The following is a 57,671-nucleotide window of genomic DNA, read 5'->3' as shown; positions in this document are numbered from 1 at the left end:
AATTAACACGATTATTGAACAAGCTTTTTGGATCTTGGCTATTCGAACCATTCAATCGCCTGTTTGACCGTGGTAGTGAAAAATATCAAAAGCTTGTGAAAAAACTAATGCGTTTAAGTGTTATCGCTGTTGCTGGTTACATACTACTACTCGGCGGCACCGTGCAATTATTTAATACCGTACCTGGTGGTTTTATACCTGCTCAAGACAAGCAGTATCTGGTAGGAATTGCCCAGTTACCCGATGCAGCGAGCCTTGACCGTACCCAAGCCGTAGTACAAGAGATGGAAGCTATTGCCTTGCAAGTGCCAGGAGTTGCCAATACCGCAGCATTTCCAGGCTTATCTGTGAATGGTTTTGCTAATATGTCAAACAGTGCCGTAGTATTTTTACCGTTAAAGTCGTTTGCCGAACGAACTGATCCTAGCCAATCTGCCGCAGCAATTGCTGGTCAGTTAAACCAAAAGTTTGGCGTTATTGACCAAGCTTTTGTCGCTGTATTCCCACCACCGCCAATTCGTGGTTTAGGTACAACAGGTGGCTTTAAGTTACAAATTGAAGATCGCGGTAACAAAGGCTATGAAGTGTTATTTAATAGCTTGCAAACTGTTTTAAATGAATCACGAAAAGATCCGGCTTTAATGGGCATGTATTCAAGCTTTAGAATTCAAGTACCGCAAATGGATATTGATATTGACCGCGAACAAGCGCTTATTCAAGGCATTCCGTTAAGTGAAGTATTTGATGCACTACAAATTTATTTAGGTTCGGTATATATCAATGACTTTAATATGTTTGGTCGTACTTACCAAGTAAAAGCACAAGCTGAAGCTGAGTTCCGTCAAGAGCCGGAGCAAATTCTTAACTTAAAAGTTCGTAACCGATTAGGAAATATGGTGCCATTAGGTTCGGTATTAACCGTAACGCCAACTATCGGTCCAGATCGTGTAATGCATTATAACGGTTACCCAAGTGCAGAGTTAAATGGTAGTGCGTCTCCTGGCTTTAGCTCAGACCAAGCACAAGAAGCAATTGAGAAAATTTTAACTGAACACTTACCACAAGATATTGCTTATGAGTGGACCGATGTAACCTACCAACAAATATTAGCAGGTAATACTATGGTTTATGTATTCCCGTTGGTGGTGTTGTTAGTATTCATGGTATTAGCTGCGCAATATGAGAGTTTACGTTTACCGTTAGCGATTATTTTGATTGTACCTATGACCATATTCTCCGCTTTATTTGGTGTTTGGTTGGTAGGCTCAGACAACAACATATTCACTCAAATTGCATTAATTGTTCTGGTCGCTTTAGCCTCGAAAAATGCCATTTTGATGGTAGAATTTGCTAAAGATCAGCATGAACAAGGGTTGTCGCACTTTGATGCTATTATTGAGTCGTGTCGTTTACGTTTACGCCCAATATTAATGACCTCTATTGCCTTTACTGCGGGTGTTATTCCGCTAGTGCTAGCAACAGGTGCAGGTGCTGAAATGCGCCATGCCATGGGTAACGCAGTATTCTCAGGCATGATTGGAGTAACGGTATTTGGCTTATTATTTACACCGTTATTTTATATTTTACTAACCGCGCCTAAGCAAAGAAAAGGTAACGTGGAATCATGATTTTATCATTGAATAAATTTAACGTAAGCGCGGTGTTTTTCACCCTGGCTTTATCGGGTTGCGCGAGTCAAATTGATGCTCCGCAACATTTACAATCAGTAGAGTCTTTTGTTGCTGAAACTAAAATTGCCGACCAATTACAAGGTCAAGATGAAGTTAACTGGTGGCATCAACTGCAATCAGCACAACTTAATCAATTAGTCGATGACGCCTTAGCAAATAACTACAGCTTAAAGGCAAGTCAACTACAGTTGAAAAGCGCGTTAGCCATGTTAGGCGCAGAAGAAGCCGACTACTTCCCGCAAGGTGGTGTTAATGTTGGCACACAAAGTACAGGTATAGACGATACAATTAGCCGTCAATCCAGTGCAAATTTAGCACTTAGTTGGCAGTTAGATTTATTTGGCCGTATTAATGCTTTGGTAGATGCTGCAGATTCATCAGCAATGAGTCAAGGTGAACAATTAAGAGCATTACAAATTGAAGTCGTTACTTCAGTGGTTACAGGTTATATCAGTTATCAAGGTAATAAGCAGAAACTTGATATTCTAAACCAACAAATAACTGCGCTTGAACAAAGTATTGATGTACTTGAAGCAAGAGTACAAGAAGGTATTGCCAATGAACTTGACCTAAACCGAACTCGTGCTCAGCTTAGCCAGCAACAGGCATTATTACCTGAAGCAAGTTATGCACAATATCGCGATTTAGCAACCTTAGCATCGTTAACAGGTCGCATAACTGGCGATATGAACTTAACTAACGAGCAAGAAATTTTCTCAGCAGATTTTAAAGTCACTTTAGCTGAGCCAAATAAATCGATTGCTTTACGCCCAGATATTAGCCAGGCACTTTATGACTTTAGCCAAGCAAATTCATTAAGTGTTGCGGCAAGTAGAGCCTTATACCCTGACGTAAGTTTAGATGCTTTTGTTGGTGTATTAAGTTTAGGTAACACCCAGTTCAGTGATACAAATAAGCATTGGCAAGTAGCACCACAAATTGAATGGTCGTTATTAAGTTATCCGGCATTATTAGCTCAACGTGATGCACAAGAATATTTGAGTGAAGCTGCATATAATCAATATCAAAATGTGGTACTTAGCGCTGTAAATGATAGTGAATTAGCACTACGTTTATTGTCAAAAAGTATGGAGCAAAAGAAATATGCAGATCAACGCTATAACTTTGCAAACATGGCGTTTATTCAAGCAAATTCAATGTATCAAGAAGGTCAAATTCCTTACTTAGAGTTGTTAGACGCAAGGCAAGATGTTTTAATAGCGCAAGAAAACACAGTTAACTCACAAATAATTTCATCACTGGCTAAAGTAAACGCTTACCAAGCTTTTAACGGCCGATGGAGCTATAGTTTAAAAAACTTAGAGAAGTAAAAGTACTATGTTAAATACCGACATATCATCCACCGTTGATTTACCTGACACAATGCACGCTATTGTACTGGTAGAGCCAAACGAGCAACTTAGCTTGTCTGATGTTCAAGTTCCTTTGCCAACACAAAGCGAACAAGAGTTATTAGTTAAGGTTGAATATGTTGGTTTAAATCCTATTGATGCTGACTTAGCCAAAAAAGGATTTTGCCAGTGGCAATATCCGCATATTATTGGTTTTGATGCAGTAGGTACTGTAGTGAAAGCTGCAAAAGGCATATTCCCGAATGTTGGCGACCGTGTGATGTGGCACTCCAACATTGGCGAACAAGGCGTATTAAGTGAATATGCGAGCGTTCCTAATTTTGCCGTATCGGTAGTTCCCGATAATGTATCAGGTAGTGATGCGGCGACTTTACCTTGCGCAGGCATGACAGCATTAATTGCCATGAAAAAACTACAAATAAGCCAAGGCGAAACTATCTTTATAGATGCTGGAGCAGGTGCTGTTGGTCAATTTGCAATTCAATTTGCTAAGCAACTTGGCGCCGATGTATTTACTACTGCGGCCAAAGGTAATCATAAACTAGTCAAAAAGCTGGGCGCTGATGCGGTTTTTGACTATCAAGATAAAAAATTGATTGAAAAAATCACCCGTGAATTAGGTCCTCAAGGCTTTGATGCTGTTTTGGATTCCATAGGCGGTGAATCAACCAGTCGAAATATTGAATTAATGCGCTTTTGTGGTCGTATTGTTTGTTTAAAGCCCTTACCTTATTTTGATGAAAAATTACTATTCAAAAAATCACCAAACATTGGCATTCTTTCATTAGCCGGCGCTTGGCTGTCTAACAGTTTATGCGCTCAGCAACACATGAGTTTTATGAGCAATCAATTACTTGAATCTTTAGCCAACAAAACAATTCAAACTCCTGCTATTAAAGCTATTGAATTTAACGCACAAGCAGTATCTTCAGCTTTGCACACGCAAATTAACGGCGGTTTTACTGGTAAACAAATCATTAAAATAGCCTAGGTAACTTTATCGTAAATTAGCAGCTACTTTTCTTTTGGTATTCCAACGATAAATCCCTTCTAACAGGAAAGACAGCACAATAGTACCAACGACAATCCATAACTGGTTTTCTGTGGCGGGGTTTTCATCAACTTCCATACCTAATAGCACTAATGAAGCGCCACAACACAAGGCGCCTAATACAGAGATCCAAGCCTTTGATTGAGTGTCTTTAGCAAGCTTAGCGTTACTATAATTGACAATCATAAAGATAGTTAAAAAACCTGCACTGCCCATAGTCGCTATTGCCCCTAATGGCACAAAATTAGCAATAATCAATGCCAGTGCCGAAAATATCAACATCCCTTCAAGGGGTTGGCCTTTAATTTTACGTTCAAGCTCAGTAGGTAACTCGCCGGTATTAGCAATGGTTGCCGTTAAACGCCCAGCACTATAAAGGGTCGCGTTAATAGCTGAACCACAAGCAACTACAGCCGCAATAACAATTAACACATGCCCAGTAGGTCCCATTAAATAATTGGCTACTGCAGTAAGTGCGTGGTTACTTACTGAGGCAATTTCAAGAAAAGATAAATGCCCTATAGTGACAACTGCAATTAAAATATACACAGCAATAACCGTTAATACTCCACCAATATAAGCAATAGGTAATGAACGTTTAGGGTTTTTAACTTCTTTTGCTGAGTTAGCAATTAATTCAAAACCTTCATAATTAAAAAAGACAATCATAGCGCCAGAAATAATAGCCATACTACCAACATAATTATCAGTAGATAAACGTTGCCAGTCATTAGGTACATAAAGACCTACCGCAATGAGTAAAAACAGAATCAGCATTTTAATAATGTTGAGGGTGTTTTCAGATTTAATTACCGCGCTACCACCAAATACATTTAATAAGGTCAGTGCGATAAGCGCAAAGCTAAGAAACGTATGACGCCAAAATTCAACTTGATCAGGCGGAATAAAACTTGCCGCATAATTACCAAGCGCATGCGCATAAATGGCTATTAAGGTGACATAACTAAAACACAATAAAATATTAGCTGCGCCTGAGAAAATTCCTTGACCCAAACCACGATTAATAAACTCAACCGTGCCACCTTCACTTGGATAGCGCAAAGTCAATTTCAAATAAGAGTAACTAGTTAGTAGTGCCACAATACCCGCAACGATAAAGGCAATAGGGGCAGCTCCTTGAGTAAGTTGTATAGCTAAACCCGTAGTGGCGAATATGCCGCCACCAACCATGCCGCCAATACCAATTGAAAAAGTTGAAAAGGTACCTAAGGTTTTCTCTTGAGTTTGCAAAATAATGCTCCGTTAATCTCGCTGACCATGGCTAATAATAAACACACTTAAAGTATTAACGTTATCAATGTAAGTATCTATATAAAAATACAGCTAGCCTCTTGAATGGTAATGATATCTTCATATTGATAATTAACAAACAACTATAACGTATACACATCCTTGCTATGCCGTAGCTATACCTTAATGAAAAAAGTAATAGTCATAAGGTTAAATTACTTAAATACATCCTCAAAGCTTTTCTTCCTGATAGTTTGTTACCTATCGAGTAAACCCATTTAGCAAAATAAGACTAAACACGAATTAATTACTTCGTCTTAATTATTCAAAAAGTTAGTTATTAATGTTCTAATGCTGTTAGTAGTAATTAACTTTTATTAAGGCATGTAAGTAATGGAATTCAATAAAGTATTAGGCTCAGCGCTATTAACTACCCTAGTAATTTCAGGCTGTGGCTCTGACACCACTAAAACTGTAGATAAAGAAAATAAAGTAATCACTGAAGAAATAATCATTGAAGAAACAGTAGAGCTTGTTCCTGCAACTAAGTTTGATTTATCTAAGTGGAAAATAACTATTCCAACAGATGATAACAATGACGGTAAAATTGACTCTGTTGACAATATTGCGATTCAAACTTATAGCCATCCTGATTTTTTCTACCTTGATGATGAAGGTAACATGGTATTTGCTACACCAAATAAAGCATTTACTACTCCTAATTCATCAAACACCCGCAGTGAGTTGCATCAAGTACTAGGTAACGCCAATGCTGCTGAAAATGACAACGATACAAACTTTGCGCTTAAATCACATGAAAACGCAGATGAATATGCACAAATCGGCGGTAACTTACAAGCAACAGTAAAAGTTAATCATGTAGCTAAAAATGCGGGTTACTCTACAAAACCACCTGCTTATTCTGTGGTTGTTGGCCAGATTCACGCCACTAAAAATGCTGAAACAGTCGCTGAAGGTAATGGCTATGGTTATGGTAATGAGCCTCTTAAAATTTATTACAAAAAATGGCCTGAGCACAAATATGGCTCTGTATTTTGGAACTACGAGCGTAACTTACCAAAAGCCGATCCTAACCGTACTGACATAACCTTTCCTGTTTGGGGTAATGTATGGACTGATCCTGCTGCACCTGGAGAAGCAGGCATAGCCCTTGATGAAGAGTTTAGCTACGAAGTTAATGTCTATGAAGACACTATGTATCTTACCTTTACGACTGCCCGCCATGATCCGATAACCTATGAAATTAACTTAGCAAATAATGTTGATCCTAATGGCGAAGTTGATGAATTAGATCATGTTAATGGCTATGTTGGCGATGCGCACTTCTTTAAAGCTGGCGCTTATAATCAATGTAGCACTAAAGACGCCCCTGGCATGTGGTACGCTAAGTGTGCCGGCACGGGTGATTGGGAAACGGATAAGAAAAATGGTGATTACACCCAAGTTACTTTTACTCGCTTAGAAACGGGCCCAAGTAAAACACCTACAAAATAATTAATTCAACTACCCTTTACAAAGCCTCGTTTAGCGAGGCTTTCTTATTCTATATAACAAGACACTTAATTCTGTCGCCTATTAATATTGCTTCCAAGCAGCATATTTTTTTGTAACTGGCTATAACCATTATCTTGCTATATTCTATAATCACAAGGAATGTTTTTATCGGTATAGAATGCTAATTAAGGGTAACATTTGATAAATTTTATTTTAGTTATTGCCATACTATTCATTTGCCTCTCAATTTGGATAACTTTGCTACTAAAAGCAATGAATCGCAGAAAAAACACCGAGAAAAAACTCCTTGATGATAAGTCTCACCTTTATGATTTACACAAATATGCGCTCATCGGCCACTGGGAAATACTAGCTGATAGAAGTACTCATTGGTCTGAAGACATGTATCGCTTATTTGAAATCCCTTTTCAATCAGCAACAACGTCAAAATATTTTGCTGCATTACTTAATTCCAAAGACTTACGAATATTTACTACTTCTATAGAAAAGAGCTTTGTTACAGGTGAAGAACACCACATGCAATTTCAAGTAAATCTCGCCAATAACCAACAACCACGGTGGATCGATTGTCGCGGCAAAGTAATTCTTGATGACAATAATCAGCCTTATAAAATTTCAGGCTTCGTACATGATATTAGTGATATAAAAAAAATAGAGTTACGCGAAAAAGCAAACTCATCCATACTAGAGTTGATTGCTAGTAATGAACAATTACCGTTAATTCTTAACTCTATCGTTAACAGTGTTGAACAAAACAACCCCCAAATGTTATGTAGTATTCTATTACTCGATGAAACAGGAAAACATCTAATCCACGGCGCAGCGCCAAGCCTGCCTGAATTTTATTCTCTTGCCATTAACGGCGTAGAAATAGGTGAAGGTGTTGGCTCTTGTGGTAGTGCAGCTTTTACCAACAAGCGCGTAATCGTCGCAGATATTCAAACCCATCCTAATTGGCATTTATACACTGAACTTGCAAAAGAAGCCAAGCTAGGCTCTTGTTGGTCTGAACCTATTAGATCTACTCAAGGTCAAGTTATTGGCACCTTTGCTATATATCATCGCGATATACACCACCCCACAATTGAGAATATTAATCTCATTGAGCAAACAGCTAACTTAGCAAGCATTGCAATTGAAAGAACCGAAGTGAATTTAGCGCTAAAAGCCAGTGATGAGAGAATGCAACTGGTATTAGCTGGCGCAGGTTTAGGATATTGGGATTGGAACATTGTTACTAGTAATGTTGAACGTAACGAGCGCTGGGCAACAATGTTGGGCTATAGCTACGATGAAATAAAAAACACAACAAAGCAATGGGCTGATTTTGTTCATCCCGATGATAGAGCTAAGGCATGGGCATCGATAAATAATGTGCTTGAAGAAAAAACTAAATGTCACAGCCTTGAATATCGCATGCTGACTAAATCAGGTAATTATATTTGGGTACATGACCAAGCAAATGTAATGCAACGTGATGTAAATGGTAAACCGTTACGTATGAGTGGAACCCACAGTGATATTACCGAGCGTAAGCTATCCGAAGAAAAAATAAAGCTCGCTGCAAGTGTTTTCTCTCATGCCCGCGAAAGTATAATCATCAGCGACACAAAAGGCTTAATTATTGATGTAAATGACACTTTTACAGCTCTCACTGGCTATAGCCGCACAGACGCTGTTGGTAAAAATGCTCGATTTCTCAAATCTGGAGAGCAACCTCCTGAGTTTTATCACGACATGTGGAAAACTCTAAATAAAGAAGGTCATTGGCAAGGTGAGTTGTGGAATCGTCGCAAAAATGGTGAATTGTATATTGAAATGAAAACCATTAGTGCCGTAAGTAATGAAGATAACATTATCACTCATTATGTTGCTTTAGGTAACGACATAACGTCAGTTAAGGAGCATCAAAATCAACTAGAGCATATAGCTCACTTTGACGCACTGACAAATTTACCAAATAGATCATTACTTGCTGATCGACTGTCACAAGCTATGTTGCAATGCCAACGCAACTCGAAATCACTCGCCGTAGTATTCCTTGATTTAGATGGTTTTAAAACGGTCAACGATGCTTATGGTCATGATATGGGAGACGATCTGCTCATTGCTCTTGCTACTAAAATGAAAGCCGCCTTACGTCAAGGCGACAGTTTGTCTCGTATTGGTGGTGATGAGTTTGTTGCCGTACTCGCTGATTTGCCTAATGCAACAGTAGCTGAAGATTGTCATCCAGTATTACAACGTTTATTACTTGCGGCTTCTCAACCCATTACCATAAATGGCATTGTATTAAATATATCCGCCAGTATTGGTGTTACTTTTTATCCGCAAGATAATGTCAATGCCGATCAATTAATGCGCCATGCAGATCAAGCTATGTATATAGCAAAAGGAGCGGGTAAAAATCATTATCATCTATTTGACACCGCCCAAGATGATGCAGTTAAAGTGCAACGAGAAAGTATTGAAGCGGTGCGTTACGCTTTGAAAAATGATCAATTCGTACTGTACTATCAACCTAAAGTAAATATGCAAACAGGCAGAGTTACCGGAGTGGAAGCTCTGATTCGTTGGCAAAAGCCTGGACGGGGATTATTATCTCCCATTGATTTTTTACCCATTATTGAAAATAATGCTATCAGTATAGAGCTTGGCGAATGGGTGATAAACACAGCACTGAATCAAATAAGTCTGTGGCAAAAAATGGCGCTAAATCTACCCTTAAATATTAGTGTCAACATTGCCGCAGTACAATTACAACAACCTGACTTTACCAAGAAATTAGCTGCATTACTTAACGCGCATGACGATGTTGACCCACATCATTTACAGTTAGAGGTATTAGAAACTAGCGCCCTAGATGATGTACAACATGTATCTGAAATTATGCACCAATGTATGGCCTTAGGCGTTAACTTTTCCCTAGACGACTTTGGTACAGGATACTCCTCTTTAACTTATCTTAGACGCTTACCTGCAAGTTTAATCAAAATAGATCAAAGTTTTGTTCGTGATATGCTTCATGATCCTGATGATTTAGCCATTGTCGAAGGCATTATTGCTTTAGCTAAGTCATTTAAACGAGATGTTATAGCTGAAGGTGTTGAAACTATTGAACACGGGACATTATTGTTACGACTAGGTTGCGATTTAGCGCAAGGTTACGGCATAGCAAAACCCATGCCCGCAGCAAATTTTCCGCTGTGGGTTAAAAACTGGCAACCTGCTGAAGCTTGGCGAACTCTAAGGCTAAAGGTTAATAATAATTGAAATAATAAATCAATCACCTTCAATTGCTATTAAACCTAATTCCAAACACTTTTATTTAAATAATCTACTCCTCGCTATACCAATAAATTCGACCTACGCCAAATCAAACTTTAAAATTTGTTTAAAAAAAACACATCTAAACATTGACAGTGCACTTTTCTAGTGCGATTATGCCCAACCATTGAGCATAAGCCCACACCAAAAGCAAATGCTCAAAACTACTTTGTATTAAGAAAAATATACGTTCAGATTTATTTTACGAGACTTAAACACCCAAAAGGTATAGCAATGAAAAGCAACATTGAATTAATAATTTTTGACTGTGACGGTGTATTAATCGACAGCGAAATAATCAGTGCTACCGTGTTAATTAAGCAGCTATTACCCCTAGGTATTAATATTGACATTGCCTATATTCAGCAACATTTTTTAGGTTGTAGCTTTGCTACAGTAAAAGAAAAACTATACCAAGCATTTGATATCAAACTTGCTGATTCATTCGAGCAAGATTACCGAACAGCACTACTTAACGAGTTTGATACTAGTTTGCAAACCACTAAAGGTATTAAAGATTTATTAGCGCAATTAAGTATCACTTTTTGTTTAGCAACAAGTAGTAGCCTACAACGCACGACAAAAGCCTTGAGTATTGTTGGTTTAACGGAGTTTTTCACTAACACTATATTTACCGCTGAAGAAGTTAAACACGGTAAACCAGCCCCTGATTTATTTTTACACGCCGCAAAAATCATGCAGGTAGAAGCACGCAACTGCTTGGTTATTGAAGACAGTATGGCAGGGGTAAGTGCCGCAATATCTGCTGGCATGCAAGTAATTCATTACCAGGGAGGTTTACATATGGCTGAGGAAACTCGCAAAATAGTCACAACAAAATATCCAGAGGTTGTAGTTATGCAGCACTGGGACGAATTTGAAACACTTTTACAAAATGTTTAAAGCTATAACAAAGCTTACCCTAAGTTAAAGCTGACGAATAATAATTAAAATAAGGCACTCAGATGGAAAACAAATCAACTAACGAATTAAAGCGTTTAGAGGATGCAGCACGTGCTGCTTGGTTATATTACGTTGCTAAAAATACTCAAGACGAAATAGCGCAAAAATTAGAGGTGTCTCGCCAATCGGCACAGCGTTTAGTCGCGCTTGCGGTTAGCGAAGGCTTAATAAAAGTACGCTTAGATCACCCTATCGTGCAGTGCATGGAATTAGCTCAACAACTAAAAGATAAATTCAACTTACTTGAATGTGAGATTGTCCCTAGCGATCCTAGCACACCCAATTCAAATCATGGTTTAGCGCAATGCGGCGCAGCAATATTAGAACGTTACCTGAAATCAGAAACACCTAAAATATTAGCTTTTGGTACAGGCAGAGCACTAAAAGCCTGTATTGATGAATTACCCTCTATGCAATGCCCGCAACATAACATTGTTTCACTGCTTGGCAATATGATGGCCGATGGCGCAGCTTCAGCTTTTGATATTGTTGTTACCATGGCTAATCGTGTTAACGCTAAACATTATCCTATGCCCTTACCAGTTATTGCATCAAGCGTTGCTGAAAAGAAAGTTTTACATAGTTTACAGCCTGTTAAGAATATTTTTAGCTTGGTTAAACAAGCCGATGCAACCTTTGTTGGTATTGGCCAAATTACCGACAATTCACCACTATTATTAGATGGTTTTATTGACGATTCTGCACTTGAACAGATCAAAAATGACGGTGCAGAAGGCGAAATTATCAGTTGGTTATACGATAAAAATGGCCAGGTGCTTACCAATGAAATCAATGACCGCGTAGTCAGTTCGCCATTAACGGTTAACGCAAACAAACCTGTTTATGGTGTTGCCGCCGGCAACGATAAAATCACCGCAATACACGCTGCTTTAAAAGGTAAGTTGATTAATTCATTGATAACCAATGAATATACTGCCAAAGCAATACTAAATAGCTAGTAAATAGATACTAAATAAATACTAAAAATTAAATTTTTCATAAAAAGATAAATATAATAATAGCAAGCAAACAGCTACCTGTAGTGATGATGAGGAAAGAAATATGTCTAATACTCAAGCAAAAAATTCATTTAGCGAGATAAATGAAGAGCAAATGCCTATAGCAAAAAACAAGCTACATGGTTGGAAACATTTCGCAGGTTTATATGCTGGAGAGCATGTTGCCGCAACCGAATTTGTTATTGGCGCAACCTTTGTTGCCTTAGGTGCATCAACCAAAGATATTTTACTTGGTTTGCTCATTGGTAACTTATTAGCCATGTGCTCTTGGTGGTTATTAACTGCACCAATAGCCGTAGAAACACGATTAAGTTTATACAATTACTTAAATAAGATTGCCGGAAATTCAATGACCAAGCTCTATAACTGGGCAAACGTGGTGATATTTTCGGTGATCTCCGCCGCTATGATAACGGTATCCGCCACCGCCGTAAGGTTCGCCTTTGACATTCCTGCGCAGCTTAATTGGTATCCTAGCAGTTTTTGGTTTGTGGTCATTGTACTCGCGGTGGGCTCTATCGTGGTGTTTGTTGCCATGTATGGTTTTTCAACCGTTGCTGACTTTTCTAAAGTTTGTGCGCCTTGGTTATTTGTTATCTTTATTGCTGGTTCATTTACTTTATTCCCTGCCTTATCAAATCATGTCTTAGGAACAACTACGGTGTCTGGCTGGGGCGATTTTTTAGCTATTGGTGATAGTTCAATTTGGACTGGATTTACCAGTGATGGAGAAAAAGGCATCGGCTTATTTGAAGTTATTGGTTTTGCTTGGGCAGCTAATTCCATTACTCATTTTGGCTTAATAGATATGGCAACCTTTCGCTTTGCTAAGCGTAAAAGTTACGGATTATTCTCAGGTGTTGGCATGTTTTTCGGTCATTATATCGCATGGATCTCAGCAGGTATTATGGGCGCAGGTGCGGCCGTATTACTTAAAACGACTATTGTACAATTAGACCCCGGCGATGTGGCTTACCACGCTTTAGGGTTAACGGGGTTTGTTATTATTATTATTGCTGGTTGGACTACCGCTAACGCTAATTTATATCGTGCAGGTTTAGCAGCTCAATCTATTTTTGTGAATCAAACACGTGAAAAAACTACGGCAATTGTTGGCGTTGTTACCGTGATCATTGCCTGTTTCCCTTTTGTATTTTCGCAAATGCTACCACTACTTACCTACGCTGGTTTATTAGTTGTTCCGGTGGGTGGCATTGTATTTGCTGAACACGTGTTATTTCCAAAGATTGGTTTAACTCGTTACTGGGCTAAGTATCAAAATATATCACGCAGCATTCCTGCTATTGCCACTTGGGCACTAGCGTTAGTATTTGGCTTTGGATTAAATATTCTCGATGTTATGTCTTTCTACTACTTGTTTATTCCTACTTGGATTTTCAGCATTGTAGTTTATACCGTGTTAGCAAAAAAGTATGGCGCAGATCAAGATTACAGTAAATACGTTGCCGCAGAAGCGCTTGAACAAAAACAAATTATTGCTTATCAAGCTGAACAAGCGGTTAACGATCAGCCATTCATTGAAGATACTAGCGGTATAAGCAAATTATTAAATGCTATTTCAGTTATCTCATTATTAGTGATTAGTGCCTTTGCATGCCAGGTAATGTTCTTTAGTGAAACCATGGCACTTTATGAAGCAAATAAAAGCCAGTTTGAGTTTTATTGCTTCATTTGCACCATCACTTATTTTTCCAGTGCTTATATGTCGCTTAAAAGACAAAAAACACTTAATACTTAAATTCAAGTATTAATTAAGAAGCTAACAATCAATAAAAACTGGCTGACCCAACAAACTGTTAACCAGCAAAAATTATAGACTCAAAACTATTGAGTAAGGAAAAAACATGACTTCTGATTCATTAAAAAAAACAATATTAAATCAACAAACATTAGCTGATTTACCAAGCCATATTGATCGCCCAACATACGATCGTAGTCAGCTTAAAGCAGGTATAGTACATATTGGTGTCGGTGGTTTTCATCGTGCTCATCAAGCCGTATATTGTAATGAATTACTGAAAAATCCTGGGTCAGAACAATGGGCTGTATGTGGTATTGGTTTATTAGAAAACAATCGTGGTTTACGCGATATTCTGGTCAAGCAAGACTACTTATACTCGCTCGTAGTGCGTCATCCTAATGGCCAAATTGATAATAAAGTAATTGGTTCAATGATCGACTTTATCTTTGCGCCTGATAACAAACAAATCGTTATCGATAAATTAGTACACAGCGATACTAAAATTGTGTCACTTACCATAACCGAAGGTGGTTATAACGTTCATCCTGCGACAGGCGAACTTGATGTAGAAAATTCGGATGTTGTGCATGATATTACTCACCCTAACGATCCAAAAACAGCGTTTGGCTATATTGCTGCAGCGTTAAAAGTTCGTAAAGATCAAGGAATGAAAGCCTTTACCGTGCAGTCATGTGACAATATTCAGCACAACGGCGCAGTGACTCGTAAAATGCTACTTAGTTTTACAGCTTTACAAGATGCTAAGCACCCAGATAGAGAGCTAAGTCAATGGATTGCAGAGCATGTTCAATTTCCAAATGCCATGGTTGACCGTATTACTCCTGTAACCACTAAAGCAGATATTGATTACGTAGCGCAAAATTTTGGCTTAACGGATGAATGGCCAATTACTTGTGAATCATTTTCACAGTGGGTTATTGAAGATAACTTTAGCGATGGTCGACCCAATTGGGATAACGTTGGTGCACAGTTTGTGCCTGATGTAACACCGTTTGAAAAAATGAAAATTCGTTTATTAAATGCCGGCCATTCAGTATTGGGTTTATTAGGATCAATTCATGGTTACGCAACAATTGATGAAACCATATCAGATAAGGATTTTGCTAAATATCTTCGCGCCTTTATGGACTTAGAAGTGACACCTTTATTAGATGAGTTAGAGGGTATTGATTTAAACCAATACAAAGACACCTTAATTGAACGTTTTGCCAACCCAAACATCAAAGACAGTTTGGCGCGTATTTGCTCTGAAAGTTCAGCTAAACTACCTAAGTTTTTGATTGCCACCATTAATGAAAATTTAGCCGTTAATCGTGATTGCTCTTTAGCTGTATTAGTTATTGCTACTTGGTGTTTATATAGCGACAAGCAAGTAAATCAAGCGCAATCGCAGCTAGACATTCAAGATGCAATGCAAACAGAGTTAGCCGAATATGCGCACAAAACAGCGACAGATCCCCTCGCCTTTTTAAAACTGAGCAGTTTGTTTGGTGATTTAATTAATCAACCTGCTTTTAGCCTGCTGTATAACGACGCCATTAAGTCGCTTTATGCACAAAACAGTAATATCAAAAATATTATGCACAACACTCTTTTACAAAAAGGCTTAACAGTTGCCGTGGAGACTAAATAATGAATAGTTTATTCATCAAAAATAAAGCACCTAGCGATATTTCTATTAATTGTTTTGGTGAAGTACTTTGGGACTGTTTTCCTGACGGTAAGCGTTTAGGTGGCGCACCATTAAATGTTTGTTTACGTTTAAATTCGTTAGGCATTAATGCACAAATGATCAGTGCTGTTGGCGATGACGAATTAGGCCACGAACTACTTGATGAAATTAAAGCACGTAACATAAAAACTAATTTTATCGAAATCAATGCAGATAAGAAAACTAGCACTGTTGAAGTTACGTTAGATAAACGCGGCTCAGCGACTTACGAAATTGTGAGTGATACCGCATGGGATAATATAGCGTTAACTCCTGCACTACTTGAACAAGTTCAAAGCTCAGATATTTTTGTTTATGGTAGTTTAGTAGGCCGTCAACAAGTGTCTTTAGACACCTTAAAGCAGCTTATCGACGTAGCAAAATTTAAAATATTTGACGTTAACTTACGTAAGCCACATTACGATATTGAAACTTTAGTCACGTTAATGAAAAATGCTGACTTTATTAAACTTAACGATGATGAGCTATATGAAATAGCCCATGCAATGGGCTCTAAGTTTAACTCATTAGAACAGAACTTAGAGTTTATTGCCGAGCAAACCAATACCCAGTACCTATGCATAACAAAAGGTCGTCACGGTGCATTGCTTAAAATTAATGGTACTAATTATTATAATTCAGGGTTTTTAATTAACGTTGTTGATACCGTTGGCGCGGGTGATTCATTTTTAGGCTCGTTAATCTATCAATTATGTACAACAACAGATGCGCAATATGCAGTTGATTTTGCCTGTGCTGTTGGCGCTATGGTGGCAGAGCAACATGGCGCAACACCTGAATTATCGATTGAAGCAATTGAAGCTTTTATCAATCCTGTTTAAATTATTTAACTAACTTAATTTAAGTTAGTTAACCTGAACTCGGGATAATGAACATGTATAACCAAATAATATCAATTGGTTAGCGTTATACTTCTACAGTAGTTTCAATTATTCGTAGTTCAAGGCGAGAAAACGAAACCAATAACTGGTTATTGGGAGTTTTCAAAACGCAGAAATACGCATAATTAGAGCTGTTGTAGCATTTTGCTTATCCCTAATTCAGGTTAGTTAAATAATTTATGGATAATTACATGAATTATGCCACCAAAGCAGTCACTGACATCAGAGGTATTTATTCTGAAGCTATAATGAGTATGCTCATGAATGTTTAATCTTTAATGTGTATATTCTTTCACATAATTTTCCAGTTGTTGTAAGTAATTATCTTTTATTTCTTCAGCTAACCACGACACTTTAAATGAGTTTGCAACCATAGTTACCATTTGTTCTGCTGTAAAACTTCCCTCTTGTTGAAGTTTTATTAGGTTTTCATTTAAGTACGCTCTAAAGTAAGCGGGATCATCTGAATTAATGGTAACCAGCATATCTTTATCTAACATTTGATGAATTTCATTTGAAGTAAGAGATTGCACAACAAATTGGTTAGACACAGGACAAACTGTTAACCCTAATTTATGGCTTTTTATTAGCTCACATAACTCTTCACTTTCTAAAGAGTTTACGCCATGGTCGATACGGTCAACCTGAACTTCATTTATGCATTGTTTAATATGCACTAAGGTATTATTTTGATTAACATCGCAATGCATAGTTAATTTTAAACCTAACTTTTTTGCTTGTGCAAACACCTGATAAAACTTACTCGGTGGATTATCTCTTTCATCAGAATCTAAGCCAACACCAATCAACCAATTAAGATAGGGTTTTGCTAACACTAAATGCTCCATTGCAGATTCAGCACTCATATCACGTAAAAAACACATAATTAATTGACTCTTAATGCCTAAGTTTTTTTCTGCGTCTACTTGTGCTTTGTGAATGCCGGTAATAATGGTATCGAAGCTAACCCCCCTTATTGTATGTGCTTGGGGGTCAAAGAATATTTCTGTATATAAAGTTTCTTGGCTTCTTGCTTTACTTAAATATGCATAGGTTAATTGATAGAAATCATCCTCTTCAATTAATACATTCATACCTGCATAATAAATCGCTAAGAAGGAAGGTAAATCATTAAAATCATATGCCGAAATTAATGCTTCAGGTGTTTCATAGTTTAATTGCACATTATTCTTTTTCGCTAACGCAAAACTCAATTCTGGCTCTAATGTGCCTTCAATATGAACGTGTAATTCCGCTTTCGGCATTTTTTCGATAAAACTTTGCATGTAATTTCCCCTCAAGTTATTTAAGTGTAACTGATTAAGCAAACTTAATACCAAAGGCGCAAACCGTTACCTGACCGAAAGGTCAGGTTTATTTTTAAATAAAAGTTCTATAAAAAATGCACTAAAAAAGGTAATCGCACTATATAAGCGCAATAAGCTAACCAATAAATAGCCGCTACCTTTGAAGTTAGTGGCTATTTTTTTATAGACTGCTCTAAAACACGTCGTCAATTGACGACATTTTAAAGTTACAATGTTAACTATCTGGTGTAAAATATTTTTAGTTTCACGTGACGGTAAAATGGATTGAACTAGATTATTAATTAACACTTGCTAAGTATAAATAAACTAAGGTAATTCTCCATTACCTACTTTTCAATAGTATTAAATAGCAGGTAATAACGTAAAAGTAATCTACCTAATTATTTACCTTTGAGTACTGGTATCTTGATGAATTACAGTATTAAACAATACGTTTTTTTCTTAATAATAATTGCCACGACATTATTTAGTCGCTTAGGCTACAGCCAACCATTAGACGTTTCTCAACAAAACAACTTAGCGGTTGGTTCATACGCCACCATAATTACCGAAAGGATTAACGAATCAGACCAAGCAACGTCTGTAGAAGCTATCTTAATGAGGTTTCGTCAGGGTGAAGGTTATCAAGCAAAAACAAATTATTTAAACTTTGGGTTTGATGACAAAGGTAAATGGCTTGTTATTCCTATTAAAAATAATTCACTATCCACTATTAATAAAAGAATAAGTTTAGAAACCTCTTGGCTTGATTCTATTGATATTTATCATTTTGACAATGATAAATTACTATTAAAACAACAATTAGGTGACCAATACCCTTACTCTGAACGCGTAATTGACAGCCGTTATTTCGAGCTAGACATTGATTTTCCAATTAAAGACAGCTTATTACTTGTTCGGATTTCATCACCCGATCCTCTCGTAGTGCCACTATACATTCGTGATAATGAATCACGCTATCAAGCTTTAACCACTGAAACTTACCGTTACGGTATTGTTTATGGCGCTATAATTGCCCTGATGCTTTATAACTTTCTCATTGCTATCAGCATGAAAAGTCGATCAAATCTATTATATTCAGTATATATGCTTGCATTTTTAATGATGAATACAGCCTATACAGGTCATGGATTCTCATGGTTTTGGTCTGAGTCTGTAACCTTTCAAAAATGGAGTAATACCCTTTTTATGTCGGGCCATATAATTACTGGCCTATTGTTTTCATTAGAGTTTTTATATTTAAAACAATATTGTAAACCACTCTACCGATTAGTATTGATTTACCTTGGTTTAATGGCTGGAGCGATTTTGTTAAGCATTTTATTTAATGATCACGCGGCCTCAATCAGACTGGTTTTTGTTAATACCATTATCTTTTCAATGCTAGTTATCCTCATTGGCGGCGTTGCTATTAAAAAGAAAATACCGTTAGCTTATTACTTTTTCTTTGCGACTCTCATGGGTATAAGCGGCGCGTTAGTTACTAGTGCTACGGTTTGGGGTTTAATTGAATATAACTCTATCGCTTATTTGGCCATTGAAATAGGCATATTGCTTGAAGCATTATTACTTTCCTTAGCCTTGGCTGCTAAGTTCAATCAAATTGAAGCAGAAAAAAATCTGGCGATGAAACTAGCCAACCTTGACCCATTAACCCAAATAAATAATAGACGGGCGCTGTATGTTGATTTTGAAAAAATATTAGCATCTCCATTAAATAACAAAATGGAAGTTTCAGTTATCATGATTGATTTAGATAATTTTAAAATATTAAATGACACCCAAGGTCATGACATGGGTGACACTGTTTTAAAAGATGTAGCGCGTATACTCGTTCAAGAATCTAGACCCAATGATATTATCGCTCGTTGGGGTGGTGAAGAATTTATTGCTATATTACCCAATACAGCATTAGCAACAGCGGTAGTTATTGCTGAAAAATATCGCTTAGCCATCAACAAAGATGTAACACTTCATGCTGCAGAAAAAACCATTATTTCAGCAAGCATTGGCGTGGCAACTAAATATATTCACAGTAATAAAGACAATACAGAACTCAAAATGCTAATTAATTTAGCTGATAAGCAACTTTACAAAGCCAAAAACTTAGGAAAAAACTGTGTTGTTTTTTAACGTATTTAGCTTAAATATTACAATACTTTTTATCATTACCTTCTAACCAGACACTTCATTTTATTTTAACCAAGGCCTCTACATGTTTACCATTAAAAACTATTATCACCCAAGTTTAATGATAGAAAACTGGTCAATAGAACAAGCTAAATCTTGGTGTGTTTTTGGCACAAATGACTCTGGCAGACAATCCATTGCGCACTTATTAACGGGTGAGTTAGCGCCTAGTACAGTAGAAACATTAGACCTACCAAATAGTAATGACATCGCAGTAATCTCATTTGAAGAACAGCAAAAAATATACGAACATGAATTAAAAATTGAAGCAACTGATGATATTAATCAACAAGATTTTGGGACATTAGTTTGTGAGTTTTTACCCGCAGATAAATTAAACGACCCGTTAATAAAAATGGTCGGCTTAGATAAATTATTACACTCAGGTTATCGCCAACTAAGTAGTGGCGAAGGTCGAAAATTATTGTTACTGGCCGCCATTTTACAAGGTAAGAAACTACTTATTTGTGAAGACCCGTTTGACAGTTTAGATAAAGAAAGTTGCTACATACTAAACCAACTATTTATCAACGTTATTAATGAACGAAATACCAGTCTTATGCTGTTATTAGGCAACCGTAGTGATGTTCCTGCTTGGTGTGAAAAAATAGCAATAATCAAACATGGAGAACTCAGTGTTATTGGTGATCAACATAACAATACAACGCAACAAAGATTAAATGAGTTTTTCAACACCGATAATGACGAACCAATCGAACTACCTGAAGAATTTAGAAAAGACAGATTATATCCTCATGAATATCTGTTCAAATTAGTGAATGGCGCGGTTCGTTATCAAAATAAAACCGTTTTTGAAGGCTTAAATATCAGCGTAAAACCAAAGCAACATACGCTAATAACAGGTAAAAATGGCAGTGGTAAATCAACTTTATTAAATTTAATCACCGGTGAATGTACTCAATGCTATAGCAATGATTTAACCTTATTTGGTTTTAAACGCGGTAGCGGTGAAAGTATTTGGGAATTAAAGGCCAATATGGGCATAGTAACCCCAGAATTACATCGCCAGTATCGCATAAATGGTACTTTACTGAGCGTAGTACTTTCAGGGCTTTTCGACTCTATTGGTTTATATCAACAAACTGAAAACTATCAAGCTGTTTACGCTCGTCAATGGTTAAAAAAAGTTGGTTTAGATCAAAAAGAAAAAGCACTCTTTAACGAGTTAAGTTTTGGCGAACAAAGATTGGCATTAATTGTTCGCGCCTTAATTAAAGCACCTCTGTTATTAATATTAGATGAAATAACTCAAGGCTTAGATGAATTTAATCGCCACCGAATTTTAAAAATTATTAAAATGATCATGAAAGATAGCCAGTCAACAATTTTATTTGTTACTCACCGACAAGACGAGTTACTTGACACTTTTAGTCAACATATTCGTTTATAGGAATAATAAATAATCACTTCTGCTTAAAGTATTTTTAAAAGTTCCCCTTTCATTAATCTATATTGATAACTACACTAACTTCTAGTTAATCAGATTCGATGGCTATCCGTAGCTTTTTTGAGTATTCCTGTAGAGGTTTAACTTTGTTTATATTACTTAACTTGGATAATACCTTCCGATATTTTATATTTATTATCCTTGTAACGTTTTCATCGTTATCATGCGCAAAAGTACCTATCGATATCTACGTATACCTCGACAAGCCGCCCTTTATTGTTGATCAAGCTAACAGAATTGGCTTGAGTTATGATTTTATCGATTATTTAAATGACTTCTCAACTACATATAGTTATCGCTTATCTTACCTACCGAAAAAAAGAGCCCTAAAAAAACTTGATGATAATGGTGTACTGCTGTGGATCATACCTTCATGGGTTAATGATGATAACCAACATAAATACCACTGGATTAATGGGTTAATCATTGATAAAAATATTTATTTAAGTAAGGACCCAAGCTTAAAATATGAAGATGAAAGCTCATTTTTTGGTAAAACCATTGTAGGTGTTCGTGGCTATTATTATCCAGACCTGAAGGCTAATTTTACGAATAATAAAAGCCTTAGAATTGACGTTAAAAATGAACCTTTGATCCCCCTTATGTTATTAAAAAACCGCGGAGATGTGGGGGTTTTAGGCTATCAAACATATTATCATTTAGCAAAACAGCATTCTCAAATAGCGACCCAACTTTTTGTATTAAATGAACCTCAACATAAGTATTTTCGCAGTATTCTTTTCTCTAAATCACAGCCTGACGTTAAACAAGATTTTGAAAATTGGTTTAATTCAACTGAAGGTAAAGCTAACTGGCAACTATTAAAGAAAAAATGGCTCGCTAACTAAATTGAGTATCCCCCTAGTTTGCAGGTTACTTACCCTTTCTCGAAATAATTACAGGAGAATTGGTTGGGTTTTTAATAAGATTTCCCCCCTTAACTCCTCTTATCGTTCCTATAGCTGCAACAACCCAAGCACAAAGTAATACTGAAAATAACAAAACAGCAGCCCATTCAAAAGCAGGTAAACCGGTATGTAATGCCAACTGTGTAGTACCTGTTACGCACGTTCCTACCGGGAATGTAAACGCCCACCAAGTTAAAGCAAAAGGCATTTTACGACGCAGCGCTCGCACTGTTAAACAAGTTGCTAACATTGACCAGAAAAAAGCAAACCCCCAAACAGGAACACCATATAAAATAGCCATGCTGTGTAAACTGCCAGCAATTGGCTGCTCAACAACCGTTAATGCTACGGTACCTAACGCGCCAGCAGCAGTAATAGATTGACCTAAAGGCCCTAGTATAATCCACAGCGTTGGTACGCGCGCACCACCTGATGTTCCTGAGTGTGCTAATCGCCCCCAAATTAATGTGGTAATGATAAACGCGCCCATTAAGCTCATACCAAACATGGCGTAACAGCCGTAAAGCATGGTTTGTTGTAATACGTTGTCTTGAATATAAGGCAGTAACATTGCCCCTATTGCCGCAGAAACCATTGGTGGAACAACCGGCATAAGCCAGCCGCCAAAGGCAGCATCACCGCGAACTTCATGATGAGTAAAAAGGCGATAAGGGATGATAACCGACGTGATGATTCCTGACACTGTACCCACCGACCAAAGCACCCAAGTAATAGTTAGTACAGCTTCTTGACTAAATAGCGCATTGCCAAATAATAATGTGCCTCCCGCTACCGCCATCAATGCCATTGGCGGCGCACCAAAAAACTGCGCCATAACAGAATCATTAAATTGGCGCTTAATAATATGTGGTTTGCTGATAGTTTGCAGCGTTACCAATAACAACATAGCGATTAATAAAAGCGCTGATAGCAACCAAATTGAAAAACCAAATGAATTAAGCTGATTACCCACCTTAGGTAAACCAATAGCCGCATTGGCAATAATCGCGGTGCCCATAACAGAAGCAAACCAATTAGGGCCAATTTCTATATTTAATTCAGGAATCTCATTTAACTCATTAGGCTTATTCGAATCAGATAATTCATTCACTACGCTCTCGGTCATTTTAGTGCCTTTAAATGCATATCAAATAGAAGCAACCACACTTGTTGGTCTAGAAGATAAAAAACGATATTATTAATAACATATTCTATGGGAGATTCGTTTTGAGTAAAACATTAATATTTGGCAATTCAGGCTCCGGCAAATCGACATTAGCTAAACAAATCTGTCGTGAGACTACTAATAATATTGCGCATTTAGACTTAGACACCATTGCTTGGCAAGCGACTTCGCCGCCATCGCGAACGCCACTTGCTGTAAGTAAAGAAAAGATAGCTACTTTTATCAAACAGAATAAGAACTGGGTGGTAGAAGGTTGTTACGCAGATTTACTGCAATTATTAACCAATAAAGCCGATAAGATTATCTTCCTAGATTTACCTATTGAAGCCTGTATTGAAAATGCTAAGAATCGCCCTTGGGAGCCTCATAAATATGAGAGTGCAACAGCACAAGATGCGAATTTAGTGATGTTGATAGATTGGATTAGCCAATACAAAGATCGACAAGATACCTTTTCTCATAAAGCGCATGCTGAATTATATGACTCTTTTTCTGGAGATAAACAGCGAATTACGAGTAACCGTTAATTATATTCTCTACTTTATTACAAACCTAATGATGGGAGTAAATTCACCAATAAAACGCTTACTCCTTCCCCTGGAAACTCAAGCCTATTGACACTAAATTCACATCCTAAAACTTTATCTCAAATTTAATATTGTTTAATTCTCAATCATCAGTGTTGAATACTTATGTAAATTAAGGCAGTATTTTATCAAATTTTTTTTTGCCCAAATATTACTGATAAAGTCGCCCTAAAACAGCACTAAGCCCTAATACAAAGCAAGCACAATGACCCTAAGTTCAAGGAACATTAATGAAACCGAATACTAAACCGGCTAACCCTAACTTCTCTTCAGGCCCATGTACAAAGCGTCCTGGTTATAGTCTTGCTGCACTTAACACAGACAGTTTAGGTCGTTCACATCGTAGCAGCCTTGGTAAAGAACGTTTAGAAAAAGCTATTACTGAAACTGCTCGCTTATTAAATTTACCTGACGGTTATAAAGTTGGCATTGTACCTGGCTCAGATACCGGCGCTATGGAAATGGCAATGTGGTCATTACTAGGTCAACGCCCTGTGGATGTTTTTGCGTGGGAGTCTTTTGGCTCTGGTTGGGGAACAGACGTTGCTAAACAATTAAAATTAGAAAATGCCCGTACCTTTACTGGTGCTTACGGTGAACTTCCTGATTTTTCACAAGCTAATCCTGACAACGATACTATTTTCACTTGGAATGGCACAACCTCAGGCGTTAAAGTTGAGAATGCCGATTGGATCAGTGATGAGCGCACAGGTTTAACTATTTGTGACGCTACCAGTGCTGTTTTTGCCATGGAACTTGATTGGAAAAAAATTGATGTGGCCACTTTTAGCTGGCAAAAAGTACTTGGTGGTGAAGGTGCACACGGCATGTTAATTTTAGGCCCAAGAGCAGTTGAGCGTTTAGAATCTTACACGCCCGCTTGGCCTATCCCAAAAGTATTTAGCTTAACCAGCAAAGGCAAATTAATTGACGGTATATTTAAAGGCGCAACCATTAATACACCATCAATGTTATGTGTTGAAGATTACCTTGATGCGCTTAACTGGGTTGACGAAATTGGAGGCTTATCTGCAGCAGTTGCTAAAAGTGAAGCTAATTTAAAAGTATTAACTGATTTTGTCGCTGAGAATGATTGGATTGATTTCTTAGCCAAAACTCCTGAAACCACATCAAACACCAGTGTTTGTTTTGTATTAAAAGCCGATGAAGATCAAGTAAAAACTATTATTAAGTTACTTGATAATGAAGCTGTTGCTTTTGATATTGGCGCCTATCGCGATGCACCAGCAGGATTACGTATATGGTGTGGTGCAACCGTTGAACAAGCAGACCTAGTGGCTTTATTACCTTGGCTAACTTGGGCATACCAACAAGCTACAGCGTAAAAATATCAGCCCGTTATTTGAGAAAATAACGGGTTTTTTATTGCCTCAATATTTGGCTCTAAAAATAGCGACCTAAAAAGTAACATCCGAAACAGAAGTATAAATTATCGAATAAACCTTACTTAATAAATCCATCGAGTTAACACGTAAATTGCTCATTTCATTTATTTCAATCAATAATAATTAAAGAGACATATATGAAAAAGATCAGAACATACAATAATATTGCCGCTGTTGGTTTAGCTAAATTCCCTACAGACCGTTACCTTGTCGACGCTAGCAGCGAAACACCTGACGCACTTTTATTACGTAGCCATAAGTTACATAATGAAGAACTGCCTAGCTCTGTACTTGCTATAGCTCGCGCCGGTGCAGGTGTTAATAACATACCTGTATCGCAATACACTCCCAAGGGCATTGTAGTATTTAATACTCCAGGCGCTAATGCTAACGCGGTAAAAGAGTTGGTATTAGCCAGTTTATTGTTAGGCTCACGCGGTATTACTGACAGTATGAGTTACGTCGCTTCACTCGCCGATGAAAAAGATGCTATAGAACTACATAAAAAGGTTGAGGCAGGTAAGAAAAAATATGGTGGTTCAGAGCTAACAGGAAAAACCTTAGGTGTTGTTGGCTTAGGCGCTATTGGTGCAAAAATAGCGAATCTAGCAATTGACTTAGGCATGAAAGTTATTGGTTATGACCCTGCATTAAGCGTTGAAGCTGCTTGGCAATTATCATCGCAAGTTAATCGTGCCGAGAATCTGAATTCATTATTAGCCCGCTCAGACTACGTAACTCTGCACGTACCTGCGATAAAACCTACCATTGGCATGATGAATGAAGAAGCTTTTTCAGCAGCTAAAGACGGCATGGTATTAATTAACCTAGCCCGCGGCGAATTAGTTGAAGAAGAAGCGGTAATTAACGCATTAGACTCAGGTAAATTAGCTGCCCACCTTTCTGATTTCCCAAGCGAGGGTTTGATTGCTCACGGTAAATCAACGTTATTCCCACACTTAGGCGCGAGTACCGTTGAAGCTGAAGAAAACTGTGCGGTAATGGCCGCAAAGCAATTAATCGACTTTTTAGATAATGGTAATATTATTAACTCGGTTAACTTTCCTGCTGTTTCTATGGAACGCACTACAGGCTACCGCTTAACTTTTGCTAACGATAATATTCCTAAAGTATTAGGTACTGTATTAAATCTCTTGGCCGATTTGAATATTAACGTGCTTGATATGGTTAATAAGAGTCGTGATGATATTGCTTATACTATCGTAGATATTGAACAAGAACCTACCGCCGCATTACTAGAGAAACTATCGAGTGTTGAACATGTTTTTCATGTGCGCAGTGTTTAGCTATAGAGCTATTTGACGCATCCCGATAAACACCGACTAATAAGCTACGCAATGTATATTTACCTAAAAATACGCACCTAAAAACACTTACCTAATAAAGAATAAGATGAGGAAACATACTTCTCATCTTATTCTTGCTAATCCTCAATAAGCTTAAAAACCCTCTTATCATCCTAGCTAGCCGAACAACGAGCAATAGAGATACAAAAATACTTAACTTAGTACAGTATGCATTTTTGTATTTAGTAAACTACACTAAAACAAGGACTATTTAATAAACAACGTAAAGGAATCATTGTTTTGATAATAAATACAAACAGTAAGTGTCAACACTTCTACTTTAATCTCTATTTAGCCAATAATAATTTAGATAGGGGTTATTCAAATTACCTAGCCATAAATAATTACCCTTCAAATCGTTTTTAGGGTAGTCAAACATGACCACCTCACCTGATTTACAAAATGGCTATCATTATAGAGCCAAACTAGTAAAAGCTGGAAGACTTCAAAGTGCACATTGGGCAATTTTAGGGTTATCTATTTTGTTAACCATTATTGCTTGGCAATTTTCTCGTCAGCAGCTTGAACAGAAGATTGAAGAGCGATTTAACCGTGAGGCGGCGCATGTTATTGAATTAGTAAAAGAACGGATGACTTTATATGAACGTTTTTTATGGGGTGCTGTCGCCTTAAATGATGTAAACAATAAACTTGATAACAACGAATGGAAAACCTATGCAGATAGTTTAAACCTTGGCAAAACCTACCCGGGGATTCATGGTATTGGCATCATATACAATATCCAAGCTAACGGTTTAGATGAGTATTTAAGGGAGCAAAGAATTAATCGACCTGAATATAATATTCACCCTTTTCAAGAAAAATATGAGTACTGGCCAATAACCTATATTGAGCCTTTAGCAACAAACTTTAAGGCGGTAGGCCTAGATGTATCTTTTGAAAGCAATAGATATAACGGCATTAAGAAATCAAGAGATTCCGGTTTAGCAAAATTAACGGGCCCTATTGCCTTAGTACAAGGTAATAAAAATAACACTGGCTTTCTATTTTATGCGCCTTTTTATCGAGGCGGAAATCAATACAATACCATCGCAGAGAGACAAGAAAATATTATTGGTGTTAGCTATGCGCCTTTTATTATGCACAAATTAATTACAGCGGTATTATCTGATAATAACCAATTAACAAGCCTAAAAATAACTGATCAAGGAGTGTCGCTTTACGATGATGAAAATCATCAAGCACGCAATAAAATTGATGCCGAACCATTATTCACCACAGATATTGATGCTGAATTTTACGGTCGAGTGTGGACTTTTCATATAACCTCGAATATCGATTTTAGAAAAGGTGCTGAAACTTCTCAACCCTACTATATATTGCTTGGCGGTATTATTATCGACTTATTGATACTGGCGATGTTTTTATTCCTCGCCAAAGCAAACCGACAAGCGCTAGTTTATGCTGACAGGGTTACCGACGAATTAAACGAAAAAACAATTTGCTTAAAAAAATCAAATGAAGATCTAGAGCAATTTGCATATGTTGCCTCGCACGACTTGGTTTCGCCCTTAAATGCCATTCAAAAATTAATTAGTTGGATTAAAGAAGATTGCATAGAGATCCTTCCTGAAACCACTAAAACACACCTCTCTCTACTAGAAAGTAGAACACAAAGAATGATTAATTTGTTAAAAGATTTACTTGATTACTCACGGGTAGGACGAGTCGATTTTGATGCTGAATTACTGCAAATAAAACCTTTAACCAATGATATTTTCGCATTACTCGATCACAACACTAATACCTCATTAACAGTTAACGACGCGAAGCTAATCTTTCCTAGAGTACCGTTTGAAATAATTATGCGTAATCTTATTTCTAATGCGATAAAACATCACGATAAAGAAAAAATCAATTTAGAAGTGACGCTAAAAGAATTACCCAATTATTATCAAATATGCGTACAAGACGATGGCCCTGGTATTCCTCCGGAACTAACTAATAAAGCTTTAGAAATGTTTCAAACATTACAACCTAGAGACAAGGTTGAAGGTAGTGGCATGGGGCTTTCATTAATAGTTAAAATCATTGAACATTACCGCGGAAAACTGAGTATAGAGTCAGATGGTATTCGCGGCACCAAAGTCATTATATTACTACCAATACCAAACAATACAGTGGGCTAAAATACCATGAATAAAGACGTAACCATTTTACTAATTGAAGACGATGACGTTGATGCAATGTCAATAATGCGAACTTTTAAACAAGAAAAAATAGCCAATGTATTGGTAAGAGCGCACGACGGCATTGAAGCGCTTGAAATATTAGCGCAAGGTCGCGTTGATGCCCCTTATATCATTCTACTAGATTTACAAATGCCCCGTATGAATGGTTTAGAGTTTTTAAAGGCATTTAGAGACGACTATCAATATACCAACTGTGTAGTATTTGTATTAACAACCTCTAAAGCAGATGAGGATATGATTGCCAGTTACCAGAAAAATATTGCTGGTTATTTTTTGAAATCATCAACCAGTGATAAATTATTAGAAATAGTTAAAGTGTTGGATGGCTACTGGAAAATAGTCCAGTTTCCGATGAAATAAGTCTGAGTAAAGGTAAATTATGAATGTTTTAATTGTTGATGATGATCAAATTGACCGCGAGCAAATTATTCGCTCATTAATCAAAACTAAAAAAGATTATACTTTTGTTGAAGCTGACTCTGTAGATAAAGGTCTAACCATTTTTAAACAACAAAAATTTGATATTATTTTGCTTGATTATAGAATGCCACAACGCGATGGTATTGAATTACTCTTAGAACTCAAAGCTACTCCATCACCACATTCACTAGCTATTATCGTGTTAAGTAATTCTGATGAAACAGATATAGCATTAGACTGTATTAAGGCTGGCGCCCAAGATTTTTTACTTAAACAAGAAATAACAGCCGCACGACTTAATAGAGCCATTCTTCAAGCACAAACCCGCTTTGATCTTGAAGAAAAACTGTACCAAAGTTATAAAGATGCTAAAAATATTGCCGAGCATGACAGCTTAACAGGCTTAGCAAATAGGTATGCCTTCGAAGAAAAGTTAAAATCAAGTATTAATCAATCCACTACAAGACATGAAGGTACTGCCCTTATTTTATTTGATATCGACAATTTTAAACTTGTTAATGATACTCACGGCCACGATGTTGGCGATATATTATTGAAAAAGGTTTCTAAAAAAATAACCACTTGCTTGCGAGGCAATGAAGCGCTTGCTCGTATCGGTGGTGATGAGTTTGCCATTATTCTTCAAAGCCAAAACAAAATATACAGCATAGCCCGCGTCGCTCGACGTATACTTCGTAGTCTTGGCGAGCCATTTAATATTCAAGGTTTATCAATTAAAACAAGCATTAGTATCGGTATTTCAATTTCGGTAGAAAATAGTATTTCTCCAGAAGAATTATTAAAATATGCAGATATTGCTATGTACAGAGCAAAAAAACTGGGCAAAAATCAAGTTTGTTATTTTGAAGATGAAATGCAAAAACAGTTTTTATATCGATACAAGGTTGAACATGAACTGTTAGATGCAATTGTAAAAAACCAATTTACCCTACACTTTCAACCCGTTATGAGCACAAATGATAACAATAGTTTGATAGGTTTTGAAGCGCTTATTCGATGGCAAATTGATGGAAAACTACATATGCCTGATAATTTTATTGAAATAGCTGAAGACTCTGGCGCTATTCTAAAAATTGGTGAGTGGGTTATTGAAAATGCCATTTATCAGTTATCGTTCTGGCAACAAACCAATAAACAACTAACCATGGCGATAAACCTTTCCGCAGTACAATTATCTGACGTTAACTTGATTAAAACGATTAAATCCGCCTTAACAAAGCATAATGTAAGCCCAAACAGCGTTGAGTTTGAAATAACTGAAACTGCTTTTTTAGAGGGCAGTGATACCGTAATAAACATGTTAAATACTTTAAGAGTTATGGGCTGCGGCATTGCTTTAGATGATTTTGGCACAGGTTTCTCTTCCGTTTCTCATTTGCAAAATTTCCCTATTTCTACAGTAAAAATAGATAAATCATTATTACTGTTATCAACCGATAAAAAAACACGATCACTCATTAAAGGTTTGTCGCTTATGTTACATTCCCTTGAATTAAATATTGTTGCAGAAGGTATAGAAACTGAAGATGCACTAGTTTTATGCCGTGAATTAAAAATCCATAAATTACAAGGTTATCTATTATCGAGACCTTTGAACATTGATAATATTAATGATAAATATTTCAACTAATATTTTGTAAAACCAATTGAAAAAGTAAGTAAACCCCAAATCTCAATATCAATATCAAAAACACTAGTCGAGTCTTATCTTGCTAGTGTTTTTTTATACTTTTGCATCCCTTTTTTCTTACCCTTTACTTCTTGTCTCTGAAGGGTTTTCTCCGAACAATTGCTTATAGTCTTTAGAGAATTGACCTGGGTGCCAAAATCCCCAATTAGCGGCGATTACTGAAATTGGCACAGTTAATGGCGCCGTTTTTAGCTCTCTTCTCACATTATTTAATTTATTGATGCGTAAAAATCGCAAAGGGTTAATGCCCAAGATACTTTCAAAGCTGTATTGTAGAGTGCGCCTACTAACAAAAGCGACCTCACACAATTGGGTAATAGTCACTGGCGCTTGTGGATGCTCAGCCATGTATTCTTTTACTCTATCAACCGCTGCTTTTCGACGGCTATAACTTGGTAACACAGTCGTTATAGGCGAGTTTACTTGTAAAAGTTTAAGCACCAACTCAGCCAACATGTCTTGTTGAAGCTCGCTATTTAAACCTAAGGTATTGCCATTAATTAATTGTTCAATTAAACCACGCGTTTCAGTTAGCGTATGTTCATTTACGCTTAACCTTTCCGCGCCTAATAATGAAAAATCGATTAACGACTTACCCTGCACCTCTGCAATATTTTCAATAGTTTGTTGATTAATCACCATGCCATAAATATTGAAGGCCTCGGGCGTGATTAATTCAAAATCATCGCGGCTTGAGCGACACATCAATTGATTTTCACCAATATCTAATCCATTAATTTTACTTTCATTGGCTTTTGTAGGAATACCAAGCCAAATAGAATCTGGAGCAATATGGCATTGTTGTCTTAACGAGCACTGGGTGTATTCCTTAAATATATGCAGATTTTCATAGGCCAATTCAGTTAAACAACCGGTAAAACGGCCATCACTCATTTGGTTATATTCTTGCTGCCAATTCCTTATATTCTGCGCTTGTTGATCAATGTCAGTGGTTTCAACAACGCTCTTTGTCGGTGCGTAAGAGCTAAAATGGTGAATCATATTCCAATTCCTAGCTTAAATTAAAAAATAAAGAAAACCTAAAATCATAGGGTACGGCTTTAATTTCCATATAAAGCATTGAAATAGTTATATAAATCATAGTTTGCCAAAACTCGATAGTCGCTTGGTACGGTTTAAGCTGTCTTAATAACTAAATAAATTCATTTTCTAGGCTTAGTACAAGCAAAGCCTATACCAAGAACAAAACCGAGAACAAATCAATAGCTCGGTTTTAGTTGGTTATATTAGTTATAAGAGGTAAGCCCATGGGCCAGTATCGTTACACCTTAGGTACACAAACCTACCAATTTAGCAGCCTTGCCGAGTTAATGGCTAAAGCGTCTCCGCAGCGCTCAGGCGATCGCTTGGCAGGCGTTATTGCTTCTTCTGCACAAGAGCGCGCGGTTGCGCAAATGACATTAGCCGAAGTGCCTCTTAAAACATTTTTAAATGAAGTGCTTGTACCTTATGAGTCTGATGAGGTGACAAGACTGATTATTGATGAACACGATCTATTAGCTTTTTCATATATTTCGCACTTAACCGTTGGTGATTTTCGCAATTGGCTATTGAGCGATTATGCTACACCTGCAATATTATCTGTTGTACAAAAAGGTATTACGCCTGAAATGGCTGCCGCCGTTTGTAAAATAATGCGTAATCAAGATTTAATTTTGGTCGCTAAAAAGTGCCATGTTACTAGTGCTTTTAGAAACACTATCGGCCTACCCGGCCACCTTTCTACGCGCTTACAACCCAATCACCCAACTGATGATATTAATGGTATAGCCGCCTGTATGCTCGACGGTTTACTTTATGGTAATGGCGATGCCGTGATAGGTATTAACCCTGCTACTGATAATGTCGCGCAAGCTATTAAGCTGATGCGTTTAATGGATGATGTTATTCAAAAATATGAAATTCCTACGCAAAGCTGTGTGCTCACTCATGTTACCAACACCATTGAATGTATAGAAGCTGGTGCCCCAGTAGATTTAGTATTTCAATCTATTGGCGGAACTGAAGCGACCAATTCTAGTTTCGGTTTTAACTTAAATACATTGGCCGAAGCACAAGATGCTGCTTTGAGCTTAAACCGCGGCACAGTCGGCAACAATGTAATGTATTTTGAAACTGGCCAAGGAAGTTCCCTTTCAGCCAATGCGCACCATGGTTTAGATCAGCAAACTTGTGAAGCACGAGCTTACGCTGTTGCCCGAAAATTTAATCCTTTATTGGTTAATACCGTGGTTGGATTTATTGGTCCTGAATATTTATATGACGGTAAAGAAATTACTCGTGCAGGTTTAGAAGATCACTTTTGTGGCAAGTTATTAGGGGTACCTATGGGCTGTGACGTTTGTTATACAAACCATGCAGAAGCTGATCAAAATGATATGGACGATTTACTTACCTTGCTAGGTGTTGCTGGTTGTTCATTTGTAATGGGCATTCCTGGCTCTGATGACATTATGCTGAATTATCAAACCACTTCTTTTCATGATGCTTTGTATGTACGCCGTGTTTTAGGATCTCGCCCTGCGCCTGAATTTGAAAAATGGCTGACCAAGATGAAAATTATGGAGGATGCGTCTAATACTATTTTGTCAGACACCTTACCGCCAGCTTTTGCACAATCATTAAAAGCTTTACAAGGAGGTCTGTAATGGTTTCTTTCTTCTCTAAAGGTAATGCTCAAGGTGATGCTAAAAAAAACTCAAAGTTAGTCACAGAATCATCAACTGATATTCCTGTTGAAAAAGCAAGCGAGCAAGGCAATGTTATCCACAACCCGTGGCGTGATTTACGCCAATTTACTGATGCGCGCATTGGTTTAGGTCGTGCAGGTATTAGCTTACCAACGGCTGAAATGTTGGCTTTTCAACTATCCCATGCGCAAGCGCGTGATGCTGTGAGCTTTCCTTTAAATACTGACGAGCTTTGCCAAAAACTAAGCACGATTGAGATTCTAAAGCCGCTCAGCCCAGTTATACATTTACAAAGTCAGGCTAACGACAGGACCACTTATCTACAACGACCAGATTTAGGTCGTAAGTTAGACGAAAGCGCGCGCCAGTCGTTAGTCAATTTTATGGATAAACGCGATATATCATCTAAAGCGCAATACGATTTGGCCATTGTTGTGGTTGATGGTTTGTCGTCATTAGCAGTGCAAAGTAACGCTCTTCCTTTTATGACTCATTTATTTGAACTGCTCGAAGAGGATAAACACAGCTGGAACATTGCTCCGATGACGGTGGTAAAAGAAGGTCGTGTTGCTGTAGGTGATGACATTGGTGAGTTACTCAATGCCCAAGCAGTAATAGTGTTAATAGGTGAACGTCCTGGTTTAAGTTCACCGGACAGCCTTGGCTTGTACCTTACTTGGTCACCTAAAACCGGGCTAAATGATGCCAGTAGAAATTGTATTTCAAATATTCGACCTGCCGGTTTGCCTTATACAGAAGCCGCCCAACGAGCGCTTTATCTACTCACAGAAGCACATAAATTGAAATTGTCTGGGGTTAACTTAAAAGACCGCACCCAAGACGATGTCATTGAGCACCAACAAAGCACTAAAAACTTTCTTATTTCAGATTAATACAAAACTTTTAACATCAACGGAGAAGACACTATGTCTGACAACAATATAACAGGTAACAAAGAGTATCTTGCGCAAAGACAACTTAAACGAGGAACCGCAGGTTGGATTTTACTTGCTGGGCTAGGTGTCTCGTATGTAATTTCAGGTGATTTTGCAGGTTGGAATTTCGGTATAGCTGAAGCTGGTTGGGGTGGTTTTGCCATTGCTGCGGTATTAATGGCAATAATGTATTTAACACTTGTACTTTCGCTAGCTGAAATGTCGGCTGCTATTCCAGCAGCAGGTGGTGGTTATAGTTTTGCTCGACAAGTTATGGGACCTGCGGGAGGATATTTAACCGGCCTCGCCGTCTTAATAGAATATGCGTTAGCGCCCGCCGCAATTGTGATATTTATTGGCTCAGCTGTACAAGAGCTCACCGGATTTAATGGTCCCTGGGTTTATGCCGCCTTTTACCTCGTATTTGTTGGTATTCACTTAGCGGGTGTTGGTGAAGCACTAAAAGTAATGATGGTAATTAGCGGTTTAGCTGTATTAGCTATTATTGCTACCGCCGTTGTTTTAGTGGCTAATTTTGACCCTGCAAACTTGTTTGATATTGCCGTAACTGACGCTGCTGGCGCAACGGAATTTTTACCGTTAGGTTGGTATGGTGTTTGGGCTGCATTACCTTTTGCAATGTGGTTATTCTTAGCCGTTGAAGGTGTTCCTTTAGCAGCAGAAGAAGCAAAAGATCCGGCTAAAGATGTGCCTAAAGGTATTATTGGCGCGATGATCTTCTTATTGTTTACCGCGTTACTTGTTGTTGTTTTAGTTCCGGGTGCTGCTGGCGCAGAAGCGATGGGCGGCAGTGCTGTACCATTAGTAGATGCATTAAAAGCAACAGGCAACCCTGCATTAGCGACCATTGTGAATATTTTAGGGTTAGCAGGCTTAGTCGCTTCTTTCTTCTCAATTATTTATGGTTATAGCCGTTTAGTATTCGCCTTATCGCGAGCAGGATATTTACCACAATCATTATCAGTAACTACCGAGCGTAAAGTACCTGCTCGTGCGTTAATTGTACCGGCTATTTTTGGCTTTCTTGCTTCGTTAAGTGGTGAAGGTGATTTATTACTTGCGATGGCGGTTGTTGGTGCAACGGTATCGTATGCGTTAATGGCATTAAGTCACATTTTACTTCGCATTAAACAACCCAACTTACCTCGCCCATATAAAACACCGGGTGGCGTTGTTACTTCAGGTATTTCATTAGTGTTGTCATTAGTAGCACTAACGGGTGTATATGCCTTTGACCCACGTGCATTTTTATACACTATCGTGTTGTTTGTAATTGGTGCGATATATTACTTTGGTTATAGCGCGAATAGACTTGTTGCTAAAACTGCGGAAGAAGAGTTTGCAATGTTAGCTGACGCAGAGCTTGATATTAGTTAGCTAGTTAGCTAGTTAGTTAAAAGTTGATTGCCAATTCAGGTTTATTAAACGTTAAATAAGCAAAAGCACTAGTTGAGTATTACCTCACTAGTGCTTTTTTGTGGTCTATTTTAGCTGTTCGCTGCCTCTATTGCTAAGCGATTACCGTCAGTTTTTATTAATCGATAGCGCCCTACTCAGCCAGCGATCAATATCACTCGATTGAACAACATCCTGCTGAACCTATGCTTAACTAAAAATGGGATAAATTTAATGCAATTTAGTATGAGATATTATGAGAATAATCAAATAACCTAAGGTATAATTGCCGCCATATAGTGTTAACAGTTTTCCCTTACCGCTTGGGAATAATTTAAAATTTAATCAAAGGTAGTAAAACGTATGTTTTCAGAATTAAAACAACTGCCGGCAGACCCTATTTTAGGTTTGTCAGTAAAGTTTAAAGCAGATACTAACCCGAGCAAGATTGATCTAGGTGCTGGTATTTATAAAGACGCTTTAGGCAATACGCCTGTTTTGGCTTGTGTTAAAACAGCTGAGCAATTTCGTGTTGATAACGAAACAAGTAAAGCTTATTTAGGCTCTGCTGGCTCTGCAGATTTTAATGACAGAATTACAGCTCTTATTTTAGGCGATCATAAAGTTATTGCTGAAAAACGTATTAAAACTGTTTCTACTCCAGGTGGTACAGGTGCTTTACGTATCGCTGGCGAATTCATTAAAAAATGTACGCCTGGCGCGACTATTTGGGTAAGTAACCCAACTTGGGCAAACCACAAAGGCGTGTTTGAAGCAGCTGGCTTAATTGTTAAAACGTACCCTTACTACGATTACGAAAACAAATGTTTAGACTTTGATGCAATGCTTGACGCATTAAAGCAAGTTTCTAAAGATGACGCTGTGTTATTACACGCTTGTTGTCATAACCCAAGTGGTATGGACTTAAATCAAGAGCAATGGCAACAAGTAGCTGAAGTAACTAAGCAAGTTGGTTTTATGCCAGTTGTTGATATGGCTTATCAAGGTTTTGGTACTGATCTAGACAGCGATGCTTACGGTTTACGTTTAATGGCTGACACTGTTGAGCAAATGATCATTTGTAGTTCATGTTCTAAAAACTTCGGTTTATACCGTGAACGTATTGGTGCTTGTTCAATCATTGGCCGTAGCGCAATTGCTGCTGATATTATCAGCTCAGTACTATTATCTGTTGTACGTGTTGCTTACTCAATGCCACCAGCGCACGGTGCTGCAATTGTTGAAACCATTTTAGGGTCACAAGAGTTAACCACTCAATGGCACGGCGAACTAGCTGAAATGCGTAACCGCATTAACGACATGCGCCAATTGCTTGTTGATAAAATTGCTGAAAATGGCGTTGAACGCGACTTTAGCTTTATCACTACACAAAATGGTATGTTCTCTTTCTTAGGTATAGATGAAGCACAAGTTCAGCGTCTACAAGATGAGTACAGCATTTACATCGTTGGCTCAAGTCGTATCAGTCTTGCTGGTATCTCAGCTGATAATGTTGATTACTTAGCGCAATCAATTGCTAAAGTACTTTAATTACTGGTTAGTAGTTCACTATTACCAATGGTGAACTACTAAAAGTGAATGACTAGATAACTAATCAAGTAGCTAGACATTCAGCCAAATAAAAAGCCCGTTTTACATCACTGTGAAACGGGCTTTTTGATATTTATTTTTACGATTTAAACATTTTCGTGAAAAATAATACCAAGTAAATTAAAGAATTGAGCAAAATTCAATGAGGATAAATATTCAAGTTCAAGGCGCGTGATTGAGTAATAGCTAGCTATTGGGATTGAGCGCAACGCAGAAATTGATTATTTAGACCATTTGAAGATGATTAATTTATTATTTTATTTGGTATAACTAAGCAATTTTCTCTGGTGTTACAATCACGCCATCAGTATCTGCGTATAAATAAGCACCTTGAGTAAACTCAACACCACCAAACGAAAGTGTTAATTCACGTTCGCCACTGGTTACCGGAATATATTTTCTTGGACAAGTATCTAGCGCATATAAAGCGACTGGAATATCTTTAATTTGAAAAGTGTCACGAATATAACCATTAATAACAATACCTGCATAATTGTTTTTAAGAGCAAATTTCATTAAATTTTCGCCCACTACAGCAAAATATTCTTGGTCAACATCAACCACAACCACTTTACCCGTGCCATCTTCGTCACGTAATAATTTAATTAAGTCTGAGTTGTTTTTATCTAATTTAATTGTGGTAATTTCGCCTTGGCAGTTTTCTGCGCCGCCATAGTTTTTATAACCAGCAGCTAAAACTTGAGCTATTTCGCTGTGTTCATCACAGATATCCGCGGTAAAAATTGTCATATGCCTTTCCTTTACTAATTTATATGCCAGTATTCTAACATCAAAGGAGCGTTTCCTTGCAAAAATTGATATCATATTTCCAATAATATTTTTAAAATATACTGGCATAATTTTCAGGCTTAAAAACATATGAAAGTAGTAACAGGTGTTGTGGGTAATGATATCCACGTAGTGGCTAATAGATTAATAGACCTTTCTCTACAAGCTAGAGGTTACGAGGTATTTAACCTTGGCGTTAATACGTATTTAGAAGAGTTTTTTGACGCGGTTATTGAAACTGGCGCCGAAGTATTATTGATCTCTTCACTCAACGGTGAAGCAGAAGGTTGGGGCCGAGAAGTGCCACGATTAAAAGCTAAATACAAAAAATTAGATGACGTAATTATGATGATCGGTGGCAACCTAGTGGTTGGTACAGGTAACGCTGAAGATATTATTCCACGTTACAAAGGCTACGGCTTTGATATTGTTTGTCATCAAGTAGATTTAAATACCGGCTTAGACTCATTGGAAGAGATGCTGATAGAGAGAAACTTAAAATGAGTTTACTGCAAGAAGAAAGAGAAATAATTCTCAACAATGAATACGTTGATACCTTTGATTTTGCTGAAGTTAAAGAATTTATTACTAACGCTAGTAAAGATTTATTTATTTCACATCATTTCAAAAAGAAAGCTGCTGATAAAATGTTAGTGCAACCACGTGGTGGTTTTCCAACGTATGAAAAACAATACGCTCTGTACGAGTTTTTTGTTGATGCTAACGTTGATGTACTGCCGCTAACCATTGATTCGAATACGCGTTTAAATGATTACGGTACCGCGAAGAAGATGCTACGTTTAAGTGAAGAAAACGACATTGATATGCTTAACGGCTACCCGTTAGTAAATCACGGTTATCGCACAACACGTAAAATGATTACCCATTTTAATAAGCCGGTAAGTTTACGTCACGGTACGCCAGACGCGCGTTTATTAATTGAAACCGCCCTTGCCTCAGGTATTTTTGAAATAGAAGGTGGTCCAATAACTTACCTTTTACCTTATTCAAAAAACTTCCCGTTAGACAAAGCATTTCTTTATTGGAAATATGTTGAGCGTGTGTGTGCTAATTATTCTGATTTAAATGAGCCAATTAACCGTGAGTCTTTTGGTCCGTTAACAGCCACCTTAGTACCGCCATCAATTACCATTGTTATTCAGTTACTTGAGATGTTGTTGTCACTTGAAGAAGGCGTTAAATCTTTCTCAGTATCTTTCGCACAACAGGGTTCAATGAACCAAGATATAGTTACTGGTGCTGTACTTAAAAAATTAGCAAAACATTACGCAGAAGAAATTAACTGTGGCGATGCGATGATCAACTTGGTTTATCACCAATGGATGGGCGCGTTCCCAATGAACAAGGATTACGCTGAGCAGTTAATTAACTTAGCGACTGTTATTGCTCGCATGGTTAGTGCTGACAAAATCATCACTAAAACGCGTGAAGAAGCCTCAGGTATTCCAACTAAAGAAGCTAACGCTAAAACCGTTGCCAATACGCAATACACTTTAGGCATTTTAAATGGTTTACCGAATGTTGTAGACGAGGAAGAAGAGGAAATTCTTACCCTAGAAGTTATGGCAATTATGGAAGCGGTATTTAACGATCCTGCTGATACCTTATGGCGTAAAGTTTTCAACTCTATTAAGAACGGCATTATCGACGTACCTTTCTCGCCGCATATTATTAACCATAATAATATGATCACCATTCGTGATGCGAAAAAGAATATCCGTATTATCAAGCGAGGCAATGTGCCTATTCCTGATCGTTGTTATGCCTATGAAAAAGGCCAATGTGATTTAACCAAAGATACTACCAGCATTGTTAACGACATTATTCATGACATAGGAATTATGCAATGAGCCAGATAAAACCTACAGATAAACTCTTAATTGATGTTGGCAGTACTTACTTTAAAATAAGTAACAATGCTGGTATCGAACAACATTTTCGCGATTTTAATAAATCTATACTAGATGATTTAACCTATAAATGTGGCAGTAAAATAGAAGCTTTTGACAAAAAAGACATTCATATTTGTTCATCTGCTAATGGCGGATTAAGTACACTTATTATCGGTGTTACTCAGTCATTTTCGTTAAAGTACGCAACCAATATCGCTTTTAATTCAGGTATCAATATTATTGATACTGTACTTTTTCAAAACATTGAAGAATATTCAGTACCGAGTGATTTAATTGATGTTGTGATTATTGTTGGCGGTATTGATTCAAACCCAGATAACTTCTCTGACAGCTTGTATCATTACTTAGAAAACTTAACCTATTCAAATGTGGTATTTGTTGGTAGTGAACTTGACGCACCTACTATCAAAGAAAATATTAAAGATGTTGTAGTATTACCTAATATTATTGATAACCGCCTGCACATTGTAGAAGACGCATTAAGAGAGTATTTAACTAATCTTTATCAGCAAGATATTGAAGGTAAAGAAGATATTAAAGACCTGTATAGCATTACTGATAATCAAATATTTTCAACACCTTACGTGGTTAACAAAACCCTACCGTATATTCACACCAAATATTCTGTGGTTGACCCATTTATCTTATTAGATATTGGTGGTGCAACAACTGATATTCATTATTCAAAAGATTTAGTTGATGAGAATATCGTCACCGAAAATGAATATGATCGCTTAGTATTTAAAAAGTTAGGCGTGTATAAATCAAAACAATCATTAATTTTTGCTGCCAAAAGTAATGAGTTTGTTTATGAATTATTAATGCACTTAAAAGTAACTGAAAATATTTTTGAAGCGCAAACAGAAAAAGCCACTAAAATATTGATGCAATTAGCAATATTTTTGGTGTTATGTAAGATGTCGCACTACCAAAAAGGCTATATTAATCTAAAATTATTATCAGTGAACTCATTTGTGTTAACAGGCGGTATTACTAAAGTATTAACGGTAGAAGAAATTGAAGACATCATTTCATTCTTCTATAAAAAGATACTTAACTCTGAGCATAACCCTGCAACAGTACTTGATAGTAATTATGATATTTGGACCCTTTCAGCAAACGAGATAGCAGAAGGAAAATAACTATGTCAATAAACTGTATAAGAACCATCATTGAAAATGCTGCAAACTCGCACAGCGATAAAACCGCAGTATGTTTTAAAAATAACAGTATTACTTATGCCGAATTGCTGAATAAAGTAAACCAAGTTGCTTGCTACTTACAAGAACTCGATTTACCTAAAGACTCACGCATTGGTATTTATTCAAACAAAGGTATTGACCAAGTTATTGCGATACTGGCTATATTGTCTACTGATTATGTTTTAGTGCCGTTAACCACTTTATTAAAACCTGAGCAAGTAGAGTACATAGTAGAAGACTGTGATATTCAATGTCTTATAACCGACAAAAAACATCTAGAAAGCATTGCCGTAATTAACTTTGCTGGCAAGGTTATTTCGTATGATACGGCAGGTAAAGACATCCCTTCTTTTGAAGAGATTTATAAGTATTACAACAAGTCATACAGCTGCGATATTAACAGTTACAGTAACGCCGTAATTACCTATTCATTTGGTTTATCTGGTAAGCCAAAAGGTATTGTAATATCGCATCGTAGCTTGATTGACTCCGCTCGTGTTGTATCACAATACTTAGGTTTAGACGAGACAGATGTTATTTCAGGCACCTTAATTTTCAATCTTGATTACGGCTTAAACCAACTGTTTTGCTCGTTATATAAAAAGGCAACATTAGCACTTCATCGTTTGATTTTGCCTGATGATTTTTTCAATCATTTAATTAATGATAAAGTGACAGTGATCCCGGTAATGCCTGTACATATTTCACAAATGTTCGATGAAGATGAACACAGATTACCAACACCTGAGTTATTTACGCACGTTAAAACTATTACCTCTTCAGGTGGTAATGTAACGGCGAAAATGATTAAAGATTGTAAGCGTACTTTCCCGCAAGCAAAATTTTATTCAATGCATGGTTTAACCGAAGCATTTCGTTCAACTTATCTTGATCCATCACAAGTGGAAATTCGTCCCGACTCTATTGGTAAAGCCATTGCTGACGTAGAACTTTACGTTATTAATGAAGACGGTAAAGAATGTGGCCCAAGAGAAGTGGGTGAGTTAATTCACCGTGGCGGTTATATCTACAAAGGTTTTTGGAACGCACCAGAGCAAAATGCACTACGCTTTAAATCAGTACAGATCCTTAAAGATGTGATTAACATTGAAGGGCAATTAACTGATGAAATCGTAGTCGCAACTGGCGATTACGTTTACAAAGATGAAGAAGGTTACTTCTACTTTAGCTCAAGACAAGATGACATGATTAAAACCCGTGGTTTTAGATTGTCGCCGCTTGAAGTTGAATCGGTTGTTGATAAAAACATTCCGCAAATAAATCAATGTGCGGTGTTTGGTATCGACAATGAGCAAATAGAAGAAGAAGTGGTAATGGTTTATTCTGCAGCAAGTAAAATCCCTGAAAAAGAGATTATATTTGAGTTGAAAAAACATCTAGCTTCTTACATGGTGCCAAGTAGAGTAATCTATAAAAAATCATTACCTTTAATGCAAAATGATAAGAATCAAATCAATAAAGCGGTATTGAAAAAAGAATTATCAGTTAAATAAAAAATAATTTTGAATTGATATGTTAGCGTCATCGTTCGATATTTCTTGTCGGCGATGACGTTTTTAATTTATGCCCTAGTATTCCCTAGCAATTTATTTCCTACAAGCTACTCCCTACAATCTAAAAGTCTATGCTTTGCTATTATCAGCCACGCTCAAACTAAGTTGTTCTTTAAATATATTCTTTAGTAAGGTTAACTCTCCCGTTCTGACATAATTTGGCCTAATAATTAAGGCAATAGTTCTATGTGGGCCGGGCTCATTCAAATGCACCGCGCGCAGCTCAGATTCATCATGAATTAACTGATCTAATGCCATCTGCGGCACAATAGTCGTCCCAAGTTTACCTGCAACCATTTGAATTAAAGTATATAAACTCGCAGCATTAAAATCGGTATTCTGCTCTTGGCTCTTTAAACTACAAGCAGCAAGCGCATGCTCTTTCAAACAATGACCGTCTTTTAATAGCATCAACTTTTCAACGGCTAACTCTTCGGTGGTTATTTCTTCTAGTTGAGTTGGACATCCATCTTTGTGACTGACCCAATAAAAATCTTCTTGCCAAAAATCAAAATTCATTAAACCATCAATAGGATAAGGTAGTGCTAATATTGCCGCGTCAAGCTCACCATTTCTAACCATATCGACTAAAACATGTGACTGATCTTCATGAATTCTTAACTTAAAGTCTGGGTACTGCCTTCTTACCTCAGGTAAAATTTTAGGTAATAAATACGGACCAATAGTAGGAATAACGCCAATAGACATAGGTGTTGAAAATGCAGTTTTATCCAATTGAGATATTTGCATTAGTTGATCAACTTCAATTTTAACTTGCTTCGCTTTATCAAGTATTAACTGCCCCTTACTGGTCACTAATACTTTTTTGTTGTTACGCTCGAAAACACTCAAACCAAGTTGTTTTTCTAGCTCATTGATTGCGGTACTTAATGCCGATTGCGATACGTTACATGCGTCAGCCGCTTTCTTAAAATGTAAAGTTTTCTCAACTGCGAGTGCATAGTGTAATTGTTTAAGTGTGATCATAAGAATTTTTATTTAATAAAACTTAATCAACAGTTTAATCTAAAAAACCTATCGTATAAAAGATAAAAACAGAAAAGCCCTATTCAAATAACTTTGAATAGGGCTTTTAAAATGATATTAAGCGTTAACTTTATAAACCTAATGCCTTTCTAATACCTGCTCCATAAGCAGGATCAGCTGCTGTACAATGTTTAATATGACGCAGCTTAATTTCAACTGACACATCACCCATTGAAGCAGCAGTATTATTAAATAATACTTGTTGTTGCTCTGGCGTCATTAATCTAAATAAAGCACCTGCTTGTGAGAAGTAGTCTTCGTCTTCTCGATGATCCCAATGAGCTGCTGCACCTTGTAAATCTAATGGTGGCTCAGAAAAATCAGCTTGCTCTGCCCACTCACCCGTACTGCTTGGCTCATAACCAATAGTCGCACCATAATTAGCATCTGTACGCATTGCCCCATCTCGGTGGTAACTATGTACAGGACATTTCGCCGCATTTACAGGGATATGATTATGATTAACCCCTAAACGATATCGCTGTGCATCACCGTATGAAAATAAACGCCCTTGTAGCATTTTATCAGGAGAAAAACCAATACCTGGCACTATGTTAGCAGGGTTAAAAGCGGCTTGTTCAACTTCTGCAAAGTAGTTTTCAGGGTTACGGTTTAGCTCCATCACGCCCACTTCAATCAATGGGTAATCTCCATGTGGCCAGACTTTGGTTAGATCAAACGGGTTGTAACCTACCTTACTTGCATCAGCTTCAGGCATAACCTGAACTTTTAACACCCACTTAGGGAAGTTTTTATTATCAATAGAGTCTAATAAGTCTTTTTGATGACTTTCTCTATCTTTACCAACTAAAGCTTCTGCTTCTGCATCAGTTAAATTCTTAATACCTTGCTGAGATTCAAAGTGAAATTTAACCCAAAAGCGTTCATTATCTGCGTTGATAAAACTAAATGTATGACTACCAAAGCCATGCATGTGACGATAAGTAGCAGGAATACCGCGATCGCTCATGACAATAGTTACTTGATGCAGGGCTTCAGGTAATGATGTCCAAAAATCCCAATTGTTGGTTGCACTGCGCATATTGGTTCTAGGATCACGTTTAACGGCATGGTTTAAATCTGGGAATTTCAGCGGATCACGTAAGAAAAATACCGGGGTATTATTACCCACTAGATCCCAGTTACCCTCTTCGGTATAAAACTTAACTGCAAAACCGCGAATATCACGCTCTGCATCTGCTGCACCTCGCTCGCCCGCAACGGTTGAAAAACGTGTAATTAGCTCTGTTTCTTTACCTATTTCTGAGAATATTTTAGCGCGAGTATATTGGCTAATATCGTGAGTTACAGTAAATTTTCCGTATGCTGCCGACCCCTTAGCATGCATGCGTCTTTCTGGAATAACTTCTCGATCAAAATGCGCTAGTTTTTCTAAAAACCAAACATCTTGTAAGAGTTGTGGCCCGCGTGGACCTGCAGTCATTACATTTTGGTTATGAGCTACAGGACAACCCGATGCTGTAGTTAATTTTTTATCAGACATGTTTTATTCCTTTACGTTAATGAAATGATTTTGGCTGTTTAATTAATACAATGTTAGCTAATTAGTTCTAGAAATTAGAGTTTAAAAAAGATCTTAAATTTAGCACCTAAAGCTAACTAAATAAATAATCTGCCTATTACTGTAGATCACTTTTATTAAAAATCACACCAATCAACATTCTATAAAACAGATTATTAATATCTATTTTATTAATTTTATAAATCACATAAATCCACTTAATATAACTCCATCGAAAGCAAATAAGCTTTTGAAGCTGTAAATACTTACTAATACTTATTAACACATTTATTAAGAAATTTTAAAATTAACGAGGAAATACTCATGGCACAGATTGGCAAAACTATCCCAGAATTCAAAGCACAAGCATTCCACAACGGTGAGTTTGTTGAAGTAACATCAGACAGCGTTAAAGGCAAATGGTCTATCTTTTTATTCTACCCGGCAGACTTTACCTTTGTTTGCCCAACAGAGCTTGAAGACATGGCAAACCAATACGCTGAATTACAAGAGCTAGGTGTAGAAGTTTACGCTGTATCAACTGACACACATTTCTCACATAAAGCATGGCACGACTCATCAGAAGCGATTGGCAAAATCAAATTTCCTATGATTGGCGACCAAACAGGCAACATTACTCGCGGTTTTGACGTAATGATTGAAGAAGACCACATGGCACACCGTGGTACTTTCTTAGCAGACCCTGATGGTGTTATCCAAGTAGCACAAATTCATGCTGGTGGTATTGGCCGTAGCGCTAAAGACATGGTACGTAACGTTAAAGCCGCACAATATGTTCGCGCTAACGACGGTGAAGTATGCCCTGCAGCATGGGAGCAAGGTGAAGCAACACTTACTCCAAGTTTAGACTTAGTTGGCAAAATCTAATTAATTGCTAAACCGTAACTAGTCTGCACATTAAGTAACAAAAGGCGGAGGTAAGTCTCCGCCATTTTCATCAGTTTTTTTCACCAGATTCATGAGTTGTTATAACTTATTCATCATCACAACTCATTACAGTAAAGGGTAATACTATGTTAAGCCAAGATATTTTAAACGCATTGAAAACTTATACTCAAAATATGAATAACAAGGTGTCGCTAGTTTTACAAACTGGTGAACATACAAAACGTGCAGAATTGAAAGATTTTTTATCTCAATTATGTTCAATTTCAGATAACTTAGAATTGATTGAACGTGATAACAATTTACGTAGCCCTATCACCTTCTATTTAGAGGTCGATGGTAAAAATAACGGCATCCACTTTTCAGGTATTCCAAGTGGTCATGAATTTAATTCATTAGTCTTAGCGATATTACAATCATCTGGAACTGCATTAAAACTTGATAATACCTTAACCAATATGGTTAAAAAAATTCATGATGATTTACATTTTGAAGTTTTTATTTCATTAAGCTGTCACAACTGTCCTGACGTTGTACAGTCATTAAACCAATTCGCGTTATTGAATGATTCAATAAACTCAGAAATGATTGATGGCGCTTTATTTCAAAGCGTTATTGATGAAAGAAACATACAAGGCGTACCAAGTGTTTATTTAAACGGTAAGTTATTTGCCAACGGCAAAATAGACACTGCACAATTAGTAGATAAATTAATTGAACGTTTTCCTTATATTGTCGGGGGTGAAGAGCAAGAGCAATTACCTTTGCAAGACGTTACTGTTATTGGCGCGGGTCCTGCTGGCGTTGCAGCTGCAATTTATGCCGCCCGTAAAGGCTTAAATGTAACTATGATTGCCGACCGTATTGGCGGTCAGGTAAAAGATACTGTAGGTATCGAAAACTTAATTTCAGTACCAAAAACAACTGGCACAGAATTAACCGGTAATATGCAAGCGCATTTGGCTGATTACGATATCACCATTAAAGAGTTCTTACGTGTAGAGAAAATTGACAAAGCTGAGGTTCAAACAGAAGGAAAGTCTCCCAAAGTATTGCACTTATCAAGCGGTGAAATCATAGAGTCGAAAACAGTAATCGTTGCCACTGGTGCAAAATGGCGTGAGCTTGGCGTACCTGGTGAGAAAGAAAACATCGGCTCAGGTGTAGCATTTTGTCCGCATTGTGATGGTCCATTCTTTAAAGGCAAAGATGTTGCGGTTGTTGGTGGCGGTAATTCAGGTATAGAAGCCGCGCTTGATTTAGCGGGCATGGTAAATCACGTGACAGTATTTGAATTTTTACCTGAATTAAAAGCCGACCAAGTATTAGTTGAAAAAGCTGAGGCACATAGCAAAATTACTATTATCAAAAACGCAGCGACTAAAGAAGTTATTGCAGAAAATGGTAAAGTTATCGCCCTTGCTTATGAAGACCGGGTAACAGGTGAAGTTAAACAGCACTCATTAGCAGGTATTTTTGTACAAATTGGTTTATTGCCAAACAGTAGCTTCTTAGACGGTGTTGTTGAACGCACTAAGCATGGCGAAATTATAATTGATGAGCGCTGTAACACCAGTGAGCCTGGTATATTCGCTGCAGGTGATGTATCAACCGTACCTTATAAGCAAATTGTTATTGCCATGGGTGAAGGCGCAAAAGCATCTTTGTCAGCATTTGATTATATTATTCGCGAAAGTTAAAACAGTATTAGCAATGAGTTAGCCAGTTTGTAAGATCAAACTGGCTTTATTTTAAGCCGATTTAAACTAGCTTACTGCTATTAAACTCTTCAATAAATTTTACAAATTCACGTTTAGATAACGGTTTTGACCAGAAATAACCTTGAGCTGAATCGCATTCAAAATCGATAAGCATATTTGCCGTAGCCAAGTCCTCTATACCTTCAGCCACAGTAATAAGTTCAAGACCTTTAGCCATTTGAATGATAGCTTTAACAAGCGCCTGATTCTTTGGTTTATTAGCAATATCATAAATGAAAGATCGGTCTACTTTTAACGTAGTAATATCAAACTCTTTCAAATAACCTAAATTAGAATAACCCGTACCAAAATCATCTACTGAGAAGTCTACACCTAATTTACGAATATATTTAAAGGTATTTTTCAACTCTTCTGAATTATCAATTAATAACGATTCAGTCATCTCAAGCTCTAAATTTTTACCACGTAAATCGTTATATTCTAAAGCTGATTTTATTACTTCGTCTAAATTACCTTTAGCAAATTGTTTGGAAGAAATATTAACGGCCATAGAAAAATCAACAGCGCCTGCACTCACCCATTCTTTACACACCTTACAGGCTTCATGTAAAACCCATTCGCCGATGTCGCAAATCAATCCCGACTTTTCAGCTTTATCGATAAAAAAGTCTGGGAAGATCACGCCTTTTTCAGGATGATTCCACCTGATCAATGCTTCAGCACCAGTAATCTTATTAGTGTGTAAATCAATTTTAGGCTGATATACCAAAAAGAATTGCTCTTCTTTAATGGCTTTTCTTAAATCGGTGATCAAGCTTAAATATTCATGACCATAGGTATTCATTTCATCATCAAAATAATGAAAGCAGTTACCACCAAGGGTTTTCGAGTGATACATAGCCGTATCAGCATTACGCACTAAACTATCAAAATCGCTACTGTCATCTGGTGCGATAGAAATACCAATAGAACAACCACAAATAAATTGATGTCCCTGATAGTAAAATGGTTTTTTAACCGCAGAAATAACTTTATTAGCAATATTCGCGACCAATTCAGGCTCAACAAGTGATTCAAAAATCAGAATAAATTCATCGCCTGCAAAACGGCATACTAAGTCATCTCCCCTGACTACCTTTTTTAATCTGGCGGCGATTTCAATTAATAATAAATCTCCTGCTTGATGACCTAACGCATCATTCATTAACTTAAAATCATCTAAATCAACAAACATTATGTGTACTTTGTTATTAACCCTACGTGATTTTGACATTGCACTTTGAAAGTAATCATTCGCCATCAATCTATTTGGTAAAGAGGTAAGAATGTCATGTCGTAACAATATTTCTATTTCATTTTTAGCTTTAATAACGCTTTGATTCTCGTCACCTAATTTAGTTAAAACCTTGCGAAAGTCCTTAGCCATTAATGCTATGGTGTAACTAATAAGTGAAAAAATGAAAGTAATTAAAAACGCACTATTTAACTGTGAATGTGACGATTCGTTAGTATAAATTCCATAGGAATTGACAAAACCATTAAGTAAAATGGAAAGAGAAATGAAAATAAACAAACCTATAAATAAGCGTTTATTACCAAGCATAGCGACCATAATTAAGATACAAGGATAAGCAAATACAGCTTCGTCATAAATTCCGCTATACAGCCACATAAAATAGGTAACAAAACCAGTAAAGATAATTAACAGCAGTGTGGCCGACTCTTCAACTTTATTTTTTTTTGCTAAAAAATAGACGCCGAGAATAGCAATAAAAGTGCAAAAAGCGATACAAGCAGTTGAATAAGCACCTAAGTAGAGTCTTTGTAAGATGGTAAAAAATAACGTAGCTTCCACAGCCCAAATAAACTTTAATAAGTGCTTAACTTTAAAAAAGTGGTGCCCCTTTGTTATTTCTTGATAATTTCTCTCTCTAGACAAAGCGTGTACCTAGTAATTATTTTTTGTTACTGTAAATAATAGCAGGTTTTACAACTTAGCAATAATACAATTTACCTATAGGGAATTCGCTGAACGTTAACTACAATAAGTCTTATGGCATTTTACCTGTACTCATATCATTACAACTTTTAAGTGTTCTTTACTTGCTTCTTTATCATATAATTGAAGATTAACAGCGCTTTAGATTATGTTGGAATTTAATAGCTAATGAATAGAATAGAAGTCGAAAAAGAACGTATTACTAAAATTAGTTCGATCCTATATAGCGCTAGTCAGCCTATACGTATTCTTTCACACTTAGAATGGCACAGAGATATTAAGCATCAATTCTTTAAAGACCAAGCCAAGGAATTGCCTAAAGTAAATTATTCTAGCTTTGATGCAGGAAAAACCTTAGCGCTTGTTAACGATGCCAGAGCACTAATGAGCAGCTCAGACATCGATAAATGGTTACACCGAATTTCAACTAAACTTGAGTTTGGTGCCTTGATGATGGCATCGGTAGGAACTGCAGATTTTTATAAGTATTCAGAAAGACTATACGGTAAACCAACCAACCCATTCACTGATGATAAGTCAACACCACTTGAGTTAGCTAAAACGTTTGATAGACAAATTAGTAGTTATTCAACTTATGATTTTGGCACCCCGCCTCCTATGTGTTATCTGGCTTCAGATATTGCCAGTCAAATGCAAGCGGCTGTTGTAAAAATGTTTGGGGATGAAGCGCCAAAAGTTGAAATTGTTGATGAACTTTCAGCTAACGCCTTAGCTAACCCCAAATTAATCAGAATTAGAAGAACCGCATGTTTTACTGATTTAGATGCACAGCAATTAATTAACCACGAAGCGCATATTCATGTTGCCACATCAATTAACGGCTTAAATCAACAACACCTTAAAATACTGGCTGCTGGTCATCCTGGTACCACTAAAACACAAGAAGGTTTAGCAGTATTTTCTGAATATATCACTAATTCAATTGATTTAGACCGACTACGCAGACTTGCTGATCGTATTATCGCTATACAAATGTCAATTGAAGGCGCTGATTTCTTAGATGTATATCATTACTTCTTAGGTCGAATTGGTAATGAGTCTCAAGCCTATGAGAACAGCCGTCGCGTATTTAGAGGCGGCATGCTAACAGGCGGTGCTCCGTTTACTAAAGACGGCGTTTATTTAGAGGGACTAATTCGGGTACACAATTTCTTAAAGGCTATTGCGGTAAATGGCAGAGCGGATTGCCTTAAATTATTATTTTGCGGCAAGTTAGATATTGAAGACATACCGGTTTTATACAAACTTGAAGAAATAGGCTTATGCCAACCCCCCAAGTACCTTCCTCCTTGGGTTAAAGACGCACGTTATTTATTAGCTTACTTAACCTGCTCTGGTTTTCTCAACAGCATGGACATGCCTAAAATTTATAGTCACTACGATCAATTACTCGATAACATCCCAAAAACACTTAAGTAACCTGAGTTCGGTTTATACTAAACAAATTAATTATTGCGTTTGGTATTAACGCTAATTCGTTAGCTCAATATTCACAGCCATAAAAAAAGCTTAAACCGTGAGGCTTAAGCTTTTTTATTCGCTTGTTAATTGTTGCTAGGCAACAAGGTAAATTAATATTTAAATTAGTTTACGCGGTTAACAAATGAAGCTGCTGTGTTGATTTCCATGCGGTTAGTTTCTCCTTTCGGAGCACCTTGTGCACTTTTAGCAATAACAACTAAGCTTTCGTTTTTGATTATGCCACTTTCTAAAAGTGGTGCAATAGATGCTTTAATAACATCTTTACGCTCTGGAACATCAATTAAGTATGCTTCTACGCCGTAGCTTAATGATAATAAACGTAGTGATTCAGGCTTGTAACATGCAGCATAAATTGGTGCAGCTGGACGATGTGAAGCAATTTGACGAACAGTTGAGCCTGTAGCCGTTGGTACAACAATCGCATCAACTTCTAAATCGCGTGCAGATTTAGCAACAGATTTAGCAATGTATGCTTGTAAATCTTTGTTAGTATCTTCTGAGTCAAGGTTGATACCACTTGCTGTGTTTTCTTCAACGTGTCTAGCTATGTTTGCCATAGTTTCAACAGCTTCAAACGGGTAATCACCGTATGCAGATTCACCAGAAAGCATTAATGCATCAGTACCATCTAAAACAGCGTTAGCAACGTCTGAAATTTCAGCACGTGTAGCACGTGGGTTTTGAATCATACTTTCAAGCATTTGTGTTGCTGTAATAACAGGTACTTTAGCTTTAATACAACGTTCGATCATATCTTTTTGTACTAATGGTACTTCGTAACCAGGGATTTCGATACCTAAGTCACCACGAGCAACCATTACGCCGTAAACAACTTCTAAGATTTCATCTAAGTTATCTACACCTTCACGGTTTTCGATTTTAGCAATGATTTTAATCGGCGAGTTTTTCGCGTCTAAGATGTTTTGCACATCTAATACATCTTGCTTGTTACGCACAAATGAGTGAGCAATAAAGTCAACACCTGTGTCGATACACATTTCGATAAACGTTTTATCACGATCAGTAACTGAAGGAAGATTAATTTCAACGCCAGGAACGTTAACCGATTTCTTCTTCTTAATTTTACCGTTGTTTAATGCAGTTGTGTAAAGTTGCTCTTCATCTTTACTGTCAACAACTAGCTCTAATAAGCCATCGTCAATTAAAATACGTGCGCCAACTGGCACGTCTTTAACAAAACCTAAGTAGTTAACTTGAACTGCATCTTTAGTGGTTACAGCGTCTAAGCCGTCAGCACGAAAAACAACTTTATCACCAGTTTTGATGGTTAAGTCTTCTTCAATTTTCAAGTTAGTACGCATTTCTGGACCTTTGGTATCAACCAAAACCGCTAATTTTTCACTTACTGCGCGTACGTTTTTAATTACTTCACGTGTATCTTCTGGAGTTTGGTGAGCGGTGTTTAAACGAATAACGTTTACGCCACGTTTAAATAATTCACCAATAAATGCTACGTCGCCTTTAAGGTCTGATACGGTAGCTACAATCTTAGTTTTTTTAGTCATATTTCCATTCACAAATTAAGGGAGTAAGTGTTGCTCATTCTTCTTGCGCGTATTGTAGTTAATTTTCAGGTAAATTGCTGCAATAAACGTTAGAAATATGATCATTAGTCTAATATGTTCAATATAGATTAGATCAATAATACTATTTAGAATAATGTTAGAATAATGAGTTTTATAAGTACCTGAAAATTAAATAATAAATTTAGTTTTCAGGTTGTATATTACGCCACAACAAAAAACAGCATATTACTCATAATATTATGTTGTATAAATATGACTGTTTTATGATCATTTTTTATCGGAATTGCCCTAAAATACGATTATTTAAACTTAATGAGTCCACTCTTTTGTTAGTAATACCGCTTGGTTGTTTTCAACTTTCACTTCATATTTACCTTCTTTATTATTTTCATCAACGGTATAAAATTCATAAATAACAATACCGTTAGTTTGATCACTTTCAATAATACGTTGTGGTGAAATATCAGGTAACACGTTAAGTACCATTTCTGGGCATTGTAATATTACTAAATCACGTTGTATTTCTACAATCTGCCATGTGCCATCTTTTAAGAGCATATCAAATTCAATTTCTTTACCCGTTTGTCCTATACCTTCAATATCAAGATAGGTTTTACCGTGCTTCAACTCCATTTCAGCTTCTTGAGCGATAAAGTCGGGGTGATTTTCCAAAATAGTAGCCATCGCACTGGCTGGAATTTCGACTAACGCTAACTCTTGTTTCTGATTTAAACTTGCTCCAATTTTATTGTCGCCAGCATTAACCAGTGTTGAAGTGCTTAGTAATAAGCCCAGTAAAACCGTAATGATATTTTTGTTCATAATTATTCACTTATCTATTGGTAGAATGTATCAGCATAATAACTAAATTTAAGATGTTAGGTTAGCTTTTGCTTACTGTTTTTCTCTGTTGACATGATTTTTTTAACCGTTTATTGTCGTTTTATTCTGGTGATTCAATATACCGTTAAATTAAGCTACTTAGTTATGATACATAGTTAACATGCTCTATAGTCATATTTTGCTCTTGTCTTGGCTTTAATTTGCAATTAATTTATATCTAAAAATACAACGAAGTAAGAGGTATTAACAATGAAGATTGACGACATAATGAGTACCAATATCACTTGTATCGACTTAGACCAACGCTTAACAGAAGTGAGAGAGCTATTTATAAAGCATGAGTTTCACCACTTACTAGTAACTGATGATAAAAATAACCTAGTCGGCGTTATATCAGAACGAGATTATTTAAAAGCCACAAACTCTAATTTAGAATTACCCACTGCTAACGATAAAGATTTAGCCATGCTAAATAAGCGGGTACACCAAATAATGTCTAAAAAACTAGTTTCAATTAAGCAGTTTACTTCGTTTAATGACGCGATCAGAGTTTTTCACGACACTGGGGTGAGTTGTTTACCTGTAGTAAACAGCGACAATAAACCTGTGGGTATTATCACTTGGCGAGATATTATTAATTGGTTATATAGTAAAGTTCAACCGCATAAAACTTAATATTTACCCTTAACTTACCTTCGCATCCGAGTATGGTATTATGTTGTTGATTATATAAACTCGATAAATGACCACATTGACTAACTTTTGTTAGTTTTCCTATTTCTGAATTCAAGATTAAAACCATGACCACTCAAACAAAAACTAAACGCCCTAATACCCTGCTTGAAATAATTTTTAATATTGCCGTGCCATCGATTATTTTAATGAAGTTATCTGGCGATGAATATTTAGGCTCAGTTAATGCACTAATTTTAGCGTTATTATTTCCGCTTTGTTACGGCGTTTATGACTTTGTACAAAACAAGTCAATGAACTTTATTTCGCTACTTGGTTTTTTAAGTACTCTATTAACTGGCGGTATTGGTTTATTTGAATTAGACGTGCAATGGTTAGCTATTAAAGAAGCAGCTATTCCCTCAGTAATAGGTTTGGTAGTATTAATTTCCGGTTTTTGGGGCAAGCCATTAATTGCCAAGTTATTGTTAAACCCTATGCTTTTTAATTTAGACTTAATTTATCAAACACTAGCAGACAATAACAAAACCGAGATATTTAAAGCGATTATTCAACGTGCTAATCACCTACTTTCAATGACCTTTGTTTTTTCTGCCACTATGAATTACTTGTTAGCTAAATGGGTAGTTACCAGTCCTGCAGGTACTACTGAATTTAACGAACAACTAGGTGAGATGACTTTATATAGTTACCCAGTAATCGCCATCCCCTCCATGGTAATGTTAATGGCCATTATGTTTTATGTTGTGAGAAGTATTATGAAGTTAACTAATCTGAAGTTTGAAGAAATATTAAACGCTGAAAAATAACACAAAAAATTAATATAAACTAAACTTTAGTTAGAGAAAATAAATAATTTATTGTGCTTAAAATTTACCACTGACGTTGACTGCAACTTGACTACAAAAGCATATATTTAAATTAACAAACAAACGATAAAATCGTACGAAATTAGTACGAAATTAGTACGGCTGAAAACTTATATGTTAAGTTATTAACTAATTACAACAGACTAATGGATTATATTTTTGACTGAGCCTTCACCAATAGATAGCAACGAAAATATACAACTCAAACAACCGCATGTTGTTTCTGTATTTGCGTTGGTCGGCATGACAATCACTGCGATCATGGGAATTGTTGCGCTATTCAATCAAAATTTGATTTTAGGCTCAGGATTATTTTTCGCTTCTTTGACCTATTTCATCGGTTATTATGCTCACAAAAAATTCAATAACGTAGCATTAAGCTCTGCGATTATTCTTTACTCGCTTTATTTATTAATGTTTTATCTTGTCTTCTCAGGTGGTGTTGGCAATACAGGGCCTTTATGGATATATATTGTTGCTCCTGTGTCTGTATTTATTCATGGTTTGAAGCGAGGCTTAATTGATATTGCCGTATTTATTACAGTAATTAGTTGCATAATGTTTATACCAGACGAACTTATTGTTCATGCTCAATATAGCACTGAATTTAAATTACGTTTATTGTATTCTTTTTTAACGGTCACATTTTTATCTTCGTTATATGAATATTCAAGAGGACAATCCTTTAAGCATATTTTGGAATTAAGTAAGAAATATCAACAACTAGCTCACTTTGACCCATTAACACAACTGTCTAATCGTCGTGATGCGCTTCGCATATTAAAACGAGAGCAAGCAAGAATTGCTCGTAGCAATGAATCCTTATCTATCATTATATGTGACATTGATCATTTTAAAAAAGTGAACGATCGATATGGGCACAATGCTGGTGATGCTGTTTTGCGAGAGCTTGCCAAATTATTCACTGACTCTATAAGAGAGCAAGACTGCGTTGCTCGTTGGGGCGGTGAAGAGTTTTTATTTATTTTGCCACAAACTCTTGCTGTAAATGCCAATATAATCGCAGAAAAAATCCAAAATCAATTAAAACATTATGTAATAAGTTACGAAGATAAAAGTATCAAGGTAACAGTAAGTATGGGAATATCACAATTTACTGCCGAGCAAAGTATTGATGAAGTAATCAACCGTGCCGATAAGTTTTTATATCAGGCAAAAGATTCTGGAAGAAATCAAATATTTCCAAAGTTTGAAAATATCACTTGATAAGACGCTGGGCTTTATATTACCGATACTTACCCAAATATTTACATTCTTTAAACCTCCTTATATTTCCTAATAATATTTTATTATTACCCGCTTTTACACTCGCTAATATCAATGGTAAAGTCATTACTAAGAGGTAATTATCTCTGTGATTTTTTACGTTTATATTCTTTCTGTAATAGAAGTATCGAATATATTTGAAACATGTAAATTAATAAGGAAATAAAACAA

Annotated in this window: 43 protein-coding genes (1 of these 43 only partly in view); 33 read left to right on the top strand and 10 right to left on the bottom strand. The window is 36.8% G+C overall.

What is annotated here, in order from left to right:
* The 3 genes in view from CWS31_RS00480 to CWS31_RS00470 are tightly spaced (at most 7 nt apart) and all read left to right on the top strand, a layout consistent with a single transcriptional unit that may run on beyond the window.
* Window positions 1-1,628, top strand: partial view of an efflux RND transporter permease subunit gene (locus CWS31_RS00480; protein WP_101343203.1) — the 3' portion only. It extends 1,522 nt beyond the left edge of the window; 1,628 of the gene's 3,150 nt are visible here — the last part of the coding sequence; its start codon lies off the left edge, out of view; the stop codon is at window positions 1,626-1,628.
* Window positions 1,625-3,022 carry a TolC family protein gene (locus tag CWS31_RS00475; protein ID WP_101343202.1) on the top strand — a complete coding sequence of 466 codons (1,398 nt, stop codon included), beginning with the start codon at window positions 1,625-1,627 and terminating at the stop codon, window positions 3,020-3,022. The genes CWS31_RS00480 and CWS31_RS00475 overlap by 4 nt, the downstream gene beginning before the upstream one ends.
* A 7-nt stretch (window positions 3,023-3,029) precedes the next feature.
* Window positions 3,030-4,055: a zinc-binding dehydrogenase gene (locus CWS31_RS00470; protein WP_101343201.1), complete on the top strand. Its 1,026-nt coding sequence runs from the start codon at window positions 3,030-3,032 to the stop codon at window positions 4,053-4,055.
* Window positions 4,056-4,061: 6 nt separating this feature from the next.
* Here the strand turns inward: CWS31_RS00470 and CWS31_RS00465 are convergent, their stop codons facing one another.
* Window positions 4,062-5,366 (bottom strand): APC family permease, encoded by a 1,305-nt coding sequence (locus CWS31_RS00465; RefSeq protein ID WP_101343200.1) that lies wholly within the window; start codon window positions 5,364-5,366, stop codon window positions 4,062-4,064.
* Window positions 5,367-5,759: 393 nt separating this feature from the next.
* Between CWS31_RS00465 and CWS31_RS00460 the strand changes: the two genes are divergently transcribed.
* The 7 genes from CWS31_RS00460 (at window position 5,760) to CWS31_RS00425 (ending at window position 16,547) form a co-directional block, all read left to right on the top strand.
* Window positions 5,760-6,881: a polysaccharide lyase family 7 protein gene (locus CWS31_RS00460; protein WP_101343199.1), complete on the top strand. Its 1,122-nt coding sequence runs from the start codon at window positions 5,760-5,762 to the stop codon at window positions 6,879-6,881.
* A 273-nt stretch (window positions 6,882-7,154) separates the two neighbouring features.
* Entirely contained in the window at window positions 7,155-10,175 is a 3,021-nt protein-coding gene (locus CWS31_RS00450) for an EAL domain-containing protein (protein ID WP_342780206.1), read from the top strand.
* Between the two features lie 288 nt (window positions 10,176-10,463).
* Window positions 10,464-11,132 carry an HAD family hydrolase gene (locus CWS31_RS00445; protein WP_101343198.1) on the top strand — a complete coding sequence of 223 codons (669 nt, stop codon included), beginning with the start codon at window positions 10,464-10,466 and terminating at the stop codon, window positions 11,130-11,132.
* A gap of 62 nt (window positions 11,133-11,194) precedes the next feature.
* Entirely contained in the window at window positions 11,195-12,151 is a 957-nt protein-coding gene (locus CWS31_RS00440) for a sugar-binding transcriptional regulator (RefSeq protein WP_101343197.1), read from the top strand.
* Between the two features lie 103 nt (window positions 12,152-12,254).
* Window positions 12,255-13,970: a purine-cytosine permease family protein gene (locus tag CWS31_RS00435; protein WP_101343196.1), complete on the top strand. Its 1,716-nt coding sequence runs from the start codon at window positions 12,255-12,257 to the stop codon at window positions 13,968-13,970.
* Window positions 13,971-14,076: 106 nt separating this feature from the next.
* Window positions 14,077-15,627 carry a mannitol dehydrogenase family protein gene (locus CWS31_RS00430; RefSeq protein WP_101343195.1) on the top strand — a complete coding sequence of 517 codons (1,551 nt, stop codon included), beginning with the start codon at window positions 14,077-14,079 and terminating at the stop codon, window positions 15,625-15,627.
* Window positions 15,627-16,547, top strand: coding sequence for a carbohydrate kinase family protein (locus tag CWS31_RS00425; protein WP_101343194.1), 921 nt, complete (start codon window positions 15,627-15,629; stop codon window positions 16,545-16,547). The genes CWS31_RS00430 and CWS31_RS00425 overlap by 1 nt, the downstream gene beginning before the upstream one ends.
* Before the next feature lie 335 nt (window positions 16,548-16,882).
* Here the strand turns inward: CWS31_RS00425 and add are convergent, their stop codons facing one another.
* Window positions 16,883-17,893 carry an adenosine deaminase gene (add, locus tag CWS31_RS00420; RefSeq protein ID WP_101343193.1) on the bottom strand — a complete coding sequence of 337 codons (1,011 nt, stop codon included), beginning with the start codon at window positions 17,891-17,893 and terminating at the stop codon, window positions 16,883-16,885.
* Between the two features lie 450 nt (window positions 17,894-18,343).
* Here add and CWS31_RS00415 point away from each other — a divergent pair, with 450 nt between their 5' ends.
* From CWS31_RS00415 to CWS31_RS00405, 3 genes are all read left to right on the top strand, one after another.
* Window positions 18,344-20,068: a sensor domain-containing diguanylate cyclase gene (locus CWS31_RS00415; protein WP_101343192.1), complete on the top strand. Its 1,725-nt coding sequence runs from the start codon at window positions 18,344-18,346 to the stop codon at window positions 20,066-20,068.
* Window positions 20,069-20,150: 82 nt separating this feature from the next.
* Complete coding sequence (locus tag CWS31_RS00410; RefSeq protein ID WP_101343191.1) at window positions 20,151-21,536, top strand: ATP-binding cassette domain-containing protein; 1,386 nt, start codon at window positions 20,151-20,153, stop codon at window positions 21,534-21,536.
* A 143-nt stretch (window positions 21,537-21,679) separates the two neighbouring features.
* The gene (locus CWS31_RS00405) at window positions 21,680-22,441 is read left to right on the top strand and encodes a hypothetical protein (protein ID WP_101343190.1); all 762 of its coding nucleotides are present in this window, start codon (window positions 21,680-21,682) and stop codon (window positions 22,439-22,441) included.
* 25 nt (window positions 22,442-22,466) lie between these two features.
* On the opposite strand, the gene CWS31_RS00400 is transcribed toward CWS31_RS00405, so the two are convergent.
* The gene (locus tag CWS31_RS00400; RefSeq protein ID WP_101343189.1) at window positions 22,467-23,627 is read right to left on the bottom strand and encodes a TDT family transporter; all 1,161 of its coding nucleotides are present in this window, start codon (window positions 23,625-23,627) and stop codon (window positions 22,467-22,469) included.
* A gap of 101 nt (window positions 23,628-23,728) precedes the next feature.
* Between CWS31_RS00400 and CWS31_RS00395 the strand changes: the two genes are divergently transcribed.
* The 6 genes from CWS31_RS00395 (at window position 23,729) to CWS31_RS00370 (ending at window position 31,331) form a co-directional block, all read left to right on the top strand.
* Window positions 23,729-24,214: an AAA family ATPase gene (locus CWS31_RS00395; protein WP_101343188.1), complete on the top strand. Its 486-nt coding sequence runs from the start codon at window positions 23,729-23,731 to the stop codon at window positions 24,212-24,214.
* 290 nt (window positions 24,215-24,504) lie between these two features.
* Window positions 24,505-25,620 (top strand): phosphoserine transaminase, encoded by a 1,116-nt coding sequence (locus CWS31_RS00390; protein ID WP_101343187.1) that lies wholly within the window; start codon window positions 24,505-24,507, stop codon window positions 25,618-25,620.
* Window positions 25,621-25,817: 197 nt separating this feature from the next.
* Window positions 25,818-26,987: a phosphoglycerate dehydrogenase gene (locus CWS31_RS00385; protein WP_101343186.1), complete on the top strand. Its 1,170-nt coding sequence runs from the start codon at window positions 25,818-25,820 to the stop codon at window positions 26,985-26,987.
* Window positions 26,988-27,424: 437 nt separating this feature from the next.
* Entirely contained in the window at window positions 27,425-29,197 is a 1,773-nt protein-coding gene (locus tag CWS31_RS00380) for a CHASE domain-containing sensor histidine kinase (RefSeq protein WP_101343185.1), read from the top strand.
* A gap of 6 nt (window positions 29,198-29,203) precedes the next feature.
* Entirely contained in the window at window positions 29,204-29,620 is a 417-nt protein-coding gene (locus tag CWS31_RS00375) for a response regulator (RefSeq protein WP_101343184.1), read from the top strand.
* A gap of 19 nt (window positions 29,621-29,639) precedes the next feature.
* On the top strand, window positions 29,640-31,331 hold the full coding sequence (locus CWS31_RS00370; protein WP_101343183.1) for a two-component system response regulator: 1,692 nt from the start codon (window positions 29,640-29,642) through the stop codon (window positions 31,329-31,331).
* A 117-nt stretch (window positions 31,332-31,448) separates the two neighbouring features.
* Here CWS31_RS00370 and CWS31_RS00365 read toward each other — a convergent pair whose 3' ends face one another.
* A complete protein-coding gene (locus CWS31_RS00365) occupies window positions 31,449-32,393 on the bottom strand; it encodes a helix-turn-helix domain-containing protein (RefSeq protein WP_101343182.1) in 945 nt (314 codons plus the stop codon).
* A gap of 266 nt (window positions 32,394-32,659) precedes the next feature.
* Here CWS31_RS00365 and CWS31_RS00360 point away from each other — a divergent pair, with 266 nt between their 5' ends.
* The 4 genes from CWS31_RS00360 to CWS31_RS00345 all read left to right on the top strand — a co-directional run bounded on the left by CWS31_RS00360 (window position 32,660) and on the right by CWS31_RS00345 (window position 38,004).
* Window positions 32,660-34,060: an ethanolamine ammonia-lyase subunit EutB gene (locus CWS31_RS00360; protein WP_101343181.1), complete on the top strand. Its 1,401-nt coding sequence runs from the start codon at window positions 32,660-32,662 to the stop codon at window positions 34,058-34,060.
* On the top strand, window positions 34,060-34,995 hold the full coding sequence (eutC, locus tag CWS31_RS00355) for an ethanolamine ammonia-lyase subunit EutC (RefSeq protein WP_101343180.1): 936 nt from the start codon (window positions 34,060-34,062) through the stop codon (window positions 34,993-34,995). Before CWS31_RS00360 ends, eutC begins: the two co-directional genes overlap by 1 nt.
* A gap of 33 nt (window positions 34,996-35,028) precedes the next feature.
* Complete coding sequence (eat, locus tag CWS31_RS00350; protein ID WP_101343179.1) at window positions 35,029-36,435, top strand: ethanolamine permease; 1,407 nt, start codon at window positions 35,029-35,031, stop codon at window positions 36,433-36,435.
* A 381-nt stretch (window positions 36,436-36,816) separates the two neighbouring features.
* Window positions 36,817-38,004 carry an amino acid aminotransferase gene (locus CWS31_RS00345; protein WP_101343178.1) on the top strand — a complete coding sequence of 396 codons (1,188 nt, stop codon included), beginning with the start codon at window positions 36,817-36,819 and terminating at the stop codon, window positions 38,002-38,004.
* A gap of 330 nt (window positions 38,005-38,334) precedes the next feature.
* On the opposite strand, the gene rraA is transcribed toward CWS31_RS00345, so the two are convergent.
* The gene (gene rraA / locus CWS31_RS00340; protein WP_101343177.1) at window positions 38,335-38,814 is read right to left on the bottom strand and encodes a ribonuclease E activity regulator RraA; all 480 of its coding nucleotides are present in this window, start codon (window positions 38,812-38,814) and stop codon (window positions 38,335-38,337) included.
* Between the two features lie 129 nt (window positions 38,815-38,943).
* On the opposite strand from rraA, the gene glmS reads away from it, so the two are divergent.
* From glmS to CWS31_RS00320, 4 genes are read left to right on the top strand one after another with little or no spacing between them, the layout of a single operon-like run.
* On the top strand, window positions 38,944-39,357 hold the full coding sequence (gene glmS, locus CWS31_RS00335) for a methylaspartate mutase subunit S (protein ID WP_101343176.1): 414 nt from the start codon (window positions 38,944-38,946) through the stop codon (window positions 39,355-39,357).
* On the top strand, window positions 39,354-40,724 hold the full coding sequence (locus CWS31_RS00330; protein WP_101343175.1) for a methylaspartate mutase: 1,371 nt from the start codon (window positions 39,354-39,356) through the stop codon (window positions 40,722-40,724). The genes glmS and CWS31_RS00330 overlap by 4 nt, the downstream gene beginning before the upstream one ends.
* Window positions 40,721-41,929: a glutamate mutase L gene (locus tag CWS31_RS00325; protein ID WP_101343174.1), complete on the top strand. Its 1,209-nt coding sequence runs from the start codon at window positions 40,721-40,723 to the stop codon at window positions 41,927-41,929. The genes CWS31_RS00330 and CWS31_RS00325 overlap by 4 nt, the downstream gene beginning before the upstream one ends.
* 2 nt (window positions 41,930-41,931) lie before the next feature.
* A complete protein-coding gene (locus tag CWS31_RS00320; protein WP_101343173.1) occupies window positions 41,932-43,503 on the top strand; it encodes an AMP-binding protein in 1,572 nt (523 codons plus the stop codon).
* 129 nt (window positions 43,504-43,632) lie between these two features.
* Here the strand turns inward: CWS31_RS00320 and CWS31_RS00315 are convergent, their stop codons facing one another.
* Both CWS31_RS00315 and CWS31_RS00310 read right to left on the bottom strand, forming a co-directional pair.
* Window positions 43,633-44,550, bottom strand: coding sequence for a hydrogen peroxide-inducible genes activator (locus CWS31_RS00315; RefSeq protein WP_101343172.1), 918 nt, complete (start codon window positions 44,548-44,550; stop codon window positions 43,633-43,635).
* Window positions 44,551-44,680: 130 nt separating this feature from the next.
* A complete protein-coding gene (locus CWS31_RS00310; protein ID WP_101343171.1) occupies window positions 44,681-46,114 on the bottom strand; it encodes a catalase in 1,434 nt (477 codons plus the stop codon).
* A 342-nt stretch (window positions 46,115-46,456) separates the two neighbouring features.
* On the opposite strand from CWS31_RS00310, the gene ahpC reads away from it, so the two are divergent.
* Entirely contained in the window at window positions 46,457-47,020 is a 564-nt protein-coding gene (gene ahpC / locus CWS31_RS00305) for an alkyl hydroperoxide reductase subunit C (protein ID WP_101343170.1), read from the top strand.
* Window positions 47,021-47,166: 146 nt separating this feature from the next.
* Window positions 47,167-48,738 (top strand): alkyl hydroperoxide reductase subunit F, encoded by a 1,572-nt coding sequence (ahpF, locus tag CWS31_RS00300; protein ID WP_101343169.1) that lies wholly within the window; start codon window positions 47,167-47,169, stop codon window positions 48,736-48,738.
* A 61-nt stretch (window positions 48,739-48,799) separates the two neighbouring features.
* On the opposite strand, the gene CWS31_RS00295 is transcribed toward ahpF, so the two are convergent.
* On the bottom strand, window positions 48,800-50,698 hold the full coding sequence (locus CWS31_RS00295; protein WP_101343168.1) for a putative bifunctional diguanylate cyclase/phosphodiesterase: 1,899 nt from the start codon (window positions 50,696-50,698) through the stop codon (window positions 48,800-48,802).
* Between the two features lie 228 nt (window positions 50,699-50,926).
* Here CWS31_RS00295 and CWS31_RS00290 point away from each other — a divergent pair, with 228 nt between their 5' ends.
* Window positions 50,927-52,198 carry a peptidase MATCAP family protein gene (locus CWS31_RS00290; protein ID WP_101343167.1) on the top strand — a complete coding sequence of 424 codons (1,272 nt, stop codon included), beginning with the start codon at window positions 50,927-50,929 and terminating at the stop codon, window positions 52,196-52,198.
* Window positions 52,199-52,362: 164 nt separating this feature from the next.
* Here the strand turns inward: CWS31_RS00290 and pyk are convergent, their stop codons facing one another.
* The gene (pyk, locus tag CWS31_RS00285) at window positions 52,363-53,787 is read right to left on the bottom strand and encodes a pyruvate kinase (protein WP_101343166.1); all 1,425 of its coding nucleotides are present in this window, start codon (window positions 53,785-53,787) and stop codon (window positions 52,363-52,365) included.
* A 330-nt stretch (window positions 53,788-54,117) separates the two neighbouring features.
* Window positions 54,118-54,630 carry a hypothetical protein gene (locus CWS31_RS00280; protein WP_101343165.1) on the bottom strand — a complete coding sequence of 171 codons (513 nt, stop codon included), beginning with the start codon at window positions 54,628-54,630 and terminating at the stop codon, window positions 54,118-54,120.
* A gap of 270 nt (window positions 54,631-54,900) precedes the next feature.
* On the opposite strand from CWS31_RS00280, the gene CWS31_RS00275 reads away from it, so the two are divergent.
* From CWS31_RS00275 to CWS31_RS00265, 3 genes are all read left to right on the top strand, one after another.
* Window positions 54,901-55,326, top strand: a complete 426-nt coding sequence (locus tag CWS31_RS00275) for a CBS domain-containing protein (protein WP_101343164.1) — start codon at window positions 54,901-54,903, stop codon at window positions 55,324-55,326.
* 125 nt (window positions 55,327-55,451) lie between these two features.
* On the top strand, window positions 55,452-56,153 hold the full coding sequence (locus tag CWS31_RS00270) for a VC0807 family protein (RefSeq protein ID WP_101343163.1): 702 nt from the start codon (window positions 55,452-55,454) through the stop codon (window positions 56,151-56,153).
* Between the two features lie 219 nt (window positions 56,154-56,372).
* Entirely contained in the window at window positions 56,373-57,440 is a 1,068-nt protein-coding gene (locus CWS31_RS00265) for a GGDEF domain-containing protein (RefSeq protein ID WP_246143238.1), read from the top strand.
* The last annotated feature ends 231 nt before the right edge of the window (window positions 57,441-57,671 follow it).

Source organism: Colwellia echini (genome assembly GCF_002843355.2).
Lineage (GTDB): Bacteria > Pseudomonadota > Gammaproteobacteria > Enterobacterales > Alteromonadaceae > Colwellia > Colwellia echini.
Note: the sequence above shows the minus strand (reverse complement) of the source record. Positions and strands in the feature narration are given on the sequence as shown.

What these genes read in the sequence shown, in the direction of transcription:
- eat (WP_101343179.1), top strand. Translation starts at nt 35,029, where the DNA reads ATGTCTGACAACAATATAACAGGTAACAAAGAGTATCTTGCGCAAAGA.
- eutC (WP_101343180.1), top strand. Translation starts at nt 34,060, where the DNA reads ATGGTTTCTTTCTTCTCTAAAGGTAATGCTCAAGGTGATGCTAAAAAA.
- CWS31_RS00360 (WP_101343181.1), top strand. Translation starts at nt 32,660, where the DNA reads ATGGGCCAGTATCGTTACACCTTAGGTACACAAACCTACCAATTTAGC.
- CWS31_RS00310 (WP_101343171.1), bottom strand. Translation starts at nt 46,114, where the DNA reads ATGTCTGATAAAAAATTAACTACAGCATCGGGTTGTCCTGTAGCTCAT.
- CWS31_RS00370 (WP_101343183.1), top strand. Translation starts at nt 29,640, where the DNA reads ATGAATGTTTTAATTGTTGATGATGATCAAATTGACCGCGAGCAAATT.
- CWS31_RS00270 (WP_101343163.1), top strand. Translation starts at nt 55,452, where the DNA reads ATGACCACTCAAACAAAAACTAAACGCCCTAATACCCTGCTTGAAATA.
- glmS (WP_101343176.1), top strand. Translation starts at nt 38,944, where the DNA reads ATGAAAGTAGTAACAGGTGTTGTGGGTAATGATATCCACGTAGTGGCT.
- CWS31_RS00460 (WP_101343199.1), top strand. Translation starts at nt 5,760, where the DNA reads ATGGAATTCAATAAAGTATTAGGCTCAGCGCTATTAACTACCCTAGTA.
- CWS31_RS00425 (WP_101343194.1), top strand. Translation starts at nt 15,627, where the DNA reads ATGAATAGTTTATTCATCAAAAATAAAGCACCTAGCGATATTTCTATT.
- CWS31_RS00415 (WP_101343192.1), top strand. Translation starts at nt 18,344, where the DNA reads ATGAATTACAGTATTAAACAATACGTTTTTTTCTTAATAATAATTGCC.
- CWS31_RS00435 (WP_101343196.1), top strand. Translation starts at nt 12,255, where the DNA reads ATGTCTAATACTCAAGCAAAAAATTCATTTAGCGAGATAAATGAAGAG.
- CWS31_RS00275 (WP_101343164.1), top strand. Translation starts at nt 54,901, where the DNA reads ATGAAGATTGACGACATAATGAGTACCAATATCACTTGTATCGACTTA.
- CWS31_RS00345 (WP_101343178.1), top strand. Translation starts at nt 36,817, where the DNA reads ATGTTTTCAGAATTAAAACAACTGCCGGCAGACCCTATTTTAGGTTTG.
- add (WP_101343193.1), bottom strand. Translation starts at nt 17,893, where the DNA reads ATGCAAAGTTTTATCGAAAAAATGCCGAAAGCGGAATTACACGTTCAT.
- CWS31_RS00445 (WP_101343198.1), top strand. Translation starts at nt 10,464, where the DNA reads ATGAAAAGCAACATTGAATTAATAATTTTTGACTGTGACGGTGTATTA.
- pyk (WP_101343166.1), bottom strand. Translation starts at nt 53,787, where the DNA reads ATGACTAAAAAAACTAAGATTGTAGCTACCGTATCAGACCTTAAAGGC.
- CWS31_RS00470 (WP_101343201.1), top strand. Translation starts at nt 3,030, where the DNA reads ATGTTAAATACCGACATATCATCCACCGTTGATTTACCTGACACAATG.
- CWS31_RS00440 (WP_101343197.1), top strand. Translation starts at nt 11,195, where the DNA reads ATGGAAAACAAATCAACTAACGAATTAAAGCGTTTAGAGGATGCAGCA.
- CWS31_RS00315 (WP_101343172.1), bottom strand. Translation starts at nt 44,550, where the DNA reads ATGATCACACTTAAACAATTACACTATGCACTCGCAGTTGAGAAAACT.
- ahpF (WP_101343169.1), top strand. Translation starts at nt 47,167, where the DNA reads ATGTTAAGCCAAGATATTTTAAACGCATTGAAAACTTATACTCAAAAT.
- CWS31_RS00410 (WP_101343191.1), top strand. Translation starts at nt 20,151, where the DNA reads ATGTTTACCATTAAAAACTATTATCACCCAAGTTTAATGATAGAAAAC.
- CWS31_RS00365 (WP_101343182.1), bottom strand. Translation starts at nt 32,393, where the DNA reads ATGATTCACCATTTTAGCTCTTACGCACCGACAAAGAGCGTTGTTGAA.
- ahpC (WP_101343170.1), top strand. Translation starts at nt 46,457, where the DNA reads ATGGCACAGATTGGCAAAACTATCCCAGAATTCAAAGCACAAGCATTC.
- CWS31_RS00390 (WP_101343187.1), top strand. Translation starts at nt 24,505, where the DNA reads ATGAAACCGAATACTAAACCGGCTAACCCTAACTTCTCTTCAGGCCCA.
- CWS31_RS00375 (WP_101343184.1), top strand. Translation starts at nt 29,204, where the DNA reads ATGAATAAAGACGTAACCATTTTACTAATTGAAGACGATGACGTTGAT.
- CWS31_RS00380 (WP_101343185.1), top strand. Translation starts at nt 27,425, where the DNA reads ATGACCACCTCACCTGATTTACAAAATGGCTATCATTATAGAGCCAAA.
- CWS31_RS00430 (WP_101343195.1), top strand. Translation starts at nt 14,077, where the DNA reads ATGACTTCTGATTCATTAAAAAAAACAATATTAAATCAACAAACATTA.
- CWS31_RS00330 (WP_101343175.1), top strand. Translation starts at nt 39,354, where the DNA reads ATGAGTTTACTGCAAGAAGAAAGAGAAATAATTCTCAACAATGAATAC.
- CWS31_RS00400 (WP_101343189.1), bottom strand. Translation starts at nt 23,627, where the DNA reads ATGACCGAGAGCGTAGTGAATGAATTATCTGATTCGAATAAGCCTAAT.
- CWS31_RS00450 (WP_342780206.1), top strand. Translation starts at nt 7,155, where the DNA reads ATGAATCGCAGAAAAAACACCGAGAAAAAACTCCTTGATGATAAGTCT.
- CWS31_RS00290 (WP_101343167.1), top strand. Translation starts at nt 50,927, where the DNA reads ATGAATAGAATAGAAGTCGAAAAAGAACGTATTACTAAAATTAGTTCG.
- CWS31_RS00475 (WP_101343202.1), top strand. Translation starts at nt 1,625, where the DNA reads ATGATTTTATCATTGAATAAATTTAACGTAAGCGCGGTGTTTTTCACC.
- CWS31_RS00280 (WP_101343165.1), bottom strand. Translation starts at nt 54,630, where the DNA reads ATGAACAAAAATATCATTACGGTTTTACTGGGCTTATTACTAAGCACT.
- rraA (WP_101343177.1), bottom strand. Translation starts at nt 38,814, where the DNA reads ATGACAATTTTTACCGCGGATATCTGTGATGAACACAGCGAAATAGCT.
- CWS31_RS00385 (WP_101343186.1), top strand. Translation starts at nt 25,818, where the DNA reads ATGAAAAAGATCAGAACATACAATAATATTGCCGCTGTTGGTTTAGCT.
- CWS31_RS00320 (WP_101343173.1), top strand. Translation starts at nt 41,932, where the DNA reads ATGTCAATAAACTGTATAAGAACCATCATTGAAAATGCTGCAAACTCG.
- CWS31_RS00325 (WP_101343174.1), top strand. Translation starts at nt 40,721, where the DNA reads ATGAGCCAGATAAAACCTACAGATAAACTCTTAATTGATGTTGGCAGT.